At 69.7% G+C, this 44,293-nt stretch carries 41 protein-coding genes and 1 pseudogene; 23 read left to right on the forward strand and 19 right to left on the reverse strand.

Features of this window, described 5'->3' with window-relative positions; genetic code table 11:
* A pseudogene (locus tag FE256_RS18130) lies at nt 1–239 on the forward strand (hypothetical protein); the annotation flags it as partial.
* Between the two features lie 74 nt (nt 240–313).
* Here FE256_RS18130 and nucS read toward each other — a convergent pair.
* Together nucS and FE256_RS18135 are read right to left on the reverse strand one after the other, a co-directional pair.
* Complete coding sequence (nucS, locus tag FE256_RS06835; RefSeq protein WP_138174074.1) at nt 314–1,006, reverse strand: endonuclease NucS; 693 nt, start codon at nt 1,004–1,006, stop codon at nt 314–316.
* Between the two features lie 22 nt (nt 1,007–1,028).
* A complete protein-coding gene (locus FE256_RS18135; protein WP_171024243.1) occupies nt 1,029–1,202 on the reverse strand; it encodes a hypothetical protein in 174 nt (57 codons plus the stop codon).
* Between the two features lie 506 nt (nt 1,203–1,708).
* Here FE256_RS18135 and FE256_RS06840 point away from each other — a divergent pair.
* The 5 genes from FE256_RS06840 to FE256_RS06860 all read left to right on the forward strand — a co-directional run bounded on the left by FE256_RS06840 (nt 1,709) and on the right by FE256_RS06860 (nt 6,889).
* Nucleotides 1,709–2,431, forward strand: a complete 723-nt coding sequence (locus tag FE256_RS06840; RefSeq protein ID WP_138174076.1) for a DUF305 domain-containing protein — start codon at nt 1,709–1,711, stop codon at nt 2,429–2,431.
* A 121-nt stretch (nt 2,432–2,552) separates the two neighbouring features.
* Nucleotides 2,553–3,344: a hypothetical protein gene (locus tag FE256_RS06845; protein WP_138174078.1), complete on the forward strand. Its 792-nt coding sequence runs from the start codon at nt 2,553–2,555 to the stop codon at nt 3,342–3,344.
* 37 nt (nt 3,345–3,381) lie between these two features.
* On the forward strand, nt 3,382–5,070 hold the full coding sequence (locus FE256_RS06850; protein ID WP_138174080.1) for a copper amine oxidase: 1,689 nt from the start codon (nt 3,382–3,384) through the stop codon (nt 5,068–5,070).
* 93 nt (nt 5,071–5,163) lie between these two features.
* Nucleotides 5,164–6,576: an APC family permease gene (locus FE256_RS06855; RefSeq protein ID WP_171024244.1), complete on the forward strand. Its 1,413-nt coding sequence runs from the start codon at nt 5,164–5,166 to the stop codon at nt 6,574–6,576.
* Nucleotide 6,577: 1 nt separating this feature from the next.
* A complete protein-coding gene (locus FE256_RS06860; RefSeq protein WP_138174084.1) occupies nt 6,578–6,889 on the forward strand; it encodes a helix-turn-helix domain-containing protein in 312 nt (103 codons plus the stop codon).
* A gap of 372 nt (nt 6,890–7,261) precedes the next feature.
* On the opposite strand, the gene FE256_RS06865 is transcribed toward FE256_RS06860, so the two are convergent.
* Complete coding sequence (locus FE256_RS06865; protein WP_138174086.1) at nt 7,262–8,503, reverse strand: MFS transporter; 1,242 nt, start codon at nt 8,501–8,503, stop codon at nt 7,262–7,264.
* 75 nt (nt 8,504–8,578) lie between these two features.
* Between FE256_RS06865 and FE256_RS06870 the strand changes: the two genes are divergently transcribed.
* From FE256_RS06870 to mnhG, 7 genes are all read left to right on the forward strand, one after another.
* Complete coding sequence (locus tag FE256_RS06870; protein WP_138174088.1) at nt 8,579–9,628, forward strand: LacI family DNA-binding transcriptional regulator; 1,050 nt, start codon at nt 8,579–8,581, stop codon at nt 9,626–9,628.
* 95 nt (nt 9,629–9,723) lie between these two features.
* Nucleotides 9,724–12,657: a Na+/H+ antiporter subunit A gene (locus tag FE256_RS06875; RefSeq protein WP_138174090.1), complete on the forward strand. Its 2,934-nt coding sequence runs from the start codon at nt 9,724–9,726 to the stop codon at nt 12,655–12,657.
* On the forward strand, nt 12,654–13,271 hold the full coding sequence (locus tag FE256_RS06880) for a Na(+)/H(+) antiporter subunit C (protein WP_138174092.1): 618 nt from the start codon (nt 12,654–12,656) through the stop codon (nt 13,269–13,271). The genes FE256_RS06875 and FE256_RS06880 overlap by 4 nt, the downstream gene beginning before the upstream one ends.
* Nucleotides 13,268–14,827 (forward strand): Na+/H+ antiporter subunit D, encoded by a 1,560-nt coding sequence (locus FE256_RS06885; RefSeq protein ID WP_138174095.1) that lies wholly within the window; start codon nt 13,268–13,270, stop codon nt 14,825–14,827. Before FE256_RS06880 ends, FE256_RS06885 begins: the two co-directional genes overlap by 4 nt.
* Nucleotides 14,824–15,438 carry a Na+/H+ antiporter subunit E gene (locus FE256_RS06890; protein ID WP_138174098.1) on the forward strand — a complete coding sequence of 205 codons (615 nt, stop codon included), beginning with the start codon at nt 14,824–14,826 and terminating at the stop codon, nt 15,436–15,438. Before FE256_RS06885 ends, FE256_RS06890 begins: the two co-directional genes overlap by 4 nt.
* Nucleotides 15,435–15,701, forward strand: a complete 267-nt coding sequence (locus tag FE256_RS06895; protein WP_138174101.1) for an MrpF/PhaF family protein — start codon at nt 15,435–15,437, stop codon at nt 15,699–15,701. The genes FE256_RS06890 and FE256_RS06895 overlap by 4 nt, the downstream gene beginning before the upstream one ends.
* A 2-nt stretch (nt 15,702–15,703) precedes the next feature.
* Entirely contained in the window at nt 15,704–16,078 is a 375-nt protein-coding gene (gene mnhG, locus FE256_RS06900) for a monovalent cation/H(+) antiporter subunit G (protein ID WP_138174151.1), read from the forward strand.
* A 407-nt stretch (nt 16,079–16,485) separates the two neighbouring features.
* On the opposite strand, the gene FE256_RS06905 is transcribed toward mnhG, so the two are convergent.
* The 8 genes from FE256_RS06905 to FE256_RS06940 all read right to left on the reverse strand — a co-directional run bounded on the left by FE256_RS06905 (nt 16,486) and on the right by FE256_RS06940 (nt 25,509).
* Entirely contained in the window at nt 16,486–18,444 is a 1,959-nt protein-coding gene (locus tag FE256_RS06905; RefSeq protein ID WP_138174104.1) for an MDR family MFS transporter, read from the reverse strand.
* Nucleotides 18,445–18,648: 204 nt separating this feature from the next.
* Nucleotides 18,649–19,191 (reverse strand): SRPBCC family protein, encoded by a 543-nt coding sequence (locus FE256_RS06910; RefSeq protein WP_138174107.1) that lies wholly within the window; start codon nt 19,189–19,191, stop codon nt 18,649–18,651.
* A gap of 78 nt (nt 19,192–19,269) precedes the next feature.
* Nucleotides 19,270–21,165, reverse strand: a complete 1,896-nt coding sequence (locus FE256_RS06915) for a YhgE/Pip domain-containing protein (protein ID WP_138174110.1) — start codon at nt 21,163–21,165, stop codon at nt 19,270–19,272.
* The gene (locus FE256_RS06920; protein WP_138174113.1) at nt 21,162–21,794 is read right to left on the reverse strand and encodes a hypothetical protein; all 633 of its coding nucleotides are present in this window, start codon (nt 21,792–21,794) and stop codon (nt 21,162–21,164) included. Before FE256_RS06920 ends, FE256_RS06915 begins: the two co-directional genes overlap by 4 nt.
* Nucleotides 21,791–22,399: a TetR family transcriptional regulator gene (locus FE256_RS06925; RefSeq protein WP_138174115.1), complete on the reverse strand. Its 609-nt coding sequence runs from the start codon at nt 22,397–22,399 to the stop codon at nt 21,791–21,793. The genes FE256_RS06920 and FE256_RS06925 overlap by 4 nt, the downstream gene beginning before the upstream one ends.
* A 129-nt stretch (nt 22,400–22,528) precedes the next feature.
* Nucleotides 22,529–23,971 carry an argininosuccinate synthase gene (gene argG, locus FE256_RS06930; RefSeq protein WP_138174117.1) on the reverse strand — a complete coding sequence of 481 codons (1,443 nt, stop codon included), beginning with the start codon at nt 23,969–23,971 and terminating at the stop codon, nt 22,529–22,531.
* A gap of 79 nt (nt 23,972–24,050) precedes the next feature.
* Nucleotides 24,051–24,737: a peptidylprolyl isomerase gene (locus tag FE256_RS06935; protein ID WP_252370929.1), complete on the reverse strand. Its 687-nt coding sequence runs from the start codon at nt 24,735–24,737 to the stop codon at nt 24,051–24,053.
* A 79-nt stretch (nt 24,738–24,816) separates the two neighbouring features.
* The gene (locus FE256_RS06940; protein ID WP_252370930.1) at nt 24,817–25,509 is read right to left on the reverse strand and encodes a Pr6Pr family membrane protein; all 693 of its coding nucleotides are present in this window, start codon (nt 25,507–25,509) and stop codon (nt 24,817–24,819) included.
* Between the two features lie 119 nt (nt 25,510–25,628).
* Between FE256_RS06940 and FE256_RS06945 the strand changes: the two genes are divergently transcribed.
* Together FE256_RS06945 and FE256_RS06950 are read left to right on the forward strand one after the other, a co-directional pair.
* Nucleotides 25,629–26,915, forward strand: coding sequence for an adenylosuccinate synthase (locus FE256_RS06945; protein WP_138174121.1), 1,287 nt, complete (start codon nt 25,629–25,631; stop codon nt 26,913–26,915).
* 1 nt (nt 26,916) lies between these two features.
* Complete coding sequence (locus FE256_RS06950) at nt 26,917–28,116, forward strand: lactonase family protein (protein WP_138174123.1); 1,200 nt, start codon at nt 26,917–26,919, stop codon at nt 28,114–28,116.
* A 30-nt stretch (nt 28,117–28,146) separates the two neighbouring features.
* Here FE256_RS06950 and FE256_RS06955 read toward each other — a convergent pair whose 3' ends face one another.
* The gene (locus FE256_RS06955) at nt 28,147–29,271 is read right to left on the reverse strand and encodes an AI-2E family transporter (RefSeq protein ID WP_138174125.1); all 1,125 of its coding nucleotides are present in this window, start codon (nt 29,269–29,271) and stop codon (nt 28,147–28,149) included.
* 68 nt (nt 29,272–29,339) lie between these two features.
* On the opposite strand from FE256_RS06955, the gene FE256_RS06960 reads away from it, so the two are divergent.
* The 4 genes from FE256_RS06960 to FE256_RS06975 all read left to right on the forward strand — a co-directional run bounded on the left by FE256_RS06960 (nt 29,340) and on the right by FE256_RS06975 (nt 33,228).
* Nucleotides 29,340–29,645 (forward strand): chorismate mutase, encoded by a 306-nt coding sequence (locus FE256_RS06960; RefSeq protein ID WP_138174127.1) that lies wholly within the window; start codon nt 29,340–29,342, stop codon nt 29,643–29,645.
* 324 nt (nt 29,646–29,969) lie between these two features.
* Complete coding sequence (locus FE256_RS06965) at nt 29,970–31,292, forward strand: quaternary amine ABC transporter ATP-binding protein (RefSeq protein WP_138174129.1); 1,323 nt, start codon at nt 29,970–29,972, stop codon at nt 31,290–31,292.
* Nucleotides 31,292–32,263 carry an ABC transporter permease gene (locus FE256_RS06970; protein ID WP_138174131.1) on the forward strand — a complete coding sequence of 324 codons (972 nt, stop codon included), beginning with the start codon at nt 31,292–31,294 and terminating at the stop codon, nt 32,261–32,263. The genes FE256_RS06965 and FE256_RS06970 overlap by 1 nt, the downstream gene beginning before the upstream one ends.
* 56 nt (nt 32,264–32,319) lie before the next feature.
* Nucleotides 32,320–33,228 (forward strand): glycine betaine ABC transporter substrate-binding protein, encoded by a 909-nt coding sequence (locus tag FE256_RS06975; protein ID WP_138174133.1) that lies wholly within the window; start codon nt 32,320–32,322, stop codon nt 33,226–33,228.
* A 62-nt stretch (nt 33,229–33,290) separates the two neighbouring features.
* Here the strand turns inward: FE256_RS06975 and FE256_RS06980 are convergent, their stop codons facing one another.
* Complete coding sequence (locus FE256_RS06980) at nt 33,291–34,022, reverse strand: YqjF family protein (protein WP_252370932.1); 732 nt, start codon at nt 34,020–34,022, stop codon at nt 33,291–33,293.
* Between the two features lie 47 nt (nt 34,023–34,069).
* Here FE256_RS06980 and FE256_RS06985 point away from each other — a divergent pair, with 47 nt between their 5' ends.
* On the forward strand, nt 34,070–34,330 hold the full coding sequence (locus FE256_RS06985; protein WP_138174137.1) for a DUF3253 domain-containing protein: 261 nt from the start codon (nt 34,070–34,072) through the stop codon (nt 34,328–34,330).
* Nucleotides 34,331–34,339: 9 nt separating this feature from the next.
* On the opposite strand, the gene FE256_RS06990 is transcribed toward FE256_RS06985, so the two are convergent.
* From FE256_RS06990 to fdhD, 6 genes are all read right to left on the reverse strand, one after another.
* On the reverse strand, nt 34,340–35,068 hold the full coding sequence (locus FE256_RS06990; protein ID WP_138174139.1) for a hypothetical protein: 729 nt from the start codon (nt 35,066–35,068) through the stop codon (nt 34,340–34,342).
* Between the two features lie 9 nt (nt 35,069–35,077).
* On the reverse strand, nt 35,078–35,995 hold the full coding sequence (locus FE256_RS06995) for a hypothetical protein (protein WP_138174141.1): 918 nt from the start codon (nt 35,993–35,995) through the stop codon (nt 35,078–35,080).
* A gap of 110 nt (nt 35,996–36,105) precedes the next feature.
* Nucleotides 36,106–36,243 (reverse strand): hypothetical protein, encoded by a 138-nt coding sequence (locus tag FE256_RS18140; protein ID WP_171024245.1) that lies wholly within the window; start codon nt 36,241–36,243, stop codon nt 36,106–36,108.
* A gap of 101 nt (nt 36,244–36,344) precedes the next feature.
* The gene (gene purL / locus FE256_RS07000) at nt 36,345–38,696 is read right to left on the reverse strand and encodes a phosphoribosylformylglycinamidine synthase subunit PurL (RefSeq protein ID WP_171024246.1); all 2,352 of its coding nucleotides are present in this window, start codon (nt 38,694–38,696) and stop codon (nt 36,345–36,347) included.
* Nucleotides 38,697–38,872: 176 nt separating this feature from the next.
* Entirely contained in the window at nt 38,873–41,194 is a 2,322-nt protein-coding gene (locus tag FE256_RS07005; RefSeq protein WP_138174157.1) for an FdhF/YdeP family oxidoreductase, read from the reverse strand.
* 61 nt (nt 41,195–41,255) lie between these two features.
* Nucleotides 41,256–42,134, reverse strand: a complete 879-nt coding sequence (gene fdhD / locus FE256_RS07010) for a formate dehydrogenase accessory sulfurtransferase FdhD (RefSeq protein ID WP_138174143.1) — start codon at nt 42,132–42,134, stop codon at nt 41,256–41,258.
* 119 nt (nt 42,135–42,253) lie between these two features.
* On the opposite strand from fdhD, the gene FE256_RS07015 reads away from it, so the two are divergent.
* The 3 genes from FE256_RS07015 (at nt 42,254) to FE256_RS07025 (ending at nt 44,283) form a co-directional block, all read left to right on the forward strand.
* Nucleotides 42,254–42,853 carry a hypothetical protein gene (locus FE256_RS07015; protein ID WP_138174145.1) on the forward strand — a complete coding sequence of 200 codons (600 nt, stop codon included), beginning with the start codon at nt 42,254–42,256 and terminating at the stop codon, nt 42,851–42,853.
* Between the two features lie 69 nt (nt 42,854–42,922).
* The gene (locus FE256_RS07020; protein ID WP_138174147.1) at nt 42,923–43,663 is read left to right on the forward strand and encodes a YcnI family copper-binding membrane protein; all 741 of its coding nucleotides are present in this window, start codon (nt 42,923–42,925) and stop codon (nt 43,661–43,663) included.
* A 2-nt stretch (nt 43,664–43,665) separates the two neighbouring features.
* Complete coding sequence (locus FE256_RS07025) at nt 43,666–44,283, forward strand: copper resistance CopC family protein (RefSeq protein ID WP_138174149.1); 618 nt, start codon at nt 43,666–43,668, stop codon at nt 44,281–44,283.
* Nucleotides 44,284–44,293: the final 10 nt, after the last annotated feature.

Here is a 44,293-nt window from a genome sequence, read left to right on the forward strand (position 1 = left end):
CCCCCACCCCCACGCCTACGAGCGACCCGACCGCCTCGCCGACGCCGAGCGTTGCGCCGGCCGTCGCGCTTCCGGGCGGTGACGCGGGGAATGGCGGGCTCGCCTCCACCGGCGTCCAGGTCACCCCGTGGGGCGTGGCCGCGTTCGGCTCGATCGTGATCGGTGCGGCGCTCGTGTGGATGGCCCGCCGGTCGCGCGCACGCGGAATGCTGTCGGTCGTCGCGCCCGCCCGGAAGTAGCCGACGTCGACCGCGAGGGCGGGTTGCTCCGGGTATCCGGCGCGGCCCGCCTCTCGCGTTCCGGGTGCGAGGCGTCAGAACAGCCGCGGAGCCCCCGACTCGGTGCCCTTCATCCCCTCGTAGTCGAGGGTGAGGCAGCGGATGCCGCGATCGGTCGCGAGCACGCGGGCCTGGGGCTTGATCTCCTGGGCGGCGAAGACGCCGGTGACCGGCGCCAGGAGCGGGTCGCGGTTGAGCAGTTCCAGGTAGCGCGTGAGCTGTTCGACGCCGTCGATGTCGCCGCGACGCTTGACCTCGATCGCGATCGTGCCGCCGTTGTCGTCGCGCAGCAGCAGGTCGACGGGGCCGATCGCGGTGGGGTACTCGCGGCGGACGAGCGTGAGGCCGTCGCCGACGACGGAGACCTGCTCGGCGAGGAGCCGCTGCAGGTCGGCTTCGACGCCGTCTTTGATGAGGCCGGGGTCGACGCCGAGCTCGTGGGTGCTGTCGTGGAGCACCTCGTAGATCTTCACGACCAGCGCGTCGCCGGACTTCTTGTGCGTCACGCGCCACTGCTCGACGACGCCGACGCTCGCGGCATCCTCTTCGGGCTCTTCGACGGTGAGCGTGCACGGCGGGCTCATCCAGTTCAGCGGCGCGTGCTGCACGTCGCGATGGAACGCGACGGTGCCGTCGGCCTTGATCATGACGAGACGGGTAGCGAGGGGGAGATGCGTGTTCAGTCGACCGGAGTAGTCGACGGAGCAACGGGCAATGACGAGGCGCACGGCTCCATTGTCCCAAGTCACGTCACCAGCGGTCACCAGATCGCTCACGGTCGGCACTGGGAACGATCCGCCGAAGACCGCCGACGGTGAGGTCAGCGAGGATCACGCGAGCTTCGCTGAGGTGGCTGATGTCATCCACCCGCGTAACCAGTTTCAAATCGTCCACCATGCGCAACAAGGTCTGCCACGCTGGCATCAGCGACCCGTTGAGCACCGCCGAGCGGGATCCCCCAACCCCGCACATGTGCATGCGCACCGAGGACGACGCCGGAAGCTGCAGCAGCCAGCGACCCGATGGGACGACCAGCGTGCGCGGGCAACCCAGCCAGCAGCGCCCGGCCTTGCACGCTTCGCATACCTGCGTGGTGCAGATATCTCGAGGCGAGCATCGTGGAGAGACCGAGTCGGCCAAATGAGGCGGGGGTGTCTGGGTATGCCGACCAACGGAGACAGCGCGAGCCAATGGGGCCTGCCCCGGGCGGGCAGGGCAAGCGAGATCGGTGGCATGCCGCCAGCGTGGCGAAACCACCGGCTCCCCGCCGGGGCAGACACGCCGACCTTCAGCGCAGCTTCGGCTGAGATGATGCCCGTCCCGTCGCGCGTGGGTCACGGCCACGATGTCTCATTTAACGTTCGTCAATCTTCATCTCGCGCTCGACTCCGGCAACATCCAAGAATCTTCGGCGGGAGAGAGTGGCCACCATGGTTCGAACCCGTGCACCTCGTCGGCTCGCCGCCTTCACGCTGAGCCTGCTCGCCGTGACCGTCCTCGCCACCCTGCTCACCGTGACCCTACTCAGTTCCACCTCTGGTCCGATGGATTCTGAGACGCCACGAGTGCAGGACCTGTCCGGGCGCGGATCCGATCCACGCGCTGACCTCGACTCGTTCGGCTTCACAAGCTTTGATGCGGGCACCATCCCCCAGGAGGGGGCGAACGCGCTTCCGAATGATTACGACCTGGCCTTCGCCGTGATGATGATCCCTCATCACCAATCAGCGGTCGACATGGCCGACATGCTGCTCATGACGGACGGCCTGGATCCTCTCATTCGGCAACTTGGCGAATGGATCATCAAGGATCAGAGGACCGAGATCGACCTGATGACCGAGTTCGTCGAGGCCTGGGATAAGGCGCATCCTGAGCTGGATGCCTGGCACCCGGATGAAGCTGCTATCGCCGCGGTGGGTGACGGCATGGGCGGAATGACACACGAGCACGGGACCATGGGGTCAAGCCCCGGCTTCGCCACCTACGGATTCCTCACTCAGATGATCCCGCACCATGAGGGGGCCATCGAGATGTGTCGAGTGACGCTCGTGAACGGCGTGAATGCGTTCGTGAAGTCGCTCTGCACGCACATCATCTCGGAGCAGGCCGTGGAGCTGGAAGCCATGGAGAAGCTCCTCCGCGACTACCCCTGAACGGATATCACTGTCCCGCGTCGCCCGGCTTGCCCAACTGTCTCATTTGAGGTTGCGCAAGCTTCACCGGGGACCCGATCGCGGCAACATTCGCGTCTTCTGCTTCCGTCAGAGTGCCTTCATGGTTCAGCCGCAGTCATTCCGTCGCCATCCGCTGGTGTGGGGTATCGGCGTCATCGGCGTCATCGCCGTCGTCGCCGTCCTCGCCGCTGTGCTCGTGTTCACCGCAGGAGGAGGGGGTGGTCGTGCGGAAGCCACGTCCGGTGCCGACCGGGTTGAAGCAGTTGAACGTGCGCTTACCGAACCCGTCCCCGGCATCCCCGACGGCATGCCGACCGAGAGACCGAACCAGTTGGGCCGTACCTCTGACCAGGCCTCGCCCGAAGAGATCGGGTACGCCCGCTACCTCGCCTACAAGGCGCAGGGCACGACTGCCACACGAGTCGACGGCACCCCGGGCTACGAGTTCATCGCGGCAGACGTGAAGACACAGGGAGTGCCGGCCGGTGAGCGCCACATCGAAGTCCTCTCATACGACTACTCGACCGACACCTCCATCCTGCAGGTGGTGGATCTGGTCGATGGAACAGTCACGGAGACCAGGGGAGGAGCTGCGACCGCGCCGCCGTCCGCTCGGGAGTCGCTCTTCGCGATGGATCTGCTCATCCGATCCGACGAGGCCACCGACATCCGCGCCGCCTTCGCAGAACGCACAGGAGAGGAGCTGACGAGTCCGAGTCAGGTCAGCTACGTGTCGTCTGCGCAGCTGCCTGCCGGAACCCGTTACCTCGCACCCCAATGCGAAGGGCACCGTTGCGTGGTCTTTCAACCGCATTTCGGCGCTGACGTCGCCCTCTACTACGGCGACGTGGTGGTGGATCTGTCCGCCTCGCAGGTCTACCGAGTTTCCTGACCGACCGCAAGCTCCACCATCAAGAGAAGGAAGAAACATGAAGCTAACCACACTCGTCGCAGCAGCGGCTGCAGCAGTGTTGTCCGTCGGGCTCGTCGGCTGTACCTGGGCATCGGAGCCGAAGAGCGCTGACGATGTAGCGGCCGTCTCGTTGCCGGATGACGAGTACGCCGGGGCCTTCTGCTCTGGCGACCAGCGCGTCACGACCACCTTCCGCACCGGAAGCACCTGGGATCTATGCTGGCGGCTCGACGATGTCGGCGGACTCACTCTCGAGAAGGTCTTCTTCCAGGGCGTCAACGACAAGCAGCCCATCCAGGTGCTCGACTCGGTCGCCCCCGTGACCATGACCGTTCCTTACGACGTCGGCACCACGGAGTACAACGACATGGGCTTCGGCGGCTGGGGCGCCGCCTCCGCGAACGAGATGACCGAGGCGGAATGCCCGACCGGCACCATCCACAACCTCACCGCCTCAGACTTCGACTACGGGGGCAATGAGGTTCTCGTCGAGGACAAGCCCACCGTCTGCCAGGAGGTCGTCGCCACCGGCTTGGGTGGACGCTCCGCGTGGGTCACGGACGAGGGGCCGTCCGAGTTGCTCGCCCCCGAGAAGCGCACCCTCACCACCTGGCAGGGCAGCGCACTCGTCATCTCCGCGAACACCGCAGTCGGCAATTACGAGTACTCATCGAAATACACCCTCCACGACACCGGCCAGATCGATGTCGCCCTCGGCGCAACAGGTGAAGTGAACGTGGCGCTCTGGGCAGATCAGCTCGAAGGCATCGACGAGGAGCGGTACGGCTGGCCGATCGGTGAAGGTCAGACGGACTACTCCCCGTCGCACTTCCACAACGGCGTGTGGAAGGTCGCATTCGCCATCGACGGCAAGGACGACCAAACAGTCGAAGAGCTCAACACGGCGTGGACGGGGGAATACGGCACACATTCGTCGCTGTACGAGACCACCCGCACCGTCCTTGACACGGAGACCTCGCGGATGAACGACTCGCTTCGGTCATGGCGTGTCTTCAACCCCAGCAGCCTCAACGACGACCAGCATCCGCGCGGGTACGCCATCGTCATGAACGAGAGTGCGGAGTACGAGGCGAACCCCGTCCTCCAGCCGACCGTCACATTTACCAACCGCAACGAGTGCGAGATCCAGCCGCTCCAAAACTCCGGCACTGGATGCGAAGGTGCCACGCTGCTGGACTTCACGAACGGGGAGACTCTCACCGATCCCATCGCCTGGGTGAACGTTGGGTTCCACCACGTCGTCCGCGACGAGGACCAGTCCCCGATGCCCATTCACTGGCAGGGCTTCACCCTCTATCCGCACGACTTCTCGGCTCTGTCGCCCATCGCGTTGCGGGCTGATCGCAATGGTTACATAGGCGAGAAGGATGCCGCGGCCGGGGCGACGAGCGAGGTCACGCCTGAATCAATCACGACACTCGCAGTGACCGGTATGACGGCTCGAGTAACGGTGTCGGCGACAGACGACGAGGGCAATGACGTCGTCCCGACGACCGGGTGGGTCACCATCCTCGAAGGCGACCTAGAAGTGACACGAGTTCCATTCACGCATGGTGCCGGCGGAGCGCTCGAGGTCGACCTCGGGGCGCTGAGCAGCGGCAGTCACGACCTGACCGCGAAGTACGTCGGTAGCAACCAGGTTCGCGGCAGTGTGTCCGATGCCGTGACTGTCGTCATCCCGTAACACCCAGGAGACACCAAGCGCGCACGCTGGTGGAGCCGGCGCCGGCCGCGCCGGCTCCACCACCGTGCTGTCGCTGTATGCAAGGAGATGAACGTGAGCGCCATCGGGGAAGCATTCCGACAGCCGCAGGAGGTCCCCGGAGTCTCGGCGCGCAACGAACTTCATGGACTCCGGAGAAGAACCGTGAGCCAGGTGGACATCGTTGCGCAATCTGTGGCATCCGTCGCACCCGTGATGTGGGCCCTGTCGACAGCGCTCGTCACCGGGGTCGTGGCCGAGCAAGGCGCATGGATCAGCATCATCCTGGCCGCGGCGATCTCATGGGGGGTAGCTCGGAGCTTCGGCGAGTTCGGCTCTCGCCTCGCAGGCTCCGGGTCGCTGTTCACCTTCGTCGCCAGATCGGGGTTCCGGTATGTGGCGCTCGTCGTTGCGCTCCTGCTCTGTACCGGCTACGGCACCTTCGCGATGGCTGGTCTCAGTCTGGCGAGCGGTCACATGCTCGCCATCGTTTCCTCGGAGGCGCCTTCCCGCGACAGCGCCGCGGACGGATTGACGATTATCGTCTTCGTGGCTCTCATCTGTCTGGGCATCATCGTGATGGGTGTGCGAGTCACCACTCGAGTGACACTCGTGACGGAGTCAGTAGGTCTGGTTCTGCTCGCCCTGCTGATCGTGGTTGCTCTGATGGATCACGGTGCCCCGGTGGGCGATCTGTTCAGTCTGCACGGCGTCGATTGGGCGAAGGTATCGGCTGGCACCGTAGTCATGGTGGGCGGATGGTTGGGGTTCGAGAGCAGCGCAGCACTTGGGGCTGAGGCGCGACGGCCACTCGCATCTGTGCCTCGCGCAATGACACTTGCGGTGCTGCTGGCAGCCGGCGTGTATCTGGCGGCGTGGTTCGCGCAACTCGCTCAGCTGACATTGGATCGTGGGACCAACGCCATCGTTCACCTCTCGCTGGCGATGTGCTTGCTGGCCGCAGTTACGGCGTTCTGGACGGCATTGACCAGGCTCTTTTTCCTCTTCGGCCGCGAAGTCATTCTTCCGTCCTGTCTTGGACGCACTCACCCGAGACTGCAGACCCCGCACATTGCGGCGATTGCCTCATTTGTCCCCGTTGTCTGTGGTGCGGTCATCTTCAACACCTTCGGAATCTCGACAGATGCCCTCGAGATGGTCGCCGCACCAGCGTTGATGCTCAGTTACGTCATTGCCACCGCGGTGCTGATCGTGTTTCTCGCACGCCTAGGGGAGCTGACCGCACCCGTGGCATTGCTTGCCGGAGTGTCGGCCTTGCTCATGGCCACCGTTCTCGCGGTGGACCTGAAGCTGGACTTGTCTGGCGGCAGCTGGCTTTCGCTGGCGACGGTGGTCGGCGCATGTGCTGCTGGATGGGCCTGGTGGTCCGTGCTCAGGTCGCGCAGGCCAAACGCATTGGACGACCTTGGCATGTACGACAGCGCTATTGCGGCGGACGTGCTCGGTGCCGAGAGCCGTTCGAACTGACATGCCCGTGGATGCGACGGGCGAAGTGCGTTGGAGTGACAACTTCAACGGGCGCCAGCCTGCAGCCGTCGCGTCCGCGTTTGCGGTTCTCGAGCAAGTGGCGCGGGCCGGTCCGGGAATAACCGCACGAGAGATAGCCGAAAGCCTGAAGATGCCGCGGGCAACTGCATATCGCCTCATCAAGCAGTTGACCGAGTCCGAGTACCTGGTCCGGACGCTCGATCTGCGAGGCTTCGCGCTAGGCAGTCGACTGGTGGAACTTGTGCGGTTGGGCTCCGACTCGGCTGATCCGGAACAACCTCTCCAGGAGTAGACGTGCCGACGCAGTTCACTCGACACGGAACCGTACACACGATCAGCAGTCGTCAGTACAGCAAGGCCAACTCACTCATTGCTCTCCTGCATGTGGTGGGGCTGCTCTGTCTAATCGAGGACGAGTAGCCCACCAAAGAAGAGGGGGCGCGAGGAACCAACTGGTAACCGGTCAAGTTGCCACCGATTCGTTCCTCACTCCCTCCGGCGCATCGTGGTGCGCCTCGGCCTCAGTCACGACATGACCGAGCTGCTCCTCGACGCGATCCGCGAGGAGGTCGCGTTCCTCGAGGACCTGAGCGCCCCCATCCCGCGCAAACGACCCACGACCGGCTTCGCACACTGAACCGGGCGTGAACCGCGGAAGACAGCGTCAGGCCTGCTGGGCGGGCTCAGCCTCCGCGTCATCCGCGACCACGAGGGGCTTCGCGGCCCCCGAGAAGAGCCCGGATGCCACGATCAGGCCGACCACGATCAGCAGCGTGTTCAGCAGGCCGATGTGGTCGCCGATCCACCCGAGGATCGGCGGGCCGCACAGGAAGGCGACGTAGCCGATCGTGGCGGCGGCCGCGACGCGCGAGGCTGCCTGGGCGGGGTCGTCGGCGGCGGCCGACATGCCGATGGGGAAGCCGAGCGAGGCACCGAGACCCCACAGGGCGGCGCCGATGTAGACCAGCGGCCCGAAGGGAGCGACGATGAAGAGCAGGAGGCCCGCGGCGGCTGTGACCGCGAGGATGCGGAGCACCCACACGCGCCCGAAACGGTCCACGACCGGCCCGCCCGCGAGACGTCCGAGGGTCATCGCGACCGAGAACACCGCCAGAACGGCCGGGCCCGCTTCTTCGGGGGCGCCGTGGCCGAAGACGACCGCCGAGGGGAGCCAGTCGTTCGCGCTGCCCTCGGCGAAGGCCATGCCGAGCATGATGACGCCGAGCGTGTAGGTCCGCGGCTCGCGCCATGCGGACAGGGACTCGCCGAGCCGCTCGCGCCAGTGCGCGCGCTGCGCGGCGGGCGCGGCATCCATGGCCGTCTCCCGGGCGGGCACGTTCGCGATCGCCACGACGGCCACCACCGCGATCACGATGCCCATCGCGACGCAGTGCGCGATCACGTCGACGTTCCCGCGCACGGCGAGGAAGCCGATCCCGGCCCCGATCACGGTGCCGAAGCTGAAGAACGCGTGCAGCAGCGGCATCACGGTGCGCCCCGTGGCCTTCTCGAGGGCGGCGCCCTCGACGTTCATCATGACGTCGACGGATCCGTTGCCGAACCCGAACAGGGCGAGACCGACGAGGGCGACGCCGAACAACTGGAGCGTGTCCGATCCGAGCCCGATGATGACGACACCCACGGCGACGCACGCGAGCGCCGCGAGCATGCCCCGACGCGCACCCAGCCGGGCCATGATGACGGGCGCGACCGACAGGCCGATGATGGATGCCACCCCCATGCCCAGCAGCAGCAGGCCGACGCCGGAGTTCTCGATGCCGAGGGACTCGCGGATCGCGGGCACTCGCGACGCCCACGTCGAGATGCTCAGCCCGCTCGCGAGGAAGATCGCGCAGATCGCGATGTACCAGCGCACGAGGCGCGCACGGGTGAGCACGGAATCCATGTCGCCAGAGTATCGAGGATGGTCCCGCAGATCGAATCGATTCGAGACGGCGGGGAGGGGAGGTACGATCAGGCGGTGAGCACGCGCCGCGCCACCATCAGCGACGTCGCCCGAGAGGCGGGCGTCTCCGCGTCGACGGCATCGGTGGTCTTCAGCGGCAACACGCCGACCTCCGAAGCCACGCGGGCCCGCGTGCTCGCCGCGGCCGCGAAGCTCGGCTACACCGGGCCCGACCCCCGAGCGGCCTCGTTGCGCCGCGGCAGATCGGGGATCGTCGGCGTCGTCTTCGACCAGCACCTCGGAACCGCCTTCCTCGATCCCGTCACCACGCACATGATGGACGGCCTCGCCGACGGCGTCTCCCGTCTCGGGGCGGCGCTGCTCCTCCTCCGCGATGACGGCGAGATGGTGCGCGAGCCCTCGCTGCAGACCGCTCCGATCGACGCCGCCGTGCTGATCGGCTGCAGCCCGCGCCTGCGCGACTCGCTCGAGATCGTGCGGGCCCGCGGCATCCCCGTCGTCGTCGTCGAGGGCGATGCCGGGCCGGGCGTTCCCCGCGTCCTGCTCGACAACGTCGAGGCCCAGCGCGAGGCGGCCCGGTATGTGGCCGATCTCGGTCACCGCGACGTCGTGCTCGTCACTCTCCCCGTCGACATCGAACGACGCCGCGGGTGGATCCCCGATGACGCCGTCGTCAGCGTCCACGTGACCGCCGATCGCCTCGCCGGTGCGCGTGAGGTCTTCCCACAGGCCCCCGCGCTGGCCGCTGCCGGCAGCTCGATCGACGAGGGTGCGATCGCCGGGCGCGCGATCTTCGCCGATCCCGACCGGCGTCCCACCGCCGTGATCGCGCAGACCGACCTGCTGGCCGCCGGGGTCATCCGGGCCGCCGAAGAAGCCGGTCTGCGCGTGCCGCTCGATGTCAGTGTCACCGGCTTCGACGGTGTCGTCGTGGATGGTCTCGCGCCCCACGTGCTCACGACGCTCGTGCAGCCGGCCACGGCCAAAGGCCGGGCCGCCGGCGAGGCCGTGTCGGCGATGATCGAGGGATCCACGCCCGCCGGTCTCGACCTCACGTGCGTCTTCCGAGTGGGCACGACGACCGCCCCGCCGCGTACCACATGAGGTCCTCGGCGCAGGGCCCCGGATGCTCCCGGTAGAATAAGAGTCCACACCCCGAGAGCCCGGGCATTTGCCCGTCGACCCCGAGGAGGCCCACACTGCTGGCATTCCTCGGCGCGTTCGCGCTCGTCCCGATGCTGTTGCCTCTCCTGGTGGCCCGCATCGGAGCTCGTGCGTTCTACGTCGCAGCGGTTCTGCCGGCACTCGCCTTCGCGTACGCGATCGTGCAGGCCCCTGCCGTCTTCTCCGGCGACATTCCCTTCGAGGAATACTCGTGGATCCCGGGGCTCGGCATCTCCCTCTCGATGCGCATGGACACGCTCGGGTGGCTCCTGACGCTGGTCGTGACCGGGGTCGGCGCGTTGGTCATGCTCTACTGCCGCTGGTACTTCCGCGGCAAGACGCAGGGGGTCGGGCAGTTCTCCGCCGTTCTCCTGGCTTTCGCCGGAGCGATGTACGGCCTCGTCCTGACCGACGACATCGTCGTGCTGATCATGCTGTGGGAAGTCACGAGCGTCCTGTCGTACCTGCTCATCGGGTACTACCACGGCCGCGCTGCCAGCCGCCGCGCCGCCCTGCAGGCGCTGCTGGTGACCACGCTCGGCGGTCTGGTGATGCTGATCGGTGTCGTGCTGATCGTCGTCCAGTCCGGCACCACGAGCTTGTCGGCCATCCTCGCGGACCCGCCCGTGGGCCCCGTCGTCGACGTCGCCGTGCTGCTCCTCCTCGTCGGCGCGCTGAGCAAGTCCGCGATCTTCCCCTTCCATTTCTGGCTGCCCGGCGCCATGGCCGCCCCGACGCCGGTCAGCGCCTACCTGCACGCGGCGGCGATGGTGAAGGCGGGCATCTACCTCGTCGCGCGCCTCGCCCCGGGGTTCGCCGACACCCCGCTCTGGCGGCCCACGCTCATCACGTTGGGCGTGTTCACGATGCTCCTCGGCGGTTTCCAGGCGCTGCGCGAGCGCGACCTGAAACGCATCCTCGCCTTCGGTACCGTGAGCCAGCTCGGCTTCCTGACCGTGATGCTCGGGTACGGGACTCGGGATGCCGCTCTCGCGGGCGTCGCACTCCTGCTCAGCCACGCCCTGTTCAAGTCCTGCCTCTTCCTCGTCGTCGGCGTCATCGACCGCCAGCTCTCCACTCGCGACATCGGCGAGCTCTCGGGCCTCGGCCGGCAGGCGCCGGTCATGGCGACCGCCTCGTTCATCGCGATCGCGTCGATGGCGGGCGTCATCCCCACTCTCGGCTTCGTGGCGAAAGAGACGGCGCTGACGGCGCTGTGGCACGAGGCCACCGCCGGAGCGCCCTGGGGCCTCGTCGCCCTGTTCGGTGTCGTCGCCGGTTCCGCGTTGACGGCGGCCTATGGCATCCGGTTCCTCTGGGGCGCGTTCTGGACGAAGCCCTCCATCGAGCGCACCGAGTGGCCCGACCCGCCGATCGGGTTCCTCGCCTCCCCCGTGCTTCTGTCGGGGGCGACCCTCGCGCTGGGCTTCCTCGCCCCCATGCTCGACGGGTGGCTCGCGCCGTACGCCGATGGACTGCCCGAGGCGACCGCGGGAGTCCCGGCGCCCGAGTACCCGTACCACCTCGCGCTGTGGCACGGTCTCGAGCCTGCGCTGTTCCTGTCGCTCGGCACCCTGGCACTGGGTGCGGCCATCTTCTGGGTCGTGCGGCGCACGCAGCTGCACCGTCGGCGGCGCGTCCTCCCCTTCACCGCGAACGACGTCTACAACGCCGTCGTGCGCGGGATCGACCGCACGTCGGAGTGGACGACGGCGCGCTTCCAGCGCGGATCGCTGCCGTTCTACGTCGGGACGATCTTCGTCGTGCTGGTCGTCGCCGAGGGCACCGCACTCATCGCGTCCGACGAGTGGCGCGCGCAGCTCGACGCGTGGCAGTCCCCCGCGCAGCTCATCGCGGCCCCGATCATGATCGCCGCCGGAATCCTCGCCGTCCGCGCACGCAAGCGCTTCACGGGCGTGGCGCTGGTGTCGGTGACGGGGTTGGGCATGGTGGTGCTCTTCGGCACGAGCGGCGCCCCCGACCTCGCGCTCACCCAGGTGCTCATCGAGACCGTCACCCTCGTGGTGTTCGCCCTCGTCCTGCGCCGGCTCCCCGCCCGCATGGGTGAGCACAACGCGTCCGTCGCGCCCCTGGCCCGCGCGGCGCTCGGCGTCGGAGTCGGACTCACGATGGCCCTCGTCGCCATCGTCGCCACCGGTGCGCGGCAGGACCTCCCCATCTCGCTGGAATGGCCCGCCCTCGCGTACGAGATCGGCCACGGCCGCAACGTCGTCAACGTCGCGCTCGTCGACCTCCGCGGCTGGGACACGATGGGCGAGCTGTCGGTGCTCATCCTCGCGGCCACGGGCGTGGCATCCCTCGTCTTCATCACCGATCGCAGCGACAACCTCTCCCGCCGCCGGTCCGGCACCGCACGCAGCCGCGTGGGCCTCGGACGCCGCCGTCCGCTCATCGAGACCGACAGCGGTGTGCGTGCGCAGCGTGCGGGAGAGGCCGACGCCCCGCGCGCATGGCTCATTTCGGGGTCGAAGGTGCAGCCCGAGAACCGGTCGATCCTGATGGAGATCATCATCCGGGTGCTCTTCCACGCGATCATCATCGTCTCGCTCTATCTGCTCTTCGCGGGGCACAACCTCCCCGGTGGCGGGTTCGCCGGCGGTCTCGTCGCGGGCATGGCCCTCGTGATGCGGTACATCGCCGGCGGGCGGTGGGAGCTCGGCGCCGCCGCGCCCACCGACGCGGGGCGACTCCTGGGCGCGGGCATGGCGATCGCCGTCCTCTGCGCGATCGTCCCGCTGTTCTTCGGGTTCGCACCGCTGCAGAGCTTCACGTTCGAGGGCGAGATCCCCGTCATCGGTCACTGGGAGTTCGTCACCAGCACGATCTTCGACGTCGGCGTGTACCTCGTGGTCATCGGCCTCGTGCTCGACGTCCTCCGCAGTCTCGGCGCCGAGGTCGACCGACAGTCCAAGGATGCCGTCGACACCGAGGCGGTGACGCTGCCGTGACCATCTCGTTCGTCCTCGTCGTCATCATGGCCGTGCTCTTCGCGTGCGGCGTCTACGCCATGCTCGAGCGCAGCCTCACCCGCGTGCTGATCGGCTTCCTGCTGCTCGGCAACGCGGCCAATCTGCTGCTGCTGATCGTCATGGGCCGCCCGGCCATGGCGCCGTTCTACGACGGCGGGCAGACCGACTCCGCCGACATGTCCGACGCCCTGCCGCAGGCGCTGACCCTCACCGCCATCGTCATCACCTTCGGCATCTCGGCGTTCCTGCTCGCCCTCATCTACCGTTCGTGGCAGCTCGGCGAGGCCGACACCGTGGTCGACGACGCCGAGGATGTCGCGCTCCGCGAGCGCACGGCATCCGAGCCCGAGGATGCCATCGACGACGAATCCCGCTCGGACGACGACGACGTGACCACCGACTTCGTCGGCGACGACGTCTCGCCCATCCGCGTGCTGCACCAGGGCGACCTCTCGCACCTGGTGGACGATGCCCCGGTCGACCGCGTCGCCGTCCGCCGCACCCGACCCGAGGGCGACACCCGCGGCCCCGAGGACGGCATCCACGACCCCGAGGACGATGCCCGCGACCCCGAGGACGGTGATCGCTCGTGAGCGCCCTGGTTCCCCTGCTCGTCGGCATCCCCCTCATCGGTGCGGCCATCAACCTCGTCTTCGGTCGCCGCAAGAAGACGCAGATCGTCGTGTCGGTGGTATCCCTCACGCTCGTGCTCGTGCTCGCCGCGATCCTGCTCGTCGCCGTCGACACGACCACCGGTCCCATCGCCGTGGCGATCGCCGGGTGGGACATCCCGCTCGGCATCGTGCTGTACGTCGACGTCCTGGCGGCGCTGCTGGTGATGGTGTCGGCCATCGTGCTGCTGGCGGTGCTGCTGTTCTCGATCGGGCAGGGAGCGGCCGACAACGACGAAGACACCCCGGTCTCGATCTTCTATCCGGCGTATCTGATCCTGGGTGCGGGCATCTTCAACGCCTTCATCGCGGGCGACCTGTTCAACCTCTACGTCGGTTTCGAGATCCTGCTCGTGGCCTCGTACGTGCTCATCACTCTCGGCAGCACCGAGTCGCGCATCCGCACCGGCGTGGTCTACATCGTCGTCTCGCTGGTGTCGTCGATCCTCTTCCTCGCGGCGATCGCGATGGTCTACGGCGCCCTCGGCACCGTGAACATGGTCCAGATCAGCGAGCGGATGGCGCAGCTGCCGCAGGACATCCAGACGATCCTGCACCTCATGCTGCTGCTCGCGTTCGCGATCAAAGCCGCCGTCTTCCCGCTGTCGTTCTGGCTTCCCGACTCGTACCCCACGGCACCGGCGCCGGTCACGGCGGTGTTCGCCGGCCTGCTGACGAAGGTGGGCGTCTACGCGATCATCCGCACCGAGACGCAGCTGTTCGTCGACAACGACCTCAACTTCCTGCTGATGATGGTCGCGCTGGCGACCATGATCGTCGGCATCCTCGGCGCGGTCGCGCAGGCCGAACTCAAACGCATCCTGTCGTTCACGCTGGTCAGCCACATCGGGTACATGATCTTCGGGCTGGCGATCAACACCCCGCTGGCGGTGGGCGCGACGATCTACTACATCGTCCACCACATCATCGTGCAGACGACTCTGTTCCTGGCCGTGGGCCTCATCGAGCGTCGAGCCGGGAGCACCTCCATCCTCAAGGTGAAGGGGCTCATGCGTGCGGCCCCGTTGCTGGCGGTCCTGTACTTCATCCCGGCGATCAACCTCGGTGGACTGCCCCCGTTCTCGGGCTTCATCGGCAAGTACGCGCTGTTCGACGCCGCCGCCCAGGTGGGGACGCCGGTGATGATGGTGCTGATCGTCGGCGGCATCGCGACCTCGATCCTCACGCTGTACGCGCTCATGCGGGCGTGGAACCTCTCGTTCTGGCGCGAGGAGAACGATTCCACCGAGACCCTCGAGCGAATCGCCTACCTGGGCAACGCCCCCGCGGCATCCATCTCGACCGAGCGCCGCACGATCCCCCGCATCATGACGTTCGCGACGGCGGGGATGGTCGCCGTCACGCTCTCGCTGACGGTGTTCGCCGGCCCGCTGCTGGACGTGTGCCTGCGCGCCGGTGAGCGCATCACCGACGGCATCACGCTCGTGCAGTTGCAGGAACAGGTGGCTGATCGATGAGCCCGTCACGCCGGTCGCAGTTCGGCTTCTTCGCGCAGCAGTTGCCCTTCTTCGTCATCCTCGTCGCGCTGTGGATGCTGCTGTGGGGACAGTTGACGTGGCTGGCGCTGATCACCGGACTCGTGGCCGCCGTGTTCGTGACCCGCGTGTTCCGCCTTCCGCCCGTCGACCTGTCGGGCCGCTTGAACCTCTGGTACGGCCTCGTCTTCGTGGCGACGTTCTTCGCCGCCGTCGTGCGCGGCTCACTCGTCGTGGCGTGGCAGGTGCTGGACTTCCGGCGGCCGCCGGGTGCCGCGATCATCGCGGTTCCGCTGCGCGTCGACGACGACGTCATCATGGCGCACACGGCGGTGACCGCCTCCCTCATCCCCGGTTCCTTGATCATCGACGTCGACCGCGAGGGGCGCACCCTCTTCTTGCACACCATCGGCATCCGCAGTGACGAGGATGCCGAGCACCAGCGCCGCGTCGTGCTCGGCTGGGAGGCACGCATCACGCGGGCCGTGGGCTCGCGCGAGCAGCTCGCCGATCTGCGTCGCCAGATCGCCCAGGCCGACGAGGACGCTCACCACGGGGCGGCCTCGCCCCGCGACGGACGGACCCCGCTATGACCGCTCTCGTCATCGTCATCCTCGTCGTTTTCGCCGTCGCCGCGGTGTTGGCGCTCATCCGGCTCGTCATCGGTCCGTCGATCCTGGACCGCGCCGTCGCCGCGGACGTGCTGCTGACCGAGGTGCTGTGCATCCTCGGGGCCGACATGGTCATCAACCACCACACGCGCTCGCTCCCGACGATGCTCATCATCGCCGCGGTCGGCGTCTTCGGGTCGATCGCGGTGGCCCGCTTCGTGGCGCGGAAGGAGAACCCCCGGTGACCCTGGAATCCGTGCTCGACGTCGTCGCCCTCGTGCTCGTGCTGATCGGGGCGGTGCTGTGCCTGACCGCGACGATCGGTCTGCTGCGCTGGCGCGATGTGCCCTCACGTCTGCACGCGGCGACGAAGCCGCAGGTGCTCGGCGTGGTGCTCATCGTGACCGCGGTCGTGCTGTCGCTGCGCACGTGGGAGGCGCTGGCGTTCGGCATCCCGATCGTGCTGATCCAGTTCGCCACCGCGCCGCTCGCCGCGCACATGGTCGGCCGTGCCGCCTACCGCAACCGGACGATCGACGAGGCCGGCCTGTACGTCGACGACCTGCAGCACCGCACCGAGGACGGCGGCTCGATCGCGGCGCCCTCCCGCCCCGAGAGCTGAGGGCCCCCAGCGATAAACGCCGTCCGTGGTGAGACACGCGGTGTCGCAGCGTGTCTCAGCAGGAACGGCGTTTATCGCGATGCCGCCGCGGGTGTCGGCGGGGCTCAGCCGAGCGCGATGGGGCCGGGGCCTCGACCCCGCGCCGTGGCCCGGCCCGGGGCGAGAGGCGTCCACGCCCGAGCGATAAACGCTGTGGCGAGGGTGAAGCGGCCGCTCTGAGCGATAAACGGTGCGGCGAGCGGGAAGCGGCCGTACCATCAGCGATAAACGCCGTTACGAGTGAGACACGCAGCGACACCGCGTGTCTCGCTCGCCGCAGCGTTTATCGGGACGCGGCGGCGGCGGCAGCCGCGGGGCGTCACCTGCCGCCCCCCGGCCCGCCGCTGCCCGGCCCGCGCAGCCCGGGCTCAGCCGAGCGCGATGGGCTCGGGCTGGCGCTCGGCGTCGTGCGACTCCTGCAGCGCCGACTTGGCGCGGAGCGGCGGCGTGCGGAAGAACAGCGTGAGCACGAAGGCGAGGAGCGCGACGGCCATGCCGACCCAGTAGACGCTGGTCGTCGACTCGTTGAACGACACCAGCAGCGGCTTGCTCAGCCGCGGGTCGGCACCGTTGAGGAACGACGTGTCGTCCATCGTGCTGTTGTCGAACGACGAGTCCGACGAGCCCGACGCGTCGATGATCTGCGGCACGGCCTGGTCGACGAAGGCGCGGCGCGCGGTGGCATCCGAGAAGTCGAGCGTCACGGTGCCGTCGGCGGCGACCCGGGCGACCGGGACCTGCTGCTGGATCGCCGCGCCGGCCTGAGCGATCGCCTGCGTCTGCGCGGCCGCGGTGGCCTGGTCCTGTGCGGCGGCCGGAATCGTGCCCGCGGCGACCTGCTGCGCGACAGCGTCGGCGGCGGCGGTCTTCGCCTGCGCGATGCCGTCCTGCGCACCGCTGAGGGCGCCGTCCGAGAGCTTCTCGACGAACGGGTCGTAGACCTTCTGCATGATGCCCTGGTTGGCGGGAGCCGCTGCGACCGTCGGGTCGAGGGCGGCATCCAGGGCGTCGGTCAGCGACGCGGGGTCGCGGAAGTTCGCCTGCAGGTTCACCGGCACGAGCGTGAACAGCAGCGACAGCAGTACAGCCGTGCCCAGGGTTCCACCGATCTGACGGAAGAAGGTGGATGCCGAGGTGGCCACGCCGATGTCACGCGGGCCGACCGAGTTCTGCGAGGCGATGGTGAGGGTCTGCATCAGCTGGCCGAGGCCGAGTCCGATGAGCAGCATGGAGCCGGCGATCTGCCAGTACGAGGTGTCGTAGCGCACGAGGGTCAGGGTGAAGAAGCCGAGAGCCATGCAGGCGGTGCCGATGGTCGGGAAGATCCGGTAGTGGCCGGTGCGAGAGATGATCTGGCCGCTCACGATCGACGAGATCATGAGGCCGAGGATCATCGGCAGGAGCTGGAACCCGCTCTCGGTCGGGCTGGAGCCCAGCACCAGCTGCAGGTACAGCGGCAGGGTCAGCATCGCGCCGAACATGGCGAATCCGACGAAGATGCCGATCACGGTCGCCATCGAGAACGTCGACGAGCGGAAGAGCTTCAGCGGGATGAGGGCGTCGTCCTTCATCGTGCGCTCGATGAGGATGAAGGCCAGGATGCCGAGGCCGCCGACGACGTAGCAGGCGATCGCGATGGGCGAGGTCCAGCCCCACTCGCGGCCCTGTTCGGCCACGAGCAGCAGTGGCACGAGGGCGACGACGACCGTCGCGGCACCGAACCAGTCGATGCGTACCGATCCATGCGGGTGGCGGGGGATGTGCAGGAACCGCAGCACGATGGCCAGGGCGACGAGGCCGATCGGCACGTTGATGAGGAACACCCAGCGCCAGCCGGCGATGAAGAGGATCTCGGGGGCGCCGGCGAACAGGCCGCCCACGAGCGGTCCGATGACCGAGGAGATGCCGAAGATGGCCAGGAAGTAGCCCTGGTACTTCGCGCGCTCGCGCGGCGCGAGGATGTCGCCCATGATCGCCAGTGGCATTGACATCAGTCCGCCCGCGCCCAGGCCCTGGATCGCGCGGAAGGCGGCGAGTTCGACCATCGAGGTCGAGAAGCTCGCCGCGATCGAGCCGAGGATGAAGATCACGATGGCGATGAGGAACAGCGGGCGTCGTCCGAAGATGTCGGAGAGCTTGCCGTAGATGGGCGTCGAGATCGTCGACACGATGAGGTAGGCCGTGGTGACCCACGCCTGCTGGCTCAGACCGTTGAGGTCGTCGCCGATGGTGCGGATCGCGGTGCCCACGATGGTCTGATCGAGCGCGGACAGGAACATTCCCGCCATGAGCCCGAAGATGACGAACAGGATCTGGCGGTGAGTCATCACCGGGGTGCTTCGGGTGGTCGGGGTCGACACGGCAGCAGTGGTCACGTTTCCTCGGAAGGGCGAGAGGGCCGAAAAGGGATGCCGCACGGCAGGGGCGCGCGCGGTGGACCGGGAGGACGGGTGTCGCCGGTGCCGAAAAGAAGTTGTGTTTTGTCAACTATACGGCTGGCGAGGCCGCGCGCGGGCGCGTTCTCCCGAGGTTCAGATCTCGGCTTCGGCCGCGTCACTCTCGGCCTGCGGTGAGGCGGAGCCCTCGGACGGGTCCGGTGTGTGCGTGCGGGCCTCGAGTTCGCCCGCCTCTCGCTCCTCGCGACGACCCTCGGCGAGGAAGGCCAGACGGGTCAGGCACTCGTGATTGCGCAGCCGCAGCAGAGGCCGCCAGAGGATGCCGGGAAGCAGCGCCGGCAGCCCCGACACGGGCTCCTCGGCGATCGTGACGGCGATCCCGTCGCCGTGCGGGCGGACGTCGAAACGGATGACACCGCGTCCCAGCGGTCCGGCCTTGGGGCGCAGTCGCACCCGGCGCGGCGGGTCCCACTCCACCATCTCGGTCGTGTCGTGCAGCATCACCGGCCACACCCCCAGCGAGTGGTGGATCCGGGCGCCCTCTCGCGGCCACTCCGCGTCGACATCGCGCATGCGGGCCGCGCCCACGACCCAGACCGGGTACAGCCAGCCGTCGGAGAGCACGGCGAACAGGTCGTCCGGTGTGCAGCGCATCAGGCGGGTGTTGCGGCTGGCCATGGCATCCCCTCGCGGTTCTCGTCCCCCGACCCTATTCCGCCGAGGGCTCCGCGCGCGCTCTCGACGCTCGTCGCGACCTCAGCCGATGAGGCTCGGCTGCAGGTCGTGGAGCGTCCGGTGGTGCGTCATGCGTGTCACACCCAGCGCCGCGAGCAGCACGCCACCCACCAGCCAGGCGCCGAGCACGAGCAGGTCGGTGCCCACGCGGCCCAGGTCTCCGCCGTACATCACCTGCCGCATGGCATCCACGACGTAGCCCATCGGCAGCACGTGGTGCAGGGCCGCGAGCGGAGCGGGCAGCGTCTGCCAGGGGAAGGTCCCGCCCGCCGTCACCAGCTGCAGCACCATCAGCACCAGGCCGAGGAACTGTCCGACCGACCCGAGCCACACGTTCAGGGCGAGCACGATCGCCGCGTAGGTGGCTGAGGCGAAGAGCAGGATGCCGAGCGCGGCCAACGGATTGGCGAACGAGAACTGCAGCGCGACGGCGAGCACCGTGAACAGGCCCACCATCTGCACCGAGCCGAGCGCGGCCGGGGTGAGCCACCCGGCGAGCGTGACGCGGAAGGGGGAGCGCAGCGCCGTCACGGCGCGCTTGGAGACCGGCTTGACGATGAGGAACAGGGCGTAGATGCCGATCCAGCCGGCCAGTGCCGCGAAGAAGGGCGCGAGGCCGGCGCCGTAGTTCTGCGCCTTGGTGACCGACGTCGACCCGACGCTGACCGGATCGGAGATCGTGGCGGCCTGCGCCTGGCGGGTCTGGTCGTCGGAGTCGGGGATCTGCTGCACGCCCGACGCCAGACCGTCGCGCAGCTTCGCCGCCCCCTCCGAGAGCTGGCCGAGGCCGCCGTCGAGGGTGCTCGCCCCATCGCGCAGTTGCGCGGCGCCCGAGGCCGCGGTGGCGGCACCGTCGGCGAGAGCGGAGGCGCCGTCGGCCGCGCCGGCCGCGCCCGAGGCGAGCGTGGCGCTCCCGTCGGCGACTTGGCGGGCGCCGGAGTCGAGGCGGTCGATCTGCGTCACGGTGTCCTGCACGCGGGCGTTCGCCGTCTCGAGGCGCTGGCCGACGGGGTCGAGCCGGGAGAGCACCTCGTCGATCTTCTGCGGGTCGACCCCGGCGTCGGCGAGGGCGGCCGCGATGTCGCTGCGGGCCTGCGGAAGCAGCGCCGCGGCCTCACCAGCGGCCGTGCCGACCTGTCGGGCGACGGTGTCGATACGGTCGACCCCGCCCGCCACCTGTTGGGCGCCGTCGGCGACGCGCGCCGACCCGTCGCGTAGCTGCGCGGTGCCGTCGCGTAGTTGCGCCGCGCCGTCCGAGAGCCGGGCGGTGCCGTCGGCGAGCTGCGCCGAGCCGGATGCCAGCTGCGCCGAACCGGATTTCGCGGTGCCGAGGCCGTCGACGAGCTGCGTCGCGCCCGTCGTGGCATCCACGAGGCTCACCCGGATCGTGTGGAGCGCGTCGAGCAGAGTGAGCCCGGCTTCGTCGACGACCTTCTGCGCCACCGAGGCTTGGATGCGGGAGACGGCTTGCGAGCCGATCGTCGAGGCGAGGTAGTTGTTGGCGTCGTTCGTGCGCAGCTCGATGCCGGCCTGCCGCGGGGTATCGCTGGAGAGGGATGCCACGGCGTCGCTGAAGTCGGACGGGATCGTCACGATGAAGTCGAAGTCCCCCCGCTCGAGCCCGGTCGTGGCCTGATCGGCGTCGATCCGATGCCATTCGAACGTGTCGCTGTCGAGCAGCTGGTCGGCCGCCTCGTCGCCGAGGTTGCGCTGCTCGCCGTTGATCTCGGCGCCGCGGTCGTCGACGACGAGGGCGACGGGCACGTGCGACAGATTGCCGTAGGGATCCTGATTGGCCCACAGGTACAGGCCGCCGTAGAGGATCGGCACGGCCAGGAGCGCCACGAGGGCGAGCACCGACATGCGCGTCGCGGTGAGGCGGCGCAGCTCCGCCGTGATCATCTGTGGGATCTTCACCGGACGTCCTCCTGCCGGGTGCTGTCGATCGTTCCGGAGCCGAGGGCGTCCAGCGCCGTCCGGGAGGCCTGCCCGGCGATGACGAGCACCGCGTAGCCGCGTTCGGCGAACTCCTCGGCGATCCGCCACCACGCGCCGGGCTCGCCGCCGTGGCGATCGGGGGCGACGAGCACGAGCCCCTCGACGCCCTGGCGGAGTGCGGCGAGCTCGAGCAGCATCCGGATCCGCTGCGCCGCCTCGACATTGCCGATCGGCAGGGATGCCAGCGACTCCAGGCCGATGCCCTCGAGCCACCGCTGCGCGGCGAAGGGAGTGGGCGCATGCCCGGCGAACATGAGCTCCTCGGCCACGACGCCGGTGACCGTGACGTTCGGCTCCGGCTCGGAGACCACGGGCGCGTCCACGAGCGCGACCCGGCGGCGGATGGCACCGGGGTCGGTGCGTCCGTCGATCGTGACGGATCCGGCGTCGATCTTCATGCGACCGGATGCCACGAGGCCCAGCACCGTCGGGCGCTGTTCGGTCTCGGCGACGACGAGGGTCGCGCGGCCTGTCTCGTACGAGGTGGTCGTCTCGGGGAGTGCGCGTTGCGCGCGTCCCTTCGCGACCGCGTCCAGGACGATTCTCACTGCGCCTCCAGTTCGGGGTGGCGGGTCAGCAGGTCGCGGGCATCGACCCACGACATGCCGGCGATGCCGAGGACCGCCGTCACGGCGATCGCGCGGGCGCTCGCCGACTCGGCGTCGACGCGGGCGACGACCATGCGGCCGGTCTCTTCGAGCAGTCTCGACAGGGTCGGAGCCGGCAGGTCGGCGCGCAGTTCACCGGCCTCCTGTCCGCGACGCACGATCGCGTCGATGCGGCGGCGCAGCGGCGCCAGTGCGGCAGAGGTTTCGGGCAGATGCGCGTCGTCGAGGGCGAGGGCGGCCGCCGCCTGCACGTGGGCGGCCTCTCGCCACAGTTCGGAGGCGAGCCGGGCCAGGGCGAGGCGGGAGTCGGGATCGTCGATGCGGTCCGCGATGGCGTTGAAGCGCGCGGCGCCGGCGGCGATCACCTCGCGGACGATCGCGTTGCGGTCGTCGAAGTGGCCGTACAGGGCGCGGCGCGACAGCCCTGCGCGTGCCGCGATCGCCGCGATGGAGGCATGGGGATCATGGCCGATGGCGGCGGTGGCGGCATCGACGATGCCGGCGCGGTTCTCGACCGCGTCACGACGACGGGCAGGCGTACTCACGGTCCCCGAGTGTACGCCCTATCTTGCACTCCCGTGTGCACTTTCATCCGCGTGATGGGTCAGAATGTGTCGCCTGCCGTGCGCTGAAGCGACACATTTTGACCCCTCACGCGACCGTGAGGAGGGGGCTCAGTCGGTGCCGGACTCGAACGCGGCGGACTCGCCGGCGGCATCCGTCGCGCCGGCAAGGCGCTCGCCGGCTGCGTCGAGCGGCGTGGCGGGCTCGATGATCTCGCGCGCGCCACCGGCGGCGACGTCGCCCACGAGCTCGCCCGTGGGGCCACCGATGAGTCCGAGCGCCGCGTACTGCTCGAGGCGCGCGCGCGAGTCGGCGATGTCGAGGTTGCGCATGGTGAGCTGGCCGATGCGGTCGACGGGACCGAACGCGGCGTCGCCGACGCGCTCCATCGACAGCTTCTCGGGCGAGTACGACATCCCGGATGCCACGGTGTCGAGGATCGTGTAGTCCTCGCCGCGGCGCAGGCGCAGGGTGACCGAGCCCGTGATGGTCGACCCGACCCACTTCTGGATCGACTCGCGCAGCATGAGCGACTGCGGCTCGAGCCAGCGCCCCTCGTACATCAGACGACCCAGGCGGCGACCCTGCTCGTGGTAGGTCGCGAGGGTGTCCTCGTTGAGGATGCTGTTGACGAGGCGCTCGTACGTGATGAACAGCAGCGCCATGCCCGGAGCCTCGTAGATGCCGCGGGACTTCGCCTCGATGATGCGGTTCTCGATCTGGTCGCTCATGCCGAGACCGTGGCGGCCGCCGATCGTGTTGGCCTCGCGGACCAGCGCGACGGGGTCGTCGAAACGCGTGCCGTTGATCGCGACCGGGCGCCCGGCCTCGAACTCGACGGTGACGTCCTCGGTCTCGATCTCGACCGCGGGGTCCCAGAAGCGCACGCCCATGATGGGCTCCACGACCTCGAGCGACACGTCGAGGTGCTCGAGCGTCTTGGCCTCGTGCGTGGCGCCCCAGATGTTGGCATCCGTCGAGTACGCCTTCTCGGCGCTGTCGCGGTACGGGAAGTCGTGGGCGACGAGCCACTCGCTCATCTCTTTGCGGCCACCGAGCTCGGTGACGAAGTCCGCGTCGAGCCACGGCTTGTAGATGCGCAGGGCCGGGTTGGCGAGCAGGCCGTAGCGGTAGAACCGCTCGATGTCGTTGCCCTTGTAGGTGGAGCCGTCGCCCCAGATGTCGACGCCGTCCTCTTTCATCGCGCGCACGAGCAGTGTGCCCGTGACGGCGCGACCCAGCGGCGTGGTGTTGAAGTACGTGCGGCCGCCCGAGCGGATGTGGAACGCGCCGCAGGCGAGGGCGACGAAGCCTTCTTCAACCAGGGCGGTCTTGCAGTCGACCAGACGCGAGATCTCGGCGCCGTACTGCGTCGCGCGGCCCGGGATCGAGACAATGTCGTCTTCGTCGTACTGCCCGAGGTCGCCGGTGTAGGTGCAGGGCACGGCGCCCTTGTCGCGCATCCACGCGACGGCCACCGAGGTGTCGAGACCACCCGAGAAGGCGATGCCGACGCGCTCGCCGACGGGAAGGGACTGCAGGACCTTGGACATGCGCTCGATTCTATTCGGGACGGATGCCGCGCCCCGAACCCGTGGTCGGCGGCGACGTGCGCTCGAGGCTCGGGGGTAATCAGCCGACGGTGACGCCGGTGATCGTGACCGCGGTCGCGGGAGGCCCGTCGGCGCCTCCGCCGGCGACGCCGGCTGCGCCGATCTTCTTCACGACGTTGAGGCCCTCGGGGGACAGCCGGCCGAACACGGTGTAGTCCGGCGGCAGCGGGGAGTCGGCGTAGACCAGGAAGAACTGGGATCCGTTGGTGTCGGGACCTGCGTTGGCCATCGCGATCGTGCCCGCCGGGTATTCCTCGCTGCCGTCCACCTCGTCCGCGAAGGAGTAGCCGGGCCCGCCGCGGCCGGTGCCCGCGGGATCTCCGCACTGCAGCACGAAGATGCCCCGGGTGGTGAGGCGGTGGCAGTCGGTTCCGGTGAAGTACCCCTGCTCCGCGAGCGAGACGAAGCTCTCGACCGTGCAGGGGGTGCGGTCCCCGGTGAGCGTCATCGGCACGGCTCCGGCCGAGGTCTCGAGCGTGACGGTGACGGCGCCGGACGTCGTCTCGCCGGCGGGCGGGGGCGTGACGTCGCGGGCGGCCTGCCCCTGCGCGCGGTACGCGCACGCGCCCGAGGCGGCGGCTGCGGAGGCCGGGGAGGAGGCGCTCGGCGAATCCGGCGATGCCGGGGCCGGAGCACTCCCCGCACAGCCGGCGAGAACGAGGAGGGCCGAGGCGATCAGGGCCGCGGGGAACAGGCGCGCATGCACATCGACCACGGTAGCGGCCGCGGGGCGTTCCGGTGGCCGCGCGTTCCGGGGCCGGGAGTCCCGCGGCGTCGACTCCGCCTCAGGAACTCCGGATGCCGCGCCGCCGGCCGATCGCGACGGCGCCTACGGCGACCACGACGATCGTGACCGCGATGCCGATGATGTAGCCGATGACGCTGCCCCAGCTGCTGTCGTACGGGTTCAGGAACGGGTACGGATACCAGTACGGCTGGCCGGTGGTGGGGTTGGTGACGAGATTCGCGCGCAGCAGCGTGTAGACGATCCAGGCGATCGGGAAGATCGCCGCGCCGAACGCCGCTTTCCACGGCAGGCGTCGCCGGCACGGCCCCAGGAACAGGTCGAGGAGGAGGAAGAGCGGCCCCCACACGTGCATGACCTCGTTCGACCACCCGACCGTCTCGGGCTGCAGCGGGAGGCCGCGCAGCAGCAGGTTGTAGACCACGCCCGTGATCACCATGTACGTCGAGACCCACGCCAGGGCCGCGGCGAGAGGGAGCGGATCGGGTTCGAGGCGACGCCGACGCGCGAGGAAGCGGATGCCCGCCCATGCCAGCACGGCGACGCTCGCGGTGTTGGAGAGGATCGTGAAGAAGCTGAAGAAGTTGGCGATCGTCGTCGGTACGTCGCGGTCGGCGGCAGCGGCGCCGGCGACCGTGGAGACGAACTGGGCGACGACGGCGGCGGCGATGAGCGTCGCCATGGCCAGACGCAGCGCGGTCCAGCCAGTGGCCCAGGTGCGGGAACGGAGCATGCGCTCAGGGTAGTGACCTCGCGCGGACGCGGGGCGGGGTTGTGCACAACCCCGAAAGGGCGTGTCGAGCACGCTCGATAGGATGGGGTGTACCGCCGGATAACACGCGAGGAGCGCACATGCCCGGAATCGTGATCGTCGGCGTCCAGTGGGGCGACGAAGGCAAGGGCAAGGCCACCGACTTGCTCGGTGAGCGCACCGACTGGGTGGTGAAGTTCAACGGCGGCAACAACGCCGGACACACCGTCGTCATCGGCGACGAGAAGTACGCGCTGCACCTGCTGCCCAGCGGCATCCTCTCGCCGGGCGTCACCCCCGTCATCGGCAACGGCGTCGTGGTCGATCTCGAGGTGCTCTTCAACGAGCTCGAGGCCCTCAACGCCCGGGGCCTCGACACGAGCCGGCTGAAGATCAGCGCCAACGCGCACATCATCACGCAGTATCACCGCACGCTCGACAAGGTCACCGAGCGCTTCCTCGGCAAGCGCATGATCGGTACCACCGGCCGCGGCATCGGCCCTGCTTACGCCGACAAGATCAACCGCGTCGGAATCCGCGTGCAAGACCTCTTCGACGAGAACATCCTGCGGCAGAAGGTCGAGGGCGCTCTCGACCAGAAGAACCACCTCCTCGTCAAGGTCTTCAACCGCCGATCGATCACGGTCGACGAGGTCGTCGAAGACCTGCTCTCGTACGCCGAGCGCGTCCGGCCGATGGTCAGCGACATCTCCCTCCTGCTGAACGACGCCCTCGACCAGGGCGATGTCGTCGTCTTCGAGGGCGGCCAGGCCACGATGCTCGACGTCGACCACGGCACCTACCCCTTCGTCACGTCGTCCTCGGCGACGGCCGGTGGCGCGTCGACGGGTTCGGGCGTCGGGCCCAACCGCCTCGATCGCATCGTCGGCATCGTGAAGGCCTACACGACGCGCGTCGGCTCGGGTCCGTTCCCCACCGAGCTCTTCGACGAGAGCGGCGACTGGCTGCGTTCGCGCGGCTTCGAGTTCGGCACCACAACCGGTCGCCCGCGCCGAGTCGGCTGGTACGACGCTCCCATCACGCGCTACGCGACCCGCATCAACGGCATCACCGACCTCGTGCTGACCAAGCTCGACATCCTCGGAGGCCTCGAGCAGATCCCCGTGTGCGTCGCGTACGACGTCGACGGCGAGCGGTTCGACGACCTGCCGGTCAACCAGACCGACTTCCACCACGCGAAGCCGATCTACGAGTACCTGCCCGGGTGGAGCGAAGACATCTCCACGGCGCGCACCTTCGACGAGCTTCCGAAGACGGCTCAGGAGTACGTCCTGGCCCTCGAAGAGATGAGCGGCACGCGCATCTCGGTCATCGGTGTCGGGCCCGCGCGCGACCAGGTCATCGTCCGCCACGACCTCATCGACTGACGTGCGCTTCTGGGTCGGCGCCTACACCTCCGACGCGGGTTCCGCCGAGGGCATCGGCATCCTGCAGGCCGGCGACGCCGACTCGTCGTGGGCCTCGGGGCCGCTGGGCATGGTCGGCACCGCGGTCGCGGCGCCGGGATCGCCGTCGTGGGTGGCGGAGCACCCGCAGCACGACGTTCTCTACGCAGCGCTCGAGTCCGACGGCACGGTGCAGGCCTACCGCCGCACGGGCGAGACGCGGCTCGTTCCGTTCGGGTCCCCCGTGGAGGCCGGCGCTGCGGTGTGCCACGTCGCCGTCGCGCCCGACGCGTCCTTCCTCGTCGCGAGCTGCTGGAGCGACGGGCGCGTGGTCCGCATCGCCCTGGATGCCGCGGGCCGCCCGGCAGCGCCGGTGATCGCGGCCGCCGCGACCGATCCGTACGACCCCGCTCCCGACGGATCGGTGGTCGAGACCGGTGCCCATGTCTCGGGTGCCGTCGTCCCCGACCTCGCCGCCGCCGCGCGGGCGCTGCGAGAGGCCGCGGGCGACGAGTTCGGTCACCTCGTCCCGGCCTACGACGACGTTCCTGAGACCCATGCCGAGTCCGAAGAGGCCGCCGCCGGCGCGCGGGTGTCCCGCACGCACGAGACGATCTTCCTGCCCGGCGGGCTCCTGGCCACCACCGACATGGGCCTCGACCTCGTCCGCTTCTGGCGCGCGACCGCCACGGGACTGCGTCTCGATCACGAGGTCGCGCTGCCGAAGGGGAGCGGCCCGCGCCACGGGGTGTGGCATCCGTCGGGTCACCTCTACGTCGTGACCGAGCTCAGCCGCGAGGTCTTCGTGCTGGCCCCGGATGCCGAGACCCGTTGGCGGGTCGTCTCGGGGCAGCCGCTCCTCGGCACCCTCGACGGTGACACCGCGGCCGAACTGTGCATGAGCCGTGACGCGTCCACGCTCTACGCCGGGGTGCGCGGCAGCGACACGATCGGCGTCCTGGCGGTGCGCGGAGCGGGCGAGAGCCTGCAGCTCACGGCTCTGGCCGAGGCCGGCACGCACTGGCCGCGGCATCACGTCGTCGTGAACGACACGTTGTTGGTGGCCGGGCAGCTGGCCAACGAGATCGTGTCGCTCCCGCTCGACCCCCGCACGGGAGTGCCGGGCCGCGTGCGTCACCGCACGGCATCCCCGTCCCCGACGCGCCTGCTCCCGATGCGCTGAGCGCCGTCCCGCTGAAGGCGGTCGCGACCGCTACTTCTTGGCATCCTGTCGCGGGATGATGATCTGCTTGAGGATGAGCAGCAGCGATGCGGTCACGGGAATCGCGACGAGCGCGCCGAGCAGGCCCAGGAGCGTTCCGCCGACGAGCGCGCCGATGACCACGAGCGATCCGGGGACCGAGATAGTCCGGCTCATGACGCGCGGCGTCAGCACGTATGCCTCGAGCTGCATATAGATCAGGTAGACCACGGCGAAGATGAGTCCGGCAGTCGGGTCGACGATCAGGGTGAACACGGTGGCCGTGCCCCAGAACAGCACGGAACCGACGAGCGGGATGAGCGTGATCCCGAACGCCAGGGCCGCGAGCAGGGCCGCGAACGGTTGCCCGACGATCGTGAGCAGGATGAAGGCGAACACCGCGTTGATCAGCGCGAGGACGACCATGCCCGAGAGGTAACCACCGACCGAGTCGGTGATCTGCCCGGTCATCTTCGCGACCGTCTCGCGGTTGCGGGCCGGGCTCAGACGCACGAGCGAGTTCTTCATCGTCGGCAGCGATGCCAAGAAGTACAGGCTCAGCACCAGCACGATGATCGCCCCGGAGATGCCGGTGGCGATCGTGACGCCCACCTGCAGCAGGCCCCCGCCGATCGCGGTGAGGTTCGACGGGTTGGTGAAGAACTTCTGCACCTCGTTGATGATCTCGCCCACGCTGTCGCTGAGATTCGCCTCGATCCAGAGCACGAAGTCGCTCGTGCGCAGGTCGGAGACGAAGGACGGGACGTCTCTGACGAACTGCTCGACCTGACGGACGACGGGCGGGATCAGCAGCCACAGGGCGCCGATGAGGACGATCGCGAGACCGCCGAAGACGATGACGATCGCCCACGCGCGCGACAAACCCCGCCGCACGAGCATCCGGACCAGGGGGTCGAGCGCGAGCGCGAGGAAGAGGGCGATCGCGATGTAGATGAGGACCGTGGAGAGGTTGCTCAGTGCGAGCGCCAGCAGGATCGCCGTCAGCCCGCCGAGGGTGAGGAAGAAGCCCGCCGCATACGGGCGCGCGATCGCCGACCATACGGGCCGATCCCGGGAGGTGACCTCGCCGGCGTCGGCGCCGGCGGCGGAGGGATCGGGGCGCGTGGATCGGCTCATGGTCACACTGTAGGGCGTGCTCTCGCGCGGGTGTGGGTGCGCGATAGGGTCGGGAGCCGGGAGGACCCATGACCGACGCCGATCCGACGATGATCCTGCAGGGCCTGCGTGGCAGCATTGACAACATCGACGCCGCTCTCATCTTCTTGCTCGCCGAGCGTTTCCGCTGCACGAAGCAAGTGGGCGTGCTCAAGGCGCAGCACGGGATGCCGGCATCCGACCCTTCTCGCGAGGAGCAGCAGATCGCGCGATTGAAGCGTCTGGCGGCCGAAGCCGACCTCGATCCCGAGTTCGCCGAGAAGTGGTTCAACTTCGTCGTCGCCGAGGTCATCCGCCACCACCGCTCCGCGGCCGCCGGCACGGCGGGCGACTGACAGGACGCTCCGCGACACGCCCGGGCCGTCTTCGCGAACGTGCGGCCCACGCCCCGTCGGCGGACTCTGGTACGCGCCCGCGCGTGCCACGCGTCGTCGGCGATCGCAAGCCGAGGGCCGATTTGCCAGGCGATCCATCACCGTGAAACGTTGGGGGAGGCCCGAAATGGGCCGCCCACCCGACCAGTCCGCGGTCGTCGGTGCCGGCTCGGGGGAGTCGCGCCGCGAGCGTACGGTCGGCGGCCTGGACGCGGATCAGACATCCGCCGTCGACGCGCTCACCCCCGCACGAGCGCCGGACGGGCTGCCACCCGGGCGTGACCGATGCGGCCACCCGAGGCCGCCCAGGTGCACACAGTGACCCACCCGCATGCCATCGCGGCGAAGAACCTCTTCAAGGTCTTCGGCCGCGCCCCTCAGACCGCGGTCGAGAAGCTTCGCGCGGGAACCCCGCGCGACCAGCTCGGCGACGCCGGAACGGCCGCCGTCATCGATGCGAGTTTCTCCGTCGAACCCGGCGAGATCTTCGTCATCATGGGGCTCTCCGGCTCCGGTAAGTCGACCATCATCCGCATGCTCAACGGGCTGCACGACGTCACGGCCGGAACGGTCGAGGTGCAGGGCGACCCCCTCACCGGCGTCAGCCCGTCGCGGTTGCGCAGCCTCCGTCGCGAGCGCATCGCGATGGTGTTCCAGCACTTCGCTCTGCTCCCGCACCGCACGGTGGCCGCGAACGTCGCCTATCCGCTCGAGATCCGCGGCGTCGGCAAGGCCGAGCGCCTGGCCAAGGCGAACGAGATCCTCGCGCTCGTGGGCCTGGACGGATGGGGCGAAAAGCTCCCCTCGGCCCTCTCCGGCGGCATGCAGCAGCGCGTCGGCATCGCCCGCGCTCTCGCGGCCGACACCGACATCCTGCTCATGGACGAAGCCTTCAGCGCGCTCGATCCGCTGATCCGTCGCGAGATGCAGGAGCAGCTGCTGGAGCTCCAGCGCACGCTGAAGAAGACGATCGTCTTCATCACCCACGACCTCAACGAGGCGATGTTCCTCGGTGACCGCATCGCGGTCATGCGCGACGGGCGGATCGTCCAGATCGGGACCCCCGAAGACATCCTCACCGACCCCGCGAACGACTACGTCGAGCAGTTCGTGCAGGACGTCGATCGCGCCCGCGTGCTCACGGCCGCGAACGTCATGGAGCGTCCCCGTCCCCGAGTGGATGCCACGGCGGGTCCGCGCACCGCGCTGCGGCAGATGCGCGACGCCTACATGTCGGCCGTGTACGTCACCGACCGTGACCGCCGGCCCCTCGGCATCATCACCGACCGGGATGCCATGAAGCTCGTGATCGCGGGAGAGAACTCGCTCCACAGCAAGCTCAAGCCGATGCCGCAGACCGTCCGCGAGGACGACGTCCTGATGAACCTGTTCGTCCCCTCGGTCGAGTCGCCCCTCCCGCTCGCGGTCCTCGACACCGAGGGACGCCTCGCCGGCGTCATCCCGCGCGTCACGCTCCTCGCCGCGCTCGGCCCCGGACCCACCGCCACCGAGGAGATCACCGTGCTCCCGCAGCCCATGCCGTCCGCCGAGATCGACGCGGTGCTCGCCGACGAAGTCGTGGCATCCGAGACCGAGGGGGTGCGCTGATGGAGGGCTTCCGCATCCCCGTCGGCGCCTGGGCCGCCGCGGGCGTGGACTGGGTCCGCGACAATCTCTCCGGGCTCCTCGACCTCATCGCCGTCGTCGTCCGCTTCCTCGTCGGCGGGCTGAGCGACACCCTGCTGGCCGCGCCGATCGTCGTCGTGATCGTCGTGGCTGCGCTTCTGGCCTGGGCCGTGAAGTCCTGGAAGCTCGCCCTCGGGACCGCGATCGGCTTCGCGCTCATCCTCGGGATGGGCCAGTGGGTCACCGCGATGCAGACCCTCGCGCTCGTGCTCGTGGCGACCGTCGTCGCCGTCGCGATCTCGGTCCCGCTCGGCATCTGGTCGGCGCGCAACGCCACGGTCCGGGCGATCCTCAAGCCCGTCCTGGACCTCATGCAGACGATGCCGGCGTTCGTGTACCTGATCCCGGCGATCACGTTCTTCAGCATCGGCGTCGTGCCCGGTGTCGTCTCCACGGTCATCTTCGCGCTGCCTCCCGGCGTGCGCCTGACCGAGCTCGGCATCCGCGGGGTCGACTCCGAGACGGTCGAGGCCGGACACGCCTTCGGAGCCACGCCCGCGCAGATCCTCCGCGGCATCCAGTTGCCCCTCGCGATGCCCACGATCATGGCCGGCATCAACCAGGTCATCATGCTCGCCCTGTCGATGGCGGTCGTGGCCGGCATCGTCGGCGCCGACGGACTGGGCAAGGAGGTCGTGCAGTCGATCTCCACCCTGAACCTGCCCAAGGGCGTCGAGGCCGGACTCAGCGTCGTCATCCTCGCCGTCTACCTCGACCGGCTCACCGCCGCGCTCGGCAGCCCCGCGGAGCAGACCTCGTCGCTGCGCGGCATGCTCGGCCGCCGCCGGGCCGGGTCGTCGACGGTCCCCGCGAAGGCCTCCACGGTCGCCGCGACCGAGGCGGAGCGCGAGAAGGCGTCCCCGCGCCGCGCGCCGATCTCCACAGGCGTCTGAGCGCACGGCATCCCCACCACCCATACGAAACGCACGAGAGATACGGAAACACTCACATGACGAACAAGCGACACCTCACCACGACCCTCGCGCTCGGCGCCGTCAGCGCGCTCGCGCTCGCCGGCTGCGCGAGCGGCAACCAGGCCGAGGGCGGCACCGGCGGATCGGGCGACAAGGGCACGATCACGCTCGGCTTCCTCCCCTCCTGGACCGACGGCCTCAGCACCGCGTACCTGCTCGAGGACCAGCTCGAGAAGCTCGGCTACACGGTCCAGATGCAGACCCTCACCGAGGCCGGCCCGCTGTACACCGGGCTCGCCCAGGGCGACGTCGACATCTACCCCTCGGCGTGGCCGGAGCTCACGCACAAGTCGTACATGGACCAGTACGGCGACAAGATCGAGGACCTCGGCGCGTACTACGACAACGCCAAGCTCACGATCGCGGTGCCCAGCTACGTCGACATCGACTCGATCGACCAGCTGAAGGACAACGCCGCGCGCTTCGACGGCCGCATCTACGGCATCGAGCCGGGGGCGGGTCTGACCAAGCAGACGCAGGAGAGCATGCTGCCCGGCTACGGCCTGGACGGCGACTTCGAGCTCGTGACCTCGTCGACCGCGGCGATGCTCACCGAGCTCGACAACGCCATCGCGGCGCAGAAGGACATCGTCGTGACGCTGTGGCGCCCGTTCTGGGCCAACGACGCGTACGACGTGAAGGACCTCGAAGACCCCCAGGGCCTGATGGGCGACCCCGAGAAGCTCCACTTCCTCGGCACGGCCGGCTTCGCGGAGACGTACCCGGATGCCGCCGAGCTCATCGCCGGCATCCAGCTCGACGACGCGCAGTACGGCTCGCTCGAAGACCTCGTGGTCAACGAGTACGGCGAGGGCCGTGAGGCCGAGGCCGTGGACGCGTGGCTGAAGCAGAACCCCGAGGCGTTCTCGACGCAGCGCAACTGACGTCCCGCCTTCGAAGGCCCCTTCCGCCCGACGGCGGAGGGGGCCTTTCGCGCGGGCGGCGCTCAGCCGATCGCGTGGGCGGCGCTGAAGCGCGTGCGGAAGCCGGGGTGCCCGGCCGGCATGGCGAGCACCGAGTCGGGTGTGCGCCCGACCAACTGCGGGAAGCCGGAATCCGCGACGAGGTCGTCGTCGAGCGCCTCGAGCTCGGCCGTGACGAGCGGCCACGGCTCGTGCGTGTTCGCCGCCCAGATCGTTCGACCGAGGTGCCGTTCGTGGAACCCCCAGCGCGCCGTGAGGAACCGTGACAGCGGGGTGTCGACGGGGTCGGTGCCCAACCGTGCACGCAGGCGGGTTCCCGGATGCCGTCCGCCGTGGCGGCGCGACCGGTACTCGATGCGCGCGCCGTCGGTCCGCACCCCGGCCCGGGCCCAACGGTACGGGAGGCCGAACAGCGCGCGGGCCGCGAGCACCGGGGCGAGGTGCTCGGCCTCGAGCGTGCGGAAGACGACTCCGCGCCGCCCCGCGTCGTCGACCGCGTACGTGCGCACGTTGATCTCGGTGAAGGTGCCGACCAGTGGCACGGGCGGGAGGGGCAGGAACCGGAACTCGCTCAGCACGAACGGCACGAGCCCCACCCACGCCGAACCGTCGTGCACGTCTGGCCGGGTGCCCGGTGGCAGGAGCGGGGCCACGTCGGCGGGGTCGACGCGCCAGTGGACGAACACGGCGCGGTTCCACCGCTGCTCGATGACGGCGCGGCCCGGAAGGGCGGGGGAGTGGCGTTCGAGGGTCACGGGGGGATTCTCGCCCCGGCGCCTGTGCACGGAGGGAGACTGGACACATGCCCTCGTCGTCTGCTGCGGATCCCCGGCTCGTGGCATCCATCCGCTCCCTCTTGGCGGCGCGGGCCGAGGGGGCGACGATCTGCCCGTCCGAGGTGGCTCGTGCCGTGGGCGGAGACGAGTGGCGCGCCCTCATGCCGTCGGCGCGGGATGCCGCGCGCGTCCTCGCCGAGGAGGGTGAGGTCGAGGTGACCCAGCGGGGCGAGGTCGTCGACGTGACGACGGCGCGCGGACCCGTGCGGATCCGCCGCACACGCTGAGGCGGCGAGTCAGACGGCGGGCTCCGGCGGGGTGCCGGATGCCGAACGCGGAAGCTCGAGAGCGACCTTCTTCTCGAGCTCCTCGACGGCTTCGTCGCTCAGCCAGATGAGGCCATCGAGCTCCTGCCGCACGCGGCGATACGCGACCTGCCGTTCATTCGGCGTGGCCGCCTGGTCGACGGCGACGCCGAGCAGCTGCTGCGCGGTATCGAGGCGTTTGCGCTCGTCGGGAGTGAACGCGGCGGCCTTGACGCGTCGTGCGTCGCGCTCGGCGACCTCGAACGCGACCTCGTAGTCGGTCACGGCGTCGCGGTACTCCTTCGCCCGCTCCGGCGAGGAGGTCTCTCCCGGTGCCGGGCGCAGGGTGTCCGCGACCTTCTTGGCCCGGAGGAACGCGGCGGTCAGCGGCTGCCGCCCGTCGCTCATCGCGGGGTACGCGATGAGCTTGGACACGTCCAGCTCGTAGTCCAGCCAGCGGTGGGTGACGTCGTCGTGGCGGGCCTGCACGCGCGAGAGATCGTCGGAGACGGGAGTCGGCGCGGCCGCGGCAGGCGGGGCGGAAGCGGATGCCGGCAGCCCGCCGCTCTGCGCGCGCATGAGCTCGAGCTGCTCGCGGTGGCGACGGCGGGCCGAGAGCTCGCGCTGCTTGTTCACGGTGCCGATGGCGCCCATCGTCATGCCGAACAGCGGGAAGACGAGCCACCAGTAGTTGCCGGCGAACTCCGCGATTTCGTTCACGCCGCCACGCTACGCGTCCGGGTCGTTCTTGCGCGCGCGCTTCGCGTGACGGTCGTTCCACGATCGGGCCGCCGCCCGGCCCATGTTCTCCATCGACCAGGTGAGCGCGCGCTGCGCCGTCTCGGCCCAGTCCGAGGCCACACGCCCCCAGGCGTCGGTGCCGTCCGCATCGGGGCGGTCGTCGCGACCGCGGCGTGCGGCGCGCTCGGCGCGCTCGAAGGCGTGACCGAGCTGACGGACGGCGTCGCGGTACGCGAGGAAATCGGCCGGCTCCAGACGGGAGTCGACCGCGGTGGGGCGCAGCCACTGGGCCCGCTCCTGTGCGCGCAGGAAGTCGGCCAGGAGGGGCGAGCGCGAGTCGCTCATCGCCGGGAAGTCGATTGCGAGTGCCGGGTCGGTCTCGTACGCCATCCACCGCACGAGGATCGTGTCGTGCTCGTGGAACAGCCGGGCCACGGGCAAGGGGGCGCTGCCCGAGCGGATCGCGGGGAGCATCGCCTTGGCGGCCTTGACCCCGGCCCGGCGGGCACGCACCTCCGCGGCGGCGGCCCGCAGCTCGCGCTGCGCGGCGGTGAGTCGGGAGCGCGCGGCTGCGACGGCGTCGGACGACACCCGGGATGCCGCGCGCTCGGCCTGGGCGCGGACGACCTCCGCGTCCGCGACCTTCACTTCGGCGCGGCCCCGGGTCACGGCGTGACGGGCGGTCTGCAGGTCGAGGAGGGCGGCATCCAGCTCGAGGCGTCGGGCCGCGGTCTTGCTCAACGGCCGGTTCGCCCACGTCCGTGCGGCGCGATCCGAGGTCGAGGCCCCGGCCGGGAGGGCGCGCTGCCGCGAGCGGCGCACACCGATCCAGCCGACGGTGCCGGCACCGGCCGCAGCGGGGCCGATCCACCACCACTCGGCGATCAGCGCCACGAGCGGTTCCACGTCTCCATGCTACGTCGGCGGCCCGCGAGCGCGCCCGGGAGAGCGGGACGGGGGCGGGGATGTGAGATCGTTTCGGAGTGAGACACCGTCGACGGGCGCCGGTCTGAGCGTCAGCCGAAGATCAGCGAGAGCACCGTCGCGCCGCCGCCGGTGAGCACGAGCGCGGCGATCACGACCCAGGCGGTGATCTTGACGCGGCGCTGACGTCGCTCGTCGAACCCGGCCATGTCGTCGTCGTGGTCGGTCATCGCGCGACTCCTTTCGTGCCGCGGTGCTCCGCGGGGGTCATCAGGTTCTCGTACGGCGGTGCGCCGCGGCTGCCCGGCGCCGTGGGGCCGGGCCCGCGGGGTCAGGCGACGGGCTCGGCGACCGTCGGGCCGAACACGGCCGGCAGCGTCTCGGTCGACAGGCGGCGCAGCTCGGACACCGGGACGGTGAAGACGTCCTGGATCTCGAGCGTGGCCTCGGTGCCCGGCTCCACGTCGGCGACGCCGATGCGCAGCACGGGGTAGCCGCGACCGTCGCAGAGGCCCCGGAACTTCACGTCCTCTTCGCGCGGCACGCTCACGAGCACGCGGCCGGTGGACTCGCTGAACAGGGCGGCCGTGGCATCCACGCCGTCGCGCTCCATGAGCTCGGTGATCCAGACGCGGGCGCCGACGCCGAAGCGCATGACGCCCTCGGCGAGGGCCTGCGCGAGACCGCCGGACGACAGGTCGTGCGCGCTCGAGACGAGCGACTGGGACCCCGCGGCCTGCAGGAGCTCGGCGAGCTTGCGCTCCTGCGCCAGGTCGACCTTGGGCGGACGGCCGCCGAGGTGGTCGTGGATCGTCCCGGCCCACTGCGAACCGTCGAGCTCGTCGGCGGTGACGCCCAGCAGGTAGAGGTTCTCGCCGGCATCCTGCCATCCGCTCGGGATGCGCGCGGCGACGTCGTCGATGATGCCCATGACACCCACGACGGGGGTCGGGTGGATCGGCTGGTCGCCGGTCTGGTTGTAGAACGAGACGTTGCCGCCGGTGACCGGGATGCCGAGCTCGAGGCATCCATCGGAGAGACCCTCGACGGCCTGACTGAACTGCCACATGACCTCAGGGTTCTCGGGGCTGCCGAAGTTCAGGCAGTCGGTGACCGCGGTGGGCACGGCGCCGGTGACGGCGACGTTGCGGTACGCCTCGGCGAGGGCGAGCTTCGCTCCGTTGTAGGGGTCGAGCTGGCAGTAGCGGCCGTTGCAGTCGGTGGCGATCGCGAAGCCGAGCCCGCTCTCTTCGTCGACGCGGATCATGCCGGCGTCGTCGGGGAAGCTCAGGGCCGTGTTGCCGAGCACGTAGTAGTCGTACTGGTTGGTGATCCACGACGTGTCGGCGAGGTTCGGGCTCGCGACGAGGGTGGTGAACTGGTCGCGCAGCGCGTCATTGTCGGCGGCACGGGGCAGCTTCGCGGCCGAGTCCGCGTTGAGCGCGTCGATCCAGGTCGGGTAGGCGACCGGGCGCTCGTAGACGGGGCCGTCGACCGCGACGGTCGAGGGGTCGACATCGACGATGCGCTCGCCGTACCAGTCGATGACGAGGCGGCCGTCGCCGGTGACCTCGCCGAGGACGCTCGTCTCGACGTCCCACTTGCCGACGACGGCGAGGAACGCGTCCAGCTTCTCGGGCGCGACGATCGCCATCATGCGCTCCTGCGACTCCGACATGAGGATCTCTTCGGGCGTGAGCGACGGGTCGCGCAGCAGCACCTTCGACAGCTCGACCTTCATGCCGCTGTTGCCGTTCGCAGCCAGCTCGCTCGTGGCGCACGAGATGCCCGCGGCACCCAGGTCTTGAATGGCCTCGACGAGGTCGTCGCGGTACAGCTCGAGGCAGCACTCGATGAGCACCTTCTCGGCGAACGGGTCGCCGACCTGGACCGCGGGACGCTTGGTGGGTCCGCCGTCGGCGAAGGTGTCGGATGCCAGGATGCTGGCGCCGCCGATGCCGTCGCCGCCCGTGCGGGCACCGAACAGCACGACCTTATTGCCCGCGCCGGAAGCGTTGGCGAGCTTGAGGTCTTCGTGGCGGAGGACGCCGACTGCGAGGGCGTTCACGAGCGGGTTGCCCTGGTAGACGGAGTCGAACACCGTCTCGCCACCGATGTTCGGCAGCCCGAGGCAGTTCCCGTAGAACGAGATGCCGCTCGTGACGCCGTGCACGACGCGCGGGGTGTCGGGGTGGTCGATGGCGCCGAAGCGCAGCTGGTCCATGACGGCGACCGGGCGCGCGCCCATCGAGATGATGTCGCGCACGATGCCGCCGACGCCGGTCGCGGCGCCCTGGAACGGCTCGATGTAGCTGGGGTGGTTGTGCGACTCGACCTTGAACGTGACCGCCCAGCCGTCCCCCACGTCGACGACGCCGGCGTTCTGGCCCATGCCGACCATGAGGCGGGTCTTCATCTCGTCGCTGACCTTCTGGCCGAACTGGTGCAGGTAGATCTTGCTCGACTTGTAGGAGCAATGCTCGCTCCACATGACCGAGTACATCGCCAGCTCACCGCTCGTGGGGCGGCGGCCGAGGATCTCGCGGATCTGGGCGTACTCGTCGTCCTTGAGGCCGAGGGCGCCGTACGGCTGGTCCTTCTCGGGCGTGGCGATCGCGTTCTCGACCGTGTCGGCCAGGGCCGTGCGGTGGGCGGGTGCGGCGGATTCGGGTGAGTGGGTCACGCGGCTGAGCTCCAAGAATCGCGGGGGCCGGACGGAGTCAGTCTAGTTGGGCGGGTGATCCCGGTCTGCCGCGCGGCCTGGCCCCGGGCCGCAACCTCAGTGATGTGCACGACCTCAGCCACGTCGCGGGACATCGGGCTGGAGTTGTGCGAATCGCCGAGGTTGTGCTGCGGCCGCTAGGCGGTCTTCGCCACTCGCACGCGCAGGCTCTTCATCAGCGGCTGGTCGCTCTGGCGGCTGTAGTCGTCGGGGCCGAGGAGCACGTTCATCTCGGGGAAGTACCCGGCGGCGCTGCCGCGCGGGGTGTCGTACTGCAGCGCGCGGAACGCCGTGACGCTGCGCACCGACCCGTCGCGCGAGGTCGCGACGATGTCGACGAGGTCGCCCTCGGCGATGCCGCGCTCCTTCATGTCCTTCCGATTCATGAAGATGAGCTCGCGGATGTTGCGGACGCCGCGGTACCGATCGTCGGCCGAGTAGATCGTGGTGTTCCACTGATCGTGCGAGCGCATGGTCTGCAGCACCAGCACGTCGGAGTCGGCGGGGATGACGTCGGGGAGCTCGGCGAGCGAGAACTCGGCCTTGCCCGACGGCGTCCGGAAGTCGCGCTCGCGCGCGGGCTGCGGGATGCGGAAGCCCCAGTGCTGGCGGACGAGCTCGTTGAAGCCCTCGAACCCGGGCAGCACCTTCGCCATGGTGTCGCGGATGCGGTCGTAGTCGCCGACGTACCACTCCCACGGCGTCTGCGAGTCGGGCATCGCCGCCCGCGCGATGCGCGCGATGATCGCGGGCTCGCTGAGCAGGTGCGGTGATGCGGGCTTGCGCGACCCGAGCGAGAGCATGACGGAGCTCATGGCATCCTCGGTCGAGATCGACTGCGGCCCCGACTCCTGCTCGTCGCGCTCGGTGCGTCCGAGGCAGGGGAGGATCAGCGCCTCTTTTCCGTGGGTGAGGTGGCTGCGGTTCAGCTTCGTGCTGACGTGCACGGTGAGGTCGCAGCGGCTCATGCCCTCGGCGGTGAGCGCGGTGTCGGGAGCGGCGCGCACGAAGTTGCCGCCCATGCCGACGAACACCTTCAGGTCGCCGCGGTGCAGGGCCGCGACGGTGTGCACGGTGTCGAGTCCGGGATCGCGGGGCGAACGGATGCCGCACACCTCGTCGAGCTTCGCGAGCCACGCCTCCGTGGGCTTGTGGTTGATGCCGCACGTGCGGTTGCCCTGGACGTTGCTGTGGCCGCGCACGGGCGAGGGGCCGGTGCCCAGGCGCCCGACGTTGCCGCGGAGGAGCAGCAGGTTGACGATCTCGCGGACGGTGTCGACGCCGTGCTCGTGCTGGCTGACGCCGAGGCACCAGCTGATCACGGTGCGGTCGGCGGCGAGGTAGACGCCGGCGGCGGCGCGGATCTCGGTCTCGGTCAAGCCCGACTGGGTGACGAGGTCGTCCCACGCGGTGGCCTCGACGAGGGCGCGGTACTCGTCGAATCCATGCGTGTAGCCCTCGACGAACGCGCGGTCGAGCACCGAGGGGTCGGTCTCGGCGGCCTCGAACACGACCTTGGCCATGCCGCGCACGAGCGCGAGGTCGCCCCCGGGCCGCACCTGGAGGTTCATCGTGCTCGTGGGGTGGTCGGTGAACGTCGCCATGTCGACGATTTCGTGCGGCACGATCGTGCGGGTGGCCGCGACCTCGCGGAGCGGGTTCACGTGCACGACCTGGGCGCCGCGCTCGACCGCCTCGGCGAGGCTCGTGAGCATGCGTGGGGCGTTCGACGCGGCGTTGACGCCCAGCACGAACAGCGCGTCGCAGTTCTGCCAGTCCTCGAGGTCGGCGGTGCCCTTGGGCGTGGCGAGGGATGCCGTGAGCCCCCGGCCCGAGCCCTCGTGGCACATGTTCGAGCAGTCGGGGAGGTTGTTCGTGCCGAGCTCGCGCGCGAACAGCTGGTACAGGAACGAGGCTTCGTTGCTCAAGCGTCCGGAGGTGTAGAACGCCGCCTGATCCGGGCTGTCGAGGCCTCGGAGGTGCTGCCCGATGAGGCGGAACGCGTCGTTCCACGAGATCGGCACGTAGTGGTCGGTCGCGGCGTCGTACGCCATCGGACCCACCAGGCGTCCGGCATCCTCGAGGGCGAAGTCGGTCCACTCGGCGAGTTCCGTGACCGAGTGCTCGGCGAAGAACTCCTTGCCCACACGCTTGTGGGTCATCTCCCACGTGACGTGCTTGATGCCGTTCTCGCAGATGTCGAGGGCGACGCCCTTGTCGTCGGGCCACGCGCACCCGGGGCAGTCGAAACCGCTCTTCGGATGGTTCATCGTGAACATCGCCTTGGTGCCGGCGACCGGCTGACGCTGCTCGAGCAGCACCTTGCCCACGGTGAGCGCCGCGCCCCACCCGGCGGCGGGGTGCGTGTACTCGCCGGTGCTCGACCAGTCGCCCGAGACGGCGGGGCCGAGGCCCCCCTGGCGCGGTGCGTCTTTCATCAGCCCGAACGCGTCACCCATGCTCACCCTCCGATGATCTCGGCGCCGAGTCGATGGCATCCATGCTCCGAGCGCCCTCGGGTCAGCGTACGCCCGACGCCTCCTCGAGGGAGGGGGTTGTGGACGGCGCGGCGACACGGTCGGCGCGCGTGTAGAGGTTCATGCTGCCGCCGCGGACGAACCCGGCCACGGTGAGACCGGCGCGCTCGGCGAGCTCGACCGCGAGCGACGACGGGGCCGAGACGGCGGAGAGGATCGGGATGCCGGCCATCACCGCCTTCTGCACGAGCTCGAAGCTCACGCGTCCCGACACCTGCAGCACGGTTCCGCGCAGCGGCAGCCGATCGTTCAACACCGCCCAACCGACCACTTTGTCGACGGCGTTGTGCCGACCGACGTCTTCGCGCACGACGAGCATCTCGCCGCAAGCGACATCGAACAGGGCGGCGGCGTGCAGCCCCCCGGTCTTTTCGAACACCTTCTGCCCCTCGCGGAGCCGGTCCGGCAGCGCCGCGAGATCTTCGGCCGGGATCCGGATGCCGTCTTCCGACACGTCGTACGACGACACCTTCTCCACCGCCTCGATGGATGCCGTTCCGCACACGCCGCACGAACTGGTCGTGTAGAAGTTGCGCGCGATATCGGGCGAGGGGAGCGCCACTCCGGGCGCCAGGGTCAGGTCGAGGACGTTGTAGGTGTTGCCGTCGGCGCCGCCCGTGCCGGGGCCGCCGCAGTGGATGGCGCGCGCGAACTGGTCGCCGCGGTGGATCACGCCCTCGGACACCAGGAACCCGGCGGCGAGCTCGACGTCGTGGCCGGGGGTGCGCATCGTCACCGACAGCGGCGCCCCCGCGACACGGATCTCGAGCGGTTCCTCGACGGCGATGGCATCCGGTCGCGTCCGGTTCACCCCATCGAGGGTGATGCGGGTGACGCGGCGCGAGGCGGTGAGGCGGCCCACGTCAGAACCGTCGCTGCGAGGTGGGGGACATGCGTCGAGCGTACGCCCGGGTCGCCGGGCGCGGCCCGTGTCGGAGCCGTGTGGTGGAATGGCTGCGAACGGGACGCCGGAGGAGGAGCATGTCAGCGAGAGCGGGACGCGCCCGCCGCGCCGCGCGCGGAGTCTCCGCCGCCGTGCTCGCGACCTTCGTCGCGACCCTCTCGCACTCCGTCGCCGCGGGTGACCTCCCCGCCGCGCTGAACGTCGTGCTCGCCGTCAGCCTCGCCGCGCCCCTGTGCGTCGCCCTCGTCGGGCGCACCGTGTCGTGGGTCCGGCTCACGGCCGCCATCGCGACGAGTCAACTGCTGTTCCACTCCCTGCTGGCCCTCGATCTGAGCGGGACGGGTGTGCCGGTGGGCGCCTCGCACCACGGCGGCGCCGTCGCGCTCGCCGAGGCCGCGGCATCCGGGCACGCGCACATGCTCACGGGCACCGAATCGCCGTGGATGTGGGCCGCGCACGCCCTCGCCGCGGCGGTCACCGTCGTGGCGCTCGGCTCGGGGGAACGCGCGCTGCGCACTGTCGCGGGGCTGATGGTCGACACGTTCCGGGCTCTCGTCCCGGTGCGGGAACCGCGCCCGGTCGCGGTGCCGCGCCTGCGGCCCGAGCCGCCGCTGCTCACGGCCTCGATGACCGTGCTTTCCGGGATGAGGCACCGGGGTCCGCCGCTCGCGGCCTGACTCCGACTCTCCTCACCCTTCGCGCTCGGGCGTGCCTTCACGCCTGCGCACTCTCAGAAAGCAGCAGCCATGTCCCGTAAGACCCTGCGCGCCCTCGTGGGCGCCACCGCCGGCCTCGCGCTCGCCGTCGGCATTCCCCTGGCGGCGTCCGCCCACGTCACCGTCAACCCCAACACCGCGACTCCGGGCACGTACGCCACGGTCAACTTCCGTGTGCCCACCGAGTCCGCGACCGCCTCCACGGTCAAGGTCGAAGTGACCCTGCCCACCGACACCCCCTTCACGGCCGTCCTCGTGCAGCCCGTGCCCGGGTGGACAGCGACCGTCGAGAAGGGGGCGCTGCCGGCGCCCGTCGAGGTGGACGGCAACACCATCAGCGACGGTCCGCTGAAGATCGTCTGGCAGGCCGACCCCGGCGTGGGCATCGGTCAGGACCAGTTCCAGATGTTCTCGGCCGTGCTCGGGCCCGTGCCCGACACCGGTCACGTCGTGCTCCCCGCCGTGCAGACGTACTCCGACGGCGAGGTCGTGAACTGGGCCGCGACGCCCGATGAGGTCGCCGCGGACGACACCCTCGAACCGGCACCGGTGCTGTACATCACCGACACTCCGCCGGCATCCGGTCACGGAGCCGGTCACAGCACCGCCACGCCGGCGCCTTCGGACGACCACGGCGCGGCCGAGGCCTCGACGACGACCGACGGTTCGGCCGGCGCAGCCCTGGGTCTCAGCATCGCGGCGCTCGTGATCGGCATCGGCGGCGCCGTGCTCGGCGCCCTCGCCTTCGCCCGCCGTCCGAAGAAGGCCTGACCGTGGGTGCGCCCACGGGGGCTGCGCGTCGGGTCCGCGGACGCGGTGCGGTCGCCGCCCTGATCGTCGCCGCCGCCGTGGGCGCGTTCGGCGGGGCTCAGGCCGCGTCCGCGCACGACAGCCTCGTCTCGTCGACGCCGTCGGCGGACGAGACCGTGTCCACGGCATCCGAGGTGGAGCTGACTTTCAGCGCCAACCTCCTCGGCGCGGACGGCGGCAACGAGGTCATCGTCGTCGGCCCCGACTCCCGCCACTACGAGACGGACTGCACGGCGCTCGCCGGTCCGACGCTGACCACCCCGGTCCAGCTCGGCCCCGCGGGCGAATACCAGGTGACCTGGCGGGCGGTCTCGTCCGACGGGCACCCGGTCTCGGGCACGTATGAGTTCGCCTACGCCCCCGCCGCGGGCGCGCCGGCCGCCCCGGGAGCGGAGACTTCGCCGTGCGCGAAGGTCGCCGCCGACCAGTCGGCGCCGGCGACGGATGCCACGGCCCCCGCGTCCGGCCCGTCCGGGCTCGTGATCGGCCTGGGCGTCGGAGGCGTCGCGGTGATCGCGGTCGGTGTCGTGGTGTTCCTGTTGGTGCGGACGCGTCGGGGGGACGACTCCGACGACGAGTGAGGGGGCGGGG

This window comes from Microbacterium sp. 5K110, assembly GCF_005774735.1.
Lineage (GTDB): Bacteria > Actinomycetota > Actinomycetes > Actinomycetales > Microbacteriaceae > Microbacterium.

Bases quoted from the DNA above. Each gene is read 5' to 3' on its own strand.
- FE256_RS06895 (WP_138174101.1), top strand. From the start codon at position 15,435: ATGACCGCTCTCGTCATCGTCATCCTCGTCGTTTTCGCCGTCGCCGCG.
- FE256_RS06905 (WP_138174104.1), bottom strand. From the start codon at position 18,444: ATGACTCACCGCCAGATCCTGTTCGTCATCTTCGGGCTCATGGCGGGA.
- FE256_RS06910 (WP_138174107.1), bottom strand. From the start codon at position 19,191: ATGGCCAGCCGCAACACCCGCCTGATGCGCTGCACACCGGACGACCTG.
- FE256_RS06960 (WP_138174127.1), top strand. From the start codon at position 29,340: ATGACCGACGCCGATCCGACGATGATCCTGCAGGGCCTGCGTGGCAGC.
- FE256_RS07015 (WP_138174145.1), top strand. From the start codon at position 42,254: ATGTCAGCGAGAGCGGGACGCGCCCGCCGCGCCGCGCGCGGAGTCTCC.
- FE256_RS06860 (WP_138174084.1), top strand. From the start codon at position 6,578: ATGCCCGTGGATGCGACGGGCGAAGTGCGTTGGAGTGACAACTTCAAC.
- FE256_RS06850 (WP_138174080.1), top strand. From the start codon at position 3,382: ATGAAGCTAACCACACTCGTCGCAGCAGCGGCTGCAGCAGTGTTGTCC.
- FE256_RS06940 (WP_252370930.1), bottom strand. From the start codon at position 25,509: ATGCTCCGTTCCCGCACCTGGGCCACTGGCTGGACCGCGCTGCGTCTG.
- FE256_RS06890 (WP_138174098.1), top strand. From the start codon at position 14,824: ATGAGCCCGTCACGCCGGTCGCAGTTCGGCTTCTTCGCGCAGCAGTTG.
- FE256_RS18140 (WP_171024245.1), bottom strand. From the start codon at position 36,243: ATGACCGACCACGACGACGACATGGCCGGGTTCGACGAGCGACGTCAG.
- FE256_RS07020 (WP_138174147.1), top strand. From the start codon at position 42,923: ATGTCCCGTAAGACCCTGCGCGCCCTCGTGGGCGCCACCGCCGGCCTC.
- FE256_RS18135 (WP_171024243.1), bottom strand. From the start codon at position 1,202: ATGCCAGCGTGGCAGACCTTGTTGCGCATGGTGGACGATTTGAAACTG.
- FE256_RS06840 (WP_138174076.1), top strand. From the start codon at position 1,709: ATGGTTCGAACCCGTGCACCTCGTCGGCTCGCCGCCTTCACGCTGAGC.
- FE256_RS06965 (WP_138174129.1), top strand. From the start codon at position 29,970: ATGCGGCCACCCGAGGCCGCCCAGGTGCACACAGTGACCCACCCGCAT.
- FE256_RS06985 (WP_138174137.1), top strand. From the start codon at position 34,070: ATGCCCTCGTCGTCTGCTGCGGATCCCCGGCTCGTGGCATCCATCCGC.
- argG (WP_138174117.1), bottom strand. From the start codon at position 23,971: ATGTCCAAGGTCCTGCAGTCCCTTCCCGTCGGCGAGCGCGTCGGCATC.
- FE256_RS06945 (WP_138174121.1), top strand. From the start codon at position 25,629: ATGCCCGGAATCGTGATCGTCGGCGTCCAGTGGGGCGACGAAGGCAAG.
- FE256_RS06970 (WP_138174131.1), top strand. From the start codon at position 31,292: ATGGAGGGCTTCCGCATCCCCGTCGGCGCCTGGGCCGCCGCGGGCGTG.
- FE256_RS06975 (WP_138174133.1), top strand. From the start codon at position 32,320: ATGACGAACAAGCGACACCTCACCACGACCCTCGCGCTCGGCGCCGTC.
- FE256_RS06845 (WP_138174078.1), top strand. From the start codon at position 2,553: ATGGTTCAGCCGCAGTCATTCCGTCGCCATCCGCTGGTGTGGGGTATC.
- FE256_RS07005 (WP_138174157.1), bottom strand. From the start codon at position 41,194: ATGGGTGACGCGTTCGGGCTGATGAAAGACGCACCGCGCCAGGGGGGC.
- FE256_RS06865 (WP_138174086.1), bottom strand. From the start codon at position 8,503: ATGGATTCCGTGCTCACCCGTGCGCGCCTCGTGCGCTGGTACATCGCG.
- FE256_RS06955 (WP_138174125.1), bottom strand. From the start codon at position 29,271: ATGAGCCGATCCACGCGCCCCGATCCCTCCGCCGCCGGCGCCGACGCC.